Origin of the sequence: Ureibacillus yapensis (assembly GCF_003515775.1) — a bacterium.
Lineage (GTDB): Bacteria > Bacillota > Bacilli > Bacillales_A > Planococcaceae > Ureibacillus > Ureibacillus yapensis.
Window position 1 is genome coordinate 1 of record NZ_QWEI01000015.1, and the last position, 57671, is coordinate 57671.

The window sequence follows — 57671 nt, forward strand, 5'->3', positions numbered from 1 at the left end:
TCAGTTTTCAAGGTTCATTTCGTCGCTTTCTAACAGCAACTCTTATATTATACTTGTTAACTCATTCGTTGTCAACACTTTTTTATAATATATTTTGTCGCTCTGAATTGCAACTTTTTAACTTTACCATTTTCAAATATACTTTGTCAATATATTTTTTGAAAATATGTTTTTGAAATCACATCGCGTTTCAGCGACGTTTATTAATATATCACCTTCAAAAGATATATTCAAGTGTTTTATAAAAAAAACTTCAAAAAAGAAAAACCCTTAACTAAATGAATATCTATTATCAACAATCTCACTTCGAAAATAGAGCTGCCTGGAGAACGCTATTAAACTTTTATACACTTGATACTCTCTATAAAAATAAATACATAATCAAAGAGACTGCAGTCTGCTTATGCACGAAGGTTTACGGTAGATTCTTAAACGGCAGAGGAAATCTTATTATTAACCGTATACTTAAAAACTTGAAATTAACCCGACGTGAGTGAAGCCACGCTCAAATCTTTTGCGCAATTTATTCAAGATGATTCTTCAGAAATAAAGCAGGAGCCGTTCCGTGCTTCTTCGCACGGCGACTCCTGCTTATCTTCTTCTATTTGATCAGTTATCTATCTCTTCCCCATTAATCACGATGACGCATTGTTGGGAACAACAGCACATCACGGATGGATTGTGCGTTCGTTAAAAGCATGATTAAACGGTCGATGCCGATTCCCAGTCCACCTGTTGGCGGCATACCGTATTCTAAAGCTTCGATGAAATCATTATCCATTTCATGCGCTTCATCATTACCTGCTTCTTTTTCCGCCAATTGCGCTTCGAAACGCTCTCTTTGATCGATTGGATCGTTAAGTTCCGTAAAGGCATTTGCATGTTCACGGCGTACAATAAACAATTCGAAGCGGTCCGTGAAGCGCTCGTCTTCCGGATTTTTCTTCGCTAATGGCGAAATTTCCACTGGGTGGCCATAGATAAATGTAGGTTGCACTAATGTTTCTTCTACTTTTTGTTCAAAGAATTCATTAATAATGTGTCCCACTTCATGCGCTTCTTTAATCTCGACGCCATGTTCTTTTGCCAAAGCTTGTGCCTCTGCTTTCGTCATCGGCTTCCAGAAGTCGACGCCTGTTGCTTCTTTAACGGCATCTACCATATGAAGTCGTTTCCAGCCTGGTGCGAGATTAATTTGGTCTTCCCCATATTGAACCGTTGTTGTACCTAAAACTTCTTGTGCTACATGGGAAATTAGGTTTTCAGTCAATTCCATAATATCACGGTAGTCTGCATATGCTTCGTACAATTCAATCATTGTAAACTCAGGGTTGTGACGAGTAGAAATACCCTCATTACGGAAGACGCGTCCAATTTCATATACTTTTTCAAGTCCACCAACGATTAAACGTTTAAGGTGCAATTCAATTGCTATACGCATATACAATTCCATATCCAGCGCATTGTGATGTGTGATGAACGGACGGGCTGCAGCACCACCGGCAATTGTATGCAGCATTGGCGTTTCCACTTCCAAGTAGCCCTGGCCATCCAAGTAGTTTCGAATCGCACGGATAATCTTGGAACGTGTAATGAATGTCTTTTTGCTTTCTTCATTTGTCATTAAGTCCAAATAACGTTGGCGGTAACGTTGTTCTACGTCTTGCAAGCCATGGAATTTCTCCGGCATCGGACGCAGCGATTTTGTTAAGAAAATGAATTCCTCCGCTTTTACGGATAACTCGCCCACTTGCGTACGGAAAACATTCCCGCGAACTCCTACGATATCTCCCAAGTCCGCTTGTTTAAATAATTCGTATTGTTCATCACCAACATGATCTTTACGAACATAAATTTGAATTTGTCCTGCTAAATCCTGAATATGGGCAAAGCCGGCTTTTCCTTTTCCGCGCTTTGTCATGATACGTCCGGCAATTACCACTTCATGCAGGTTCTCTTCTAATTCTTCTTTTGAATATTGATCGAACTCTTTCACTACTTGGTTTGATAAATGTGTGCGTTCAAATCGGCTTCCGAATGGATCCATGCCGCTTTCGCGAATATTGGTCATCTTTTGGCGTCTCACCAAAAGTTGGTCGTTTAATTCTTCAATGTTTGACACGTATTTCACTCCTTGTATTTTGCGCTTTTCAATTGTTCTCAACGAAAGGGTGCCTGCTTTATAGACCCCTCTTTTTCTTCAACAGATCACCGTCTATTGGAGTGTTGTTCTATTAGCGTTCATTTTATCCATAATGTACCTATTGTACACAATTTTCTTGCACTCTTCATCTCTTTCAATTGATTTTATCACATTTTCTAAATGTTGTATTTTTCTGAAAGTCGTTTTTGAACTCTTCTCAATAATATAGGTTATGCAATACAAAATAAAGAGCATCTCCATATCAAGATGATAGAAAGATGCCCTTTTCCACTAAATTGCTTCTGCTGGAGATTGTTGATCTTCTAATTCCTCTGCTACTCCATTTAATAGAGCACGCAATTCAGCCGCCGTTTCCATTTGGTTGATGGCATTGCGGATTTTGCCGTTTCCGCGGATTCCTTTCAAATACCAGGAAGCATGCTTACGCATTTCACGGACTGCAACCCCTTCACCTTTCAGCTGCATTAAGCGTTCAAAGTGAAGCAAACATACATCCATTTTTTCTCGCACGGATGGTTCCGGTTTTAACTCGCCTGTTTCCAGATAATGTACGGTACGATAAATCATCCAAGGATCCCCTAATGCAGCACGGCCAATCATCACAGCATCTACACCCGTTTCATCCAACATGCGTTTTGCGTCCTGTGGCGTTTCAACATCGCCGTTTCCGATGAATGGAATGCTGATATGTTTCTTTACTTCCTTAATGATTTCCCAGTTCGCTTTTCCTTCGTACATTTGGACACGTGTTCGGCCATGCATTGCAATCGCTGATGCCCCTGCGCGCTCGGCTGCCTGGGCATTTTCCACTGCAAAGATGTGCTCGTCGTCCCAGCCAATGCGCATTTTTACACTAACCGGTTTATCGACAGCCTCTACTACCGCTGAGACCATTTCGTAGATTTTATTTGGATCGAGAAGCCACTTGGCGCCGGCTTCGCATTTTATGATTTTATTCACCGGGCAGCCCATATTGATGTCGATAATATCCGCATTCGTATTTTTATCTACATATTTTGCTGCTTCCACCAGGGTTTCTTTATCTCCACCAAAGATTTGCAGCGACAGTGGATTTTCGCGTTCATCGATATAAAGCATATCCAATGTTTTTTGGTTGCGTTGAACCAATCCTTTATCGCTAATCATTTCGGCATAGACCAAACCCGCTCCGAATTCTTTAACGGTTAGGCGAAACGCTGAATTGCACACTCCGGCCATAGGCGCCAAAACAACACGGTTATCCAATACAATATCGCCGATTTGAAATGGCTTTTTTTCTGTAGCCAATCCTTCCTCCTCCTTCTTGAAACAATTGTTTTTTATTTTCTATATAAAAGTCGATTGATCTTACTGTACAAAATCCGACACATCACGGATTAGTTTCCATTTCAAAATCCCTTCCTCCGCAAGATCCATACGTTCCAGACTAAACTTCGCCTGTTGAAGCTGCGGCGTTTGGGCATTATCTGCAATTTCCATTAACGGGACCAGTACGAATGCTCTTTCAAACATTCGAGGGTGAGGAACCGTTAAGTTCTGAACTTTAATATTGTCGTTATTAAACAGCAAAATGTCAAGGTCTATAATACGCGGACCCCACCGTATATCCCGAACACGGCCTAGTTCGTTCTCAACAGATTGGCATATTTTCAGCATCTCCAAAGCAGCGTGAGTTGTTTCGACATAAAGAGCAATATTAAAAAATGAAGGCTGTTCTGTATATCCTACGGGTGCCGTTTCATAGATTGATGAAACTTTTACCACACTCACTCCAGGTGTCTCTTGCAGCATCCCAACGGCCGTTTTTAAATTTTGTTCCCGGTCTCCAATATTAGTCCCCAAAGATAAATACACTTTATTCATAATAGCGGCCTCTTACAATCTCAACTGCCACTTCTTTATAATGCCCAGGGATTGGGGGATCCGGCTTGATGATTTCTACCTTGCAGCCATATACTTGCCCTTCATAAGCAGTTAATATTTTGGCTGCAATTGTTTCAGCTACGGCTTCAATCAATTTATACGGTTTCCCCTCAATCACTTCTTTGCATACATCATACACACCGACGTAGCTGACTGTATCCCCGAGCTCATCTGTCTTTCCTGCTTTTTGGATATCTACCGCCAATGAAACGGTTGCTTTAAACCGTTGTCCAAGAATGGTTTCCTCAGCCAACACACCGTGATAGCCAAAAAATTGCATTTCCCTTAAATAGATATAATCCATCCTGTTTCTCCTTGTAGTCTTAGTGTCTTGAAGGCAATTCCTCGTTAACTTCGAATTTCCCCATTAAAGCATCGATCATTTTAACTGTGCGCGCCACTTCTTTTACATCATGAACGCGTACAATATGGCATCCCTTCATGGCACCGTACGCACAGGTTGCAGAGGTTCCTTCGACGCGTTCATTTAAAGGCAGGTTTAAAATCGTGCCAATCATGCGTTTACGGGAAGTAGCAAGCAGTACCGGGTAGCCGATTTCCACCAGTTCATCCAAGCGCTGCATGGTTTCTATGCTTTGCTGCAGGTTTTTAACAAAGCCGATGCCCGGATCCAAAATAATATGTTCATCCGGTACGCCTGCTTTTTTCGCAATATCGATACTCTCCTTGAGATCATTTAAATAATCTTCAAAATAATTTTGGTAGATTTTATCTTTTCGATTGTGCATTAAAATAATGGGCACATTCAGCTCCGCTGCTACCTTGGCCATTACAGGGTCTGCCTTGGCTCCCCAAATATCATTGATTATATGGGCGCCAGCCTCCACAGCCGCTTTTGCAACTGCAGATTTATATGTATCAATTGAAATGATTGCAGGAACTTCTTTTAATAACGCCTTTATGACAGGAACTACCCGTGCGATTTCTTCATCATCCGAAATTCTTGTATATCCTGGACGCGTCGACTCTCCGCCAACATCGATAATTTTTGCTCCATTGGCCACCATTTCCTTCGCATGCCGCACTGCTGTTTCAATGGAGTCATATTTTCCGCCGTCCGAAAAAGAATCCGGCGTAACATTTAAAATTCCCATCACAAATGTTTCTCTTTGATAATCAAGTGCAATGTTGTTGAGAATAAGTGGTTTTGGATATTTTGAAAGCATAGCTTCCCCTCTTTTCTGACTGTTTAGATGCCGTTAAAGGAAATACTCTCTTGATAAAATATTTCCCAAGGAATTTGTTCTAATAACTCTACTCATTTTATCATTTTTGCATTATATATATATTCCAAATGCTTATCCCTCGATAAAATTATTTTCCGTCTTCCTTAGACTAGCTTTTCTCCAATGCGAAAACTCTAAACAAAGAAAAAAGGCATTACCCGGAAAAGGTAATGCCAAAATAATTTTTGATGATTAGTCTTCGAAATTATAAAGAGCTGTTGAAAGGTAACGCTCACCGTTCGATGGAACGATTGCTAAAACGTTTGATCCTTTGCCAAGACGTTTTGCCGTTTCGATGGCTGCATGGATTGCTGCACCAGAAGAAATACCAACAAGAATTCCTTCCTCGCGTCCTGTTTTGCGAGCTACTTCAAAAGAAGTTTCATTATCAACCGTGAAGATCGATGTATAAATTTCAGTGTTTAAAACTTTTGGCACGAAGCCGGCACCGATTCCTTGGATTTTGTGTGAACCTGGGTTTCCGCCTGAAAGAACAGGAGAGTCTTTTGGTTCCACTGCGATAATTTCGATTTCTGGGTATTTCTCTTTCAATACGCCACCAGCACCCGTGATTGTACCGCCAGTTCCGATTCCGGCAACAAAAGCATCTAACTTAACGCCATCGAATGCTTCCACGATTTCCGGACCAGTTGTTAGGCGGTGCACTTCAGCATTTGCTGGATTTTCGAATTGTTGCGGCAAGAAGTAGCCGTTTTCTTTTGCTAAGCTTTCTGCTTTGGCAATAGCACCTTTCATTCCTTCTGGACCAGGTGTTAAAACTAATTCTGCACCATAAGCGCGAAGTAATTTGCGACGTTCAATACTCATTGTTTCCGGCATTACTAAAATCGCACGGTAGCCTTTCGCAGCAGCAACCATCGCCAACCCAATCCCTGTATTGCCTGAAGTTGGTTCGATAATTGTTCCACCCGGTTTTAATGTACCGTCTTTTTCTGCAGCTTCGACCATTGCAAGCGCAATACGGTCTTTAACAGAACTGCCTGGGTTAAAGAACTCTAATTTAACGTACACATTGCCTTCGTTTTCACCTGTTGCACGGTTCAATTTTACAATCGGTGTATGCCCTATTACTTCTGTAACTGAATTATACAATTTACTCACACTCGTCATCCCTTTCCATAATACCTACTATTTTAATAGGTTTTCCCTACTTAATATATTACCAACTTCCTATACTTTATGTCAATAGTAAGGCACGAAATATTGAGAATATTTAACATAATGGTTTTATGCTTCACCATAGAACCATTTCGCTTCGAATTCTTTCCAGAAAGTTTCCGGCGTGATGCTGGCCGGTAATTGTTCCAACGCTAAAACACGGTTAATTTGTTCTTTTACTTCCTCGTATGTAAACGACTTGCCTTCATTCACTTCTTCAACAGAAACAATTCCATAACGTCCGTCCTTCATGGCAAACGGTTCGCTGATTTCTCCTGCACTTAATTTCTCCACAGCTTTTGGGATACTTGAATCTATATTGGTTTGGGATGTTGTAATGAACCCAATATCCCCACCCAGACTCGCTGAAGTTGCGTCAAGTGAACGTTCACGTGCGAGCACATTGAAATCCGATCCTTCATCCAATTCCTTTTTAACGCTTTTTGCTTCATCTTCTGATTCCACGATGATTATGCTTGTCCGATAAGTAGTGGGAATATTGTAAAGGGATTGATTCTCCTCGTAATAGTCTGCTACTTTTTCCTGATTTATTAACACATCTTTAGTCAGCACTTTTTCTAAAATGAGCTGGGCGCGAATTTTTTGACGCAATTGCTGATCTGTTAACTCTTGTATCGTTGTATCCGTGGTGTCTTGGGCAGATCGTAAGAGGGCAATTTCCAAATCGATTTCTTCATCGGTTACTTTTATTTCATATTCTTTTGCCGCTTTTTCCATCACTGCTTCATTCACTAAAGTTTGGAGCGTTTCTTTTCCGTATCTGCTCTCCATGGCCGCCATCCAATCTTGGCGGGAAATTTCTTCTTTGCCAATGGTAGCGACAATTTCGTCGCCACCGCTAACTTTATTGCCATTTGGCCAAATCCAAAGAATAAACCAGAAAATGTTGCCGATCAGGAGAATTGCGATTAGAGTCAAGGTTGGTTTTGTTTTGAGTCTGCGCCTTGAAATGGGTGCTTGGTTGGCTGGTTGATAGTTATTTTTTGTTGATTTCATCGATAAAACCTTCAAGTGCTTCTTGATCATAGTAGTATTTCTCTAAGCAGAAATGACATTCCGCTTCCGCTCCGCCATCTTCATCAATCATTTCTTGTATTTCCTGCGCACCTAGACTCATAATCGCCGCTCCAAAACGCTCTCTAGAACATCTGCATTTAAATTCAACTGGTGTTTGGCTGAGCACTTGCACCTTATTTTCACCAAGGGCCATCTGCAAAATTTGTTCCGGTGTATAGCCCTTTTCAATCATTGTGGATACTGGTTCAATGGTTTGCAGATGCTGTTCAATATCGGAAATCGTTTTCTCATCACAACCCGGCAATAATTGAATGATAAAACCACCTGCTGCCAACACCGTATTATCGGGGTTGACCAATACACCTAATCCAACAGAGGAAGGCACTTGTTCAGACACGGCAAAGTAGTAGGTGAAATCTTCTGCAATCTCCCCTGAAACAATCGGTATTTGCCCGGAGAACATGTCCCGCAAGCCTAGGTCCTTTACGACAGTTAGCGCCCCTTCTGTTCCTACAGCCCGGCTTACATCCAGTTTTCCCGCATCGTTTAAATCAAAATGCACTTGTCCGTTCGTTACAAAACCACGGACGTGTCCTTTCCCATTGGCATCAATAATCATGGGACCAATTGGACCGTTCCCTTCCAATTTAACAGTTAATTTGTCCTCGCCTTTCAGCATGGCACCCATCATCACTGCAGCCGTCATTGATCGACCGAGGGCAGCTGTAGTTGTCGGCCAAGTATCATGTCTTACTTGCGCCTCCGCAACGGTGTTCGTCGTTCTGGCTGCAAACGCGCGGACATTTCCATCATATGCTATTGCCCGTATTAAATAATCCCTCATGCTGCTTTCTAGCCTCTTTTCTTATTGGTTTCGTCTATAAATCAAGTACAGACCCTTTAATGTTAAAAATTCATCGACAACATCGATCAACGTCGTCTCATTTGCGATTAATTTTGCTAAACGACCTGTGGCAATCACAAGCGGTTCCCCTTTACTATTCGCTTTCATACGGCTAACAATGCCTTCAACTTGCCCGACGAATCCATAAATAACACCAGCCTGCATGGCAGAGACTGTGTTTTTCCCAATAATGGAGGGAGGTCTGGAAATTTCAATGCGCGGTAACTTAGCCGCTTGATTATAAAGGGCTTCCGTGGATATTGCGATGCCTGGTGCAATCGCTCCTCCCATATAATCTCCCTTTTCATTGATATAACAATATGTAATGGCTGTACCAAAATCAATAATGATTAAAGGACCTTTGCCTCCATATTCATCAAGAGCCCCAACCGCATTTACGATTCGGTCGGCGCCTACTTCACGCGGGTTTTCGTATTTAATGTTCAACCCGTTCTTAACACCGGGACCTACAATAAGCGGTTTGATACGAAAGTATTTTCTGCACATCTCTTCTAATACATACATAATCGGAGGTACGACAGAAGAGATAATCATTCCCTTTACATCCTCAAAGTCGATTTCGACATGGGAAAAAAATGCTTTGACCAGCATTCCATACTCATCAACAGTTTTATGGCGATCTGTTTCCATTTCCCAATGGTGTTTCAATTGATCGTTATCGTATACACCCAATGTAATATTCGAATTCCCAACATTCAATACAAGAATCATTTTATCACGCTCAATTTGTCCATTTTTAGCAATAATATCATATTTTACTTCCATTACACACTGATTCATAAACAGTATGCGGCGAAAAAGTTAAATCAATCAATTTGGCTTCCCAGAAAACAAAAAAACTGAATGAGTACTCTTTTTGTAGAATACTCATTCAGCCATAAATTAGCCGGAATGGTCTGGAAAATTACTTTCCTTTACCTTCCCTAAAACCATTTGACTCATCGTTTGAATCCCTGTCTTCTCTCGGTAAATCCTCTGCTGTTGGGCTTTTGGATTCTCCGGAAACCTCTTGGTTGATAGACGATGAACCTGATTTTTCAATGCTTATGTTATTTGGTTCGTTTTTTGCATCCTCTGAATGCTGCGCGTCGTTTACTTTCAATACTTCCGGTTCTTCTTTCACTTCAGGAAGCTTGCCAAAATCACGTAAATGTTCAATCTGCTCTGCATTTAATGTTTCATGCTCAAGCAACGTATTGGCAATTAAATCAAGCAAGTCGCGTTTTTCAGTAAGGATTTTCTTTGTACGCTCATATTGTGCGTTCACAATCGTTTGCATTTCTTTATCAATTTCATAAGCAATCGCTTCTGAATAGTTTTGTTCGGAATTGAAGTCACGCCCCAGGAAGACGTTGCCGCCTGATGATGAACCAAATTGCAATTGGCCGAGCTTACTCATACCGAATTCCGTAACCATTTTTCGTGCAATATTGGTTACCTTTTGGAAGTCATTGTGCGCACCCGTTGAAACCTCGCCCAATACGATTTCTTCCGAAGCACGCCCACCAAGCAAACCGGCAATACGGTCCAATAACTCATTTGTGGTAGAGAAGAAACGCTCTTCTTTTGGAAGCATAATGGCATAACCACCAGCCTGGCCTCGAGGTACAATCGTTACCTTGTGTACTTTTTCGGCCGAGTCAAGTGCCAAACCAATAACAACGTGCCCTGCTTCATGGTAAGCAACCAATTTCTTTTCTTTGGCTGTATAAGCGCGGCTTGTTTTTGCAGGACCTGCAATCACACGGTCTGATGCTTCATCAATATCAAGCATATCGATCGTCTTTTTGCCTTTACGAGTTGCAACTAAAGCAGCTTCGTTCAGCAAGTTTTCCAAATCCGCCCCCGAAAAACCTGGAGTACGTTGTGCAACCGCTTCAAAATCCACGTCTTCCGATAACGGCTTGTTTCGGCCATGGACTTTCAGGATTGCTGTACGACCCTTCACATCCGGATAGCCAACCGTAATTTGACGGTCAAAACGGCCAGGACGCAATAACGCTTTATCTAAAATATCCGGGCGGTTTGTAGCGGCAATAATGATAATTCCTTCATTTGCACCGAAACCGTCCATTTCAACAAGCAATTGGTTCAATGTTTGTTCACGTTCATCATGGCCCCCACCTAAACCGGCGCCACGTTGACGGCCAACTGCATCAATTTCGTCAATAAAGATAATACATGGAGCGTTTTTCTTTGCATTTTCGAATAGATCTCGCACACGGCTGGCACCGACACCGACGAACATCTCTACAAAGTCAGAACCTGAAATCGAGAAGAATGGCACGCCTGCTTCACCAGCAACTGCACGGGCAAGCAATGTTTTACCTGTCCCCGGAGGACCTACCAATAAAATACCTTTAGGAATCCGGGCACCCATGTCTGTAAACTTGCGATGATCTTTCAAGAAGTCGACCACTTCCACCAGCTCAGCCTTTTCTTCATCTGCACCGGCAACATCGTTAAATCGAACTTTTTTCTTTTCAGAATCATATAACTTCGCTTTGCTTTTACCGAAGTTCATCACTTTATTGCCGCCGCCTTGAGATTGACTCAAAAGGAAGAAGAATAAAATGATTATGATGATGAAGGGAATAATGCCGGTAAAGAATTGGACCCACCCGCTTGTTTCCGGGGCTTTAAGCCAATTGATTTCTGGATTATTATCCACCGCCGCATTAATCTGCGTCATCAATGCTTGGTTATCTTGCGGGAGATTGACAGTGAAGGTTTCGCCTTCCGCATACCCTTCCAATGCTCCTTCAACCACAAGTACTCCGGCGTCTGGTTGAATATTGGCATATTCAATTTGACCTGTTTCTAATGCATTTAAGAAATCACCGTACGTCAGCTCTTTTGAAGGTGCTTTTCCTCCATTAAAAGTTCCAAAAATACCGATGATCACGAGAAAAATTAGTAAATAAAATATGGTGTATCGAAATATTCGATTCATCCCCAGCCTCCTCACAACATAACAGAAAAACTATAAGTAAAATCTTAACATACCATTATTTTTTCATAAAACGAAAAGCACCGGTAAATTGATTAAATTACAACTTTTGTCCAAAAGTACACAAAAATTGAAATATTAGAAGGAATATACTTCTTTTTTCAGGATTCCGATATAAGGTAAGTTGCGATATTTTTCTGCGTAATCTAATCCATAGCCAACCACAAAACCATCCGGGACTTCAAAACCAACTACATCTGCTTTAAGGTCAACTTTACGTCCCGACGGTTTATCCAAAAGTGTTACGATTTTAATTGTCTTTGCTTTGCGGTATTTGAATAAATCTACTAAATAACTTAATGTTAGCCCGCTATCAATAATATCCTCGATAATGATTACGTCGCGGCCTTCTACACTTGTATTCAAATCTTTCAGGATTTTTACTTCTCCTGATGAAACAGTTGCATTCCCATAGCTTGATACATCCATAAAGTCGATTTCAATGTATGATTCAAAACGTTTCATTAAGTCTGTCATAAACGGAACAGCTCCTTTTAAAACGCCAATCGCCAACGGAAACTGTTCTTTATATTCTTCTGTTAATTGAGCTCCAAGTTCGGCAATTCTTGCTTGGATTTGTTCTTCTGTTAGTAGGATTTTTTCAATATCATTTTGAATCATGGTGGTTCCTCCTTGAATTTAAACACCTTAATGCATATACCTTTTAAAATGTGTTCAACTGTTTAAGACTTTAATCTTGTTTGTTCAACTTTTTATAAAAAATTACAACCTTTTTACTTTGTAAAGATTTCGTAAATTTCCTTATCTCTATCATAACTTAATTTAGTGAAGAATCGTAACTATTTTTACTCGAAAAAAGAAGAATGGAATCGTCTCCATCTTGTTGATGGGTGGAAAGCTTGTTGCTTACCCGCAAACCCAACACTGCAACCACTTCGTCCTTTCCGTCAACAAGCAATGGCCAGTTCGCCCGTAGTTCAAGCGGAATTTTTTCATCGATAAATAACCGAGATACTCTTTTTGGCTGGTCCATTCCTTTTAAAGAGATGCGATCTCCCTTTCTTCTTGCTCTTATAAAGAATGGAGCTGGGATGCATTGTGAATTGAAATAAAACTTCTTTGTGTGGTGTTCTTGCGCATGGACTACATTAGAGGCTTCTCCTATGTATAATCGAAGGCCATTCTGCAGTTGCGTCCACCCGTCCAGACAGACCTGTTGTAAGCCAATGGATGGATGAATAGTTTTGCGGTCTTCCGTAAACTCAATTTCCTCATAAAATCGTTTCGCAATAATCTGTTCTGGCAAATGAAGGGTTGCACTTCCATGAACCGTACTGCATAAATTTAAAATCGACGAAATCATCCTATAACTTTCGTTGTTATTCGATTGGTAAAGATAGTTTAATAGTATTAAAATGATTCTTCTTTGTAAAGCAACTGGTTCTTTTTGAAGCAAGGGAATTTTGACAGTGAATGACCGGCTTCCATTTTGTCTGGCAATATGGGGAAAACGCTCCCATGCCAATGTTTTTAAAAAGTCATCGTCCTGCTGCAGGGTTTGCGCAAACTGCACTGCATGAGAAGAAACAAAGTTATTTTCCTTTTTCAGGAGGGGAACAACATGATGGCGGAAACGATTGCGCGTATAGTCATCTTTATCATTACTCGCATCTTCCCGATACCCTCCTCCATTTTCTTCTAAATATTCCCTGATTTCTTCTTTGGTAACCGATAAAAAGGGGCGAATAATTGATCCGATAGAAAAGTCCCTTTTTGTATACATGCCCTTCATGCCACTGAGTGTCCCTGCTTTGGTTAATGCCATTAAAATGGATTCCAGCTGATCATCTGCATGGTGGGCAGTCACGAGTTTTTGGATTTGGTATTCTTCCATCAATTCTTTAAAATACCCATAACGTTCTCTTCGACAAAGGGCCTGTGAATTCCCTCCTTCTTCTTGAAGTAATTTGGGAATGGGGATGGACGTGCTGAATACAGGGATATCGTGTTGATGGCAAAAATCTTCTACAAACTGCCGATCTTCCCTGGAAGTCTCTCCTCTCAGCATATGGTCCACATGCGCAACAAACAATTCTATTTCCAAATTTTGTTTGAAATTCTTGAAAAAATGGACTAACCCCATCGAGTCAACACCACCTGAACAAGCAATGAGAAGACGGTCTCCTTTATCAATCAGCTGCTGCTCTTTTATATATTTTTGGACTTTCAGTTCAAATGACACATCTTCTCACCTCCTAATCAAATTCGCCTTGGCGTATTTGTACCTGTCGCTTCGCTTTCGGTACAGCCAAAACATGTGTACCTGTCGCTTCGCTTTCGGTACAGCCAAAACATGTGTACCTGTCGCTTCGCTTTCGGTACAGTAAACATGCCCGCCCAGATTTTATCGAGCTCGGGCCTGCACGATGCAGGTCAGTTAGCCGTTGTCGCAGGACGCGACGACCTTAGGCTAACTTCAACGTAAACTTCCTTTAAAAATCTGTAGCATCCGCCGGAGGCTCGAACTTTATTCAGTGGAGTCTTCCACTGAATAAAGTTCATGAAATTTCTTTACTTAAAGGGCTAAAAACCGCCCATTTCGGGACTACGTGGTTCACTGTAAACATAATGACTGTGCAATCATCATCAACAGGGTACACATTTCCGAATTGTTCCATTACATCATATAATATTACTTCAATTGGCAAATCACTTTGGATGCGTGTTTTTAATAAATTTACCAAATATCGCTCTTGTTCTTCCCAATCGTACTCACTAGAGAATACACCATCCGATACCATGACAACAAAATCATCGGCAAGTAAATTTACTTTTTCCGTTTCAATGGAGAAAACAGGCATAAATCCTACCGGTGCTGCGGCTCCGTCCACTTTCAGCAGTTTTTCTCCCCGCAGTATATACGTCGACATACTGCCGGCTTTCCATGACCACAAGGATCCTTTTTGCAAATCGACCAATGCAAAATCGATCGTCGCATACATGTCTACTTCTCTATTGAGCGACATAACATAGTGTAAAGTGTGCATGGCCGTTTCCGGATTCATATTATAACTCAAACACTCTCTCATTAAACGTACTAAACGCCTGCTTTCACGCTGCGCTTCACGGCTTTGGCCCATGCCGTCGGAAAGCATGACCGCGACCAATCCCGGATGAATATGGAAAATCGCATGCGTGTCACCCGATACCCATGCGGAATTCTTTGCTCTACTGTATATATCATACTCTATTTCATAACGGACTGCCGAACGAAAACGGATTTGTACATGGGCAAACGGATTTTTTTGATCCGTGATCTTTTCCACTTGGAACGGTTCAGAAAAAACATCATATAAAATAGGCAGGACAATCCGTTCACAAAGCAAATATTGCTCTTCATGACTGTGGTTCTTTTGCGCAAAAGAGCAAATGACCACCCGCTCCCCTATCGTATTATTCAGTACATCTATTTGGAAGCATTGGACATGCGCACGCTTAAACTGCTGCTCCAATTCTTCTTCAATGGTTCTAAAGGAGAGTGTCTCATCTTTCATATCCTCCATTAACTTATTCAGATGATTGCTTAAGTCCCTTAATTGCAGGGCAATCATTTTTTTGCCGTGATAAAATTGTCCATTCATTTTATCTGTATAAAGTTGATGATCCAGCTCCTCCAATAATCTTGTAGGCTTTACGCATTTTGCCTTGATTCGCTTTTCCGCCCGGATTTGGTCGGATTCTTTAATGCCGGCCCTTGCAACAAACCAGTCAGCAATCACGGGTTCCATGGCATTTTGCGTTCCCCAGCAGCTATCATAGCGAAAACAACTCATACAAGTGACACATGGTTCAATTTTCCGCACTTCATCCACTGTTTCGGTTGAAGTAAAACGGTCAAACACCAACTCTTTCATAAACAGAACGAAGGTTTGAAAGGATTCGATCTTTTCGGTTGTATGCTCCGTCAACCACTGCTGACGCTGAAGCAACACTTCGTCACGCCTGGGATGGATGGCATCATATAGAAATGTAAACATGCTCTTTGGAAGTGCAAAAAATACAATCCCTGCAATAGCGATGGAAACAAAATACACCGTATCGAGAGGAAGTGTCGCATCATAAAAGAAGAAGAATACGCTTGGAACAATACTTCCCATTACAATTCCGATCCGCCCTGCCCTGCCAAATAGGCCTGCTACCACGCCGGTCATGGCATAAACCGAAATCATCCCAGTAAACGAAAGTTTCGCAACGCCAACCAAAGCTCCTACAATGGTCGCCACCATCGCCGCTATTGGAACGCCGCCCGTAATAGCGGCGATGCAAATCGCTAAATGGAGCAAAAATGGATACATGCCAAAATAAGAGACCACAATGGATTGCATCCCCGTCAACACCATGGCAAGGATGACCAACCCTGCACCTACTCGTTCATAACTCCAACCCGCCGCCCAAAAACGATGCGGTTGAACAAAAAACAGTTTGACAAAGATTGTCATGATGAAGGCCAGTACGACTTCATAGTATATATAAAGTTGGACAATTAAAGGCGGAACTCCTACATGAACGATGCCTTGCCATATAAATTGGCCAGAAAATATGGCTAGCCCCACGGCAATCCCGGTTGGCAGTTTCCAATACTTAAAGCGGACAATCAATTCATACATAACAAGTTGAACCAATAAAATAAATGCTTGTCCCATGCTTAATGTAAATGCTCCAACTAAACCGCCTATAACAACCGTCCACTTCGCGTTTTCATATCTTTGTTTGACAATTGCCCATAAAGGCAATAAAAATGGAACGGCTGCTTCAAACATTACTGCCCGTGATAGGAAAAACGCCAACAAGAGAAAAAAAACATGGATCATGAAACTAGCTTTCTTCATCGCGAACCGTTCCGAGAAACTTAGCCCTGACGCCTTTTCATTCATCATCTCAATATTTGCCAATTTAGACATCCCCTTTTATATAAATAGTGTTAGCGCCAATTATATAAAGAAATGTCTGTAAAATTTGTCTAGTAGTGAAATAATAGAAAAAAAGTGTTCGACGCAATGCCCAATAAGACAACAAATCTTAAATCTTGTCGGAAAAATGAATGAACGCAATTGGGGGCTACTGTTTTCATAGATTCGGATGGTCAATGGAATACAGCGCTTTCAAAAAAGGGGGGATTTGGAGACGTTGAAGTTGTTAAATAACAAAAGGGTCTTGCGATTTTATGGTTCACAGGCTCGATTTTAGTCGTTTTACCTTACTCAAAAATCCTTGCGATTTTCAGCAGGGAGAATGGTGCGATTTTGCATAACGCTAAAGTGAAACTTAAAAAAGACGGATTATGCGGGAACTTCACATAATCCGTCTTACATCTATGTCACACTTTTTCTACGATTAAAACAGACAGCAAACTACCCTCTTCTAGCTCCGCGGCCACCGCGTTTTGACTCAGTTGCACGTTTTAAAGTTGCAAGACGTTCGTCACTATCTTTTAGGAATCGTGCCATTTTTTGCTCAAAATTCTCTTTTGCTGGACCATTGCGATCATTAGAACGATTGTTATCACGACGTGGACGGTGAGGACGTTCAGGACGTTCTGGTCTTTCCGCTTGAGGTTTTGCTTTACGGATTGATAAACCAATTTTACCATCCGCTTCAACATTCATCACTTTCACTTCAACTGCATCTCCGACTTTAAGATGTTCGTTGATGTCTTTAACATAGTTGTCTGCAACTTCACTAATGTGAACCAGGCCTGTTTTGCCATCTGGCAGCTCAACGAATGCTCCAAAATTTGTGATTCCTGTTACTTTACCTTGTACTTTGCTGCCTACTTCAATTGACATAAAAAAAATGCTCCTCCTTAAAATTTAAGCGGCTTAAAAAAGCCAGTTGTCAAATTTAGTATAACGTGCGAAATTAAATCACGTTTATCTTTTATTATAACTAACAAAAAAAGAGTGTCAACAAGACAACTCTTTTTATAACGCACGAAATACACATTTATAATCGTTTAAAAGCGATTTTTTTGCCGCTTTTCATTTTCACTATTTGTACTGTCAGTTCGACTTCTTGTCTTTTTCATCATCGGGAATCGTGAAAATTATTTCTCCATCGTCTGATAAAAAGTATTCTTTACGGGCTAATTTAGCGATATATTCATCATCTTCCAGTTTTGCGATTTGGAGTTCCAACATTTCCTGCTGTTCTTTGATTTCTTCCAATTTAGCGGCAACTTCTTCTTTTTGCTGCTGTTTTTCAGCCAGTCGTCGTTCCTGGGTAATGTACGTGCTTACCAAGAAAACAATCACCGCTGCAGCAATGACGCCAAAAGCAAGCATTCTTCTGCGATAACGGATTTTTTTCTGCTTCTTATATTGCGCTTTGCTGTCTGATGATCGAACATAGTCATTTTCAAGCGTTCGAACATTACTATTTTGATGTTTTTGACGCTTAACCATATTCGTCACCTCCAAAAGTCTCTACATTCTATTATACGTTTAATTCAATTTTTTTTAAAGATTGTCCTTCTAATTTTTACATTAAAATTTACTATATGCCTTTTAAAGAATTTAATATAAATCTTGTAAAAAGGACGCAATAAAAACAAAATTATACGAATAGCTAGTCCAATTATACCCTTTACCACGAAAAAGGTAAATCTTGAGATACCAATTATAGGTCTAATAATGAGGAAAATAAAGACTCGTCCTACAAAACGGAAAAACGGCTGAAAAATTGATTCATACAAAAAGATTCCTAAAATTTGTGCCAATGGGTCAACTAACCGCCACGCTCCACCCTTTACTGTAAATAAAATATAAAATGTAAGGGCTCCTAAAAGCGCCCATACAATAAGCTCTACCCCATAACCCATTTTTCTAAAAATCGATTTGGGGTTTAAAGCGCCTAGTGTAAAGCGAACACAATCGATAATTGCACCCACCAATACTCCACTAAGCGCCATGATTAGTATGCTTACAACTTGATCATTTATGGTCATCCAAATAATTTATGGAGGAAGCCTTTTGATAACCCATTTTCTTCATCATCATACTGCACTAGTTTCACATTTCCTTCTAAAGTCAATAATCCTTTATCCACGTCTAAATGGACAATACGCAGCTCCTCGCCACGAATCAGCAAATGTCCTTGAGCTGTCCGAATATAAAATTCTTCTTGATCAAAACGCTCAATTTCCTTTACGGAAGTCATGTCCATTCTTTTTCGATTGCGCACTGTCACAAGATGGTCACCAGATGTCATAGTGTAACGATTACTTTCTTGATGTAGTGTCATATTGTTCCTCCTTCGCTTCTTTGTGATTGTTCTGTTCACTTTATGCAAAAAAGAAAAGAAGCATGACAACAATTTAGTGTCATGCTCTAGAAATTTATTTAATGTAATATATTCCCATGGTAGTTATTGGAGATTTATTAATAGTTTTTATACTGAGCGGGCGTTCTCCGCTTTTCTAGTCTTCATCATCAATGAATTGGGGTTCGATTTTTTCAAGCCTTTCTTCTTTGAGGATTGTGAACATCTTGGCCGCTTCTTCTTTGCGGACGTTTTCCCGCAAGTCTTCTACACGTGCCGTTACAATTTTTTGGCCGAAACGGATTGCCAGCTCGTCGCCTACTTTCACTGCAGAACCTGCTTTTGCTACCTTTCCGTTAATTGTAATTCTTCCTTGGTCCGCTACTTCCTTAGCCAATGTACGTCTTTTGATTAATCGCGAGACTTTTAAAAATTTATCTATACGCATTTATTGGTTCTCCTTTTTTTCTAACACTTTTGCTTCCTGCCAAAAAGCATCTAATTGCTCTAATGTGAAGTCCTGGAATTCTGCTCCGCTGTTAACCACTTTTTCTTCGACATAGAGGAATCTTCGTGCGAATTTTGCGTTTGCATGAATCATTGCTTCTTCTGGAGAGATTTTATAGAAACGGGCAATATTCACAATCGTAAATAATACGTCGCCCAGTTCATCCAAACGGCTGGCAGGGTTTCCGTTTGTTACTTCTTCTTTGAATTCATTCCATTCCTCGATAAACTTCTCCCAAGCGCCATCCTCATTCGGCCAGTCAAATCCGACCGACGCCGCTTTCTTCTGGTAATTATAAGCAGTTTGAAGAGAGGAAGCTGCACGATACTCTCCTTTTAGGAGTGAACCTGTTTGTTCCCCTTTTTCTTGTTTTTTGATCGCATTCCAGTTGGCGACCACTTCGTCTGCATCCTGAACCGATACATCCCCGAAAACATGAGGATGTCTGCGAATCATTTTCTCGCTGATTGAAGCAAGTACTTCTTCCAGGTTGAAGTAGCCGCTATCTTCACCAATTTGGGCATGTAAAAAGACTTGCAGCAATACATCACCCAGTTCTTCTACCATCCCGAAATCGTCTTCTTCATCAATGGCTTGCAAAAACTCATGCGCTTCTTCAAGCAAATACTTTTTTAAGCTTTCATGCGTTTGTTTTTGATCCCACGGACAGCCATTTGGTCCACGCAATGTTGCCACAATTTTTCGGAAGGTCCTCCAATCGCGAAGTGCCTCCAAATCATCTTCAACGGGTGGAACGTAAAGAGTTGTCAGGTTGTTTACTTCTACTGATTGATCCAGTTCATATAAAGGAACGGTCTTTAAGCTTTCTGCTGATGAACCTGCTGCTGTCACAATTGTCACCGGATAATCATCACGATATTTTTCCATCAAGGAAAGTTTTACCTCCGATGCGCTGAATACGTCATAGACTTGCGCAATTAAGACATGAGATTGCATGTTTACATCGTGGATTGAAAAACTTGTCCCATCCAACAATTGAAATCCATCGATTGGATCGATTTTCAAAGCCCCGAAAATCGGGTCCAAGAAACTTTGGCCCCCCTCTATTTTAAGGGATATCTTGCCCTGTTTCTCTGCCTCGATTAATAATTGCACCGTTTGCTCGGCAACCAAAGGATGTCCCGGAACCGCATACATCACCGGTTCCGCTTCTGCAGCTTCAATTAGCGTTTCTGCAATTTCCTCATAAACAGGAAAAAAGGTATCGTGTTTTTCATATACGCTATCAAAGCTCTCAAATTGAATTCCTTCTTCTTGCAGTTCAGCAATTACCGGATGATCCATTGTTCGAACATAGATTTTTTGCGCGGACTTCAACTTTTTATAAACGCCTATCTGCAGCTGATCAAGCTCTGCTGCCCCTAGGCCAATAACCGTTAACTGATGCATATGTTCACCTTATTTCTTCTTTTTATTTAATAATAGCTGATATGCAGCCATTCTTCGCCCAAAAGGCAATAAGAACCATTCTTTTTCTGCCAGCATTCGTGATTTTGCAACAATCGTTAAAAAGACAAATGCACCTGCCGCTATTAAACATCCTCCAATGATGACTGCACCGGTTCGCCCAGAAAGAAGATTTGCGGAAAATTTCATGAGATTTTCCAGAACAACAACCGCTATAATCATGCTTCCGCTGGCAATAATTAATTTTATGTAGAATTCCCGACTTGCGAGCTTTACCGTTAATAACTTTTTTAAATAGACAATCAACAATCCGGCACAGATGAATAGTCCCAAATTGCTTGCAATCGATGCGCCCAATACATTTATTTTTGAAATCAATAAGTGATTGCCTAGTGCTTTTAATATAATTGCTCCTAATAGGATGAATGCCGGTATTTTTAATCTATTCATCCCTTGCAGCATGGCGGTAAACGTTAAGATAATTGATAGCGGGATAATCTGCAATACATAAACCATTAATACCTCTGATAATGCATTTGTTTCAAACAACATGGTATTCACATATGGCATAACAATGACCAACCCTACGGAAGCAGCTACACCCAATATTAGAGAAACGCGGTAAGTCAATTGAATAAATGGTGTTGCTCCACGGCCATTTTGTTTTTTTGACTGGTAGGCAACCAAAGGGACTATTGCGAGGGAAAGCGAAGAAGCAATCACGACCCCAAGCTGGACAAGAGGCTGCCCTCGATCATAAATGCCCTTCATTTCCATTGCTTCAATCTTGCCAAGCCCGTTATCCAGCAGAATGGAATATACCGTAAAAGAATCAATCAACTGAAAACAGAGCAACAACAAACTACTCATGCTAACACTGAGACTTAAAATCGTAACTTCCTTTAGAATCGGCCACTTTCGTTCTTTTTTGGCTGCCTTCTTTGGAAGAATATTTGATTTTCTCATGTAATAAAGCAATAAAATAACTCCTGCGATTTCACCGACCACTGTACCAAAAATGGCTGCATTTCCCGCTGCATAGAGTGATTTGTTGGTCTCCATGATGACAACGGAGCCGATTAAAATGACTGCTACTCGAATCGACTGTTCAAATATTTGCGCATAAGCAACTGGTTTCATTTCCGCTTTCGCCTGAAAGCTCCCTTTCAGCAATGCCAAAATGGGCATAAAGAGCGTCACAAAGGAACCTGTCCTAAGTAAAGAAGCCAGCTGTTCATCGCCCATCATTTTTGAAAGGAATTCCGCACCGAAAAATAATCCAATAAAAAAGAGTAGAGAAAGAATCGTTAAATAGTGAAAGACCGTTCGAGAGATTAAACTTTTCCTTTGTTCTATATCTTGGTAAATTTCGGCATCCGCCAGCATTTTGGAGAGAGCGACAGCAAATCCCCCCGAAGTCCACACAACAAAGAATGCAATAAAAGGATATACTTGCTGATAAATATAAAAGCCTTGATCTCCTACTAGATTTTGAAAGGGTACCCGGTAAACCGCGCTTAACACTTTAACGATCAAAGCAGCTATTGTTAAAAGCAGGGCCCCCTTCATATACCCTTTCATCCCAAAATTGTTTCCCATTTTATTCTAATCCCCCATTATATAGCCACTATTATATCATGCATGATAAGAAAAGCGGAGGCGGCTTGTTCAGCTCCGACACAACTGGAAGAACCGACAAAAGGACGCTCTTTGTCCTTGCGGGCGGTTCTGAAGTTGTCGAGGAGCTAGCCGCCGCAGCTAGACATAAAGAAAAGCGGAGAACGCCCTCTAGCTCCGAAAAGTGCTGGCCGACAACAACGCCACATCCTATGGCATTGTCGGCACTTGCACATCCATGTGCGGCGGAAGAACCGACAAAAGGACGCTCTTTGTCCTTGCGGGCGGTTCTTCCGCCGCAGCTAGACATAATGAAAAGCGGAGAACGCCCGTTTAGCCTCGATAACCGTTGGAGGGACCTGACGAGTGTGCTCAACACACGTGGGAAGGTACCGAAACGGTCGAGAGGCTGGCGTTCGCAGCTAGACATAAGAAAAGCGGAGGAGCCGGCATTTTCAGCGAGACACCAAAAAACGCCTCCTTCCTGAAGAGACGTTTTTCACTTGCTTTTAGTTTTCCATTTGTTTTGCTAGAAAATTTGCCGCTGTTTCAGCTGCTTTTTGTTCTACGTCGCTGATAAAGTGAACTTTCGAAAGCAGATATACTGCACCTATCGCATCACCGTTCGTAATAATCGGAGCAACACAATATGACTTTACTTGTTCGAATTGACCAGGAACAAGTTCAATAGTTGTTTCATTTTTTTCCATAATAACCGAACGCTGCTTCATAAATTCTTCGGCAAACGTTGATAAACGACGATTGGAATAGTCTTTTTTGGACAAACCAGACACAGCAACCATTTCATCACGATCGCTAATTAACGCTGGCGTTCCAATTGTCTCATATAAGGAGTCGACATATTCTTTTGCAAATTCGCCTAAATCATTTATCGGTGAATATTTTTTTAAGATAACTTCGCCTTCACGGTCTGTATAAATCTCTAAAGGATCTCCTTCACGAATGCGCATCGTTCTTCGAATTTCCTTGGGAATTACAACACGACCTAGATCATCAATTCTACGGACAATTCCTGTTGCTTTCATCTAGCTGCCTCTCTTTCAGAATCAATTTTTCATGTACAGTGATAGTATGGTTTACAATTCGGCAATGTATGCAAAAAATGTATAAACAACATAAAAAGCGCAGAACGTCCGTAAAATCAACTTATTCTTTTTTGGCATTCTTAATAATTTCGACCGTTTTCTCCAGCACTTCAAAAGGAGGGATCTTGCCGCATTTTTTCTGATCCACGGTAACGATTAATTTTCCTTCATCCATTCCAAACCCAACGGCCCGTTCGAACTTCATGGACTCCGAAACAATGACGCTGCCATCGACTTTCGCCGTACCTTCCTCGGATAAATAAATGGAGATGACGCTTTGTTTTTCTTTAATCGCTGTTATTCCGGCTTCAAGCGCCCATACTTTCATGCGGGCAATGCGCAGCAGCTTCTCCGTTTCCACCGGCACATCACCGAATCGGTCAACTAATTCATCCCAGATTTCATCAAAGTCTTCAATACGCTCCATGGCTTTAATGCGTTTGTACATCTGGATTTTTTGATAGCTATCAGGAATATAAGAATCGGGAATATACGCATCAATCTGCAAGATGATTTCCACGTCGCGCTCTTCTTCCCTTACTTCCCCTGTACGGCGTTCTTCAATGGCTTCTTCAAGCATTTGCGAATATAAATCGAAGCCGACAGAGTCGATAAATCCATGCTGCTGGGCTCCTAAAAGGTTGCCGGCACCACGAATGGACAAATCACGCATGGCAATTTTGAATCCTGAACCCAACTCCGTAAATTCTTTGATCGTTTGCAGCCTTTGTTCCGCCACATCCGTCAGCACTTTATCGCGCTGATACATGAAATAGGCATAAGCAACACGATTGGAACGCCCTACCCGTCCACGAAGTTGATAAAGCTGCGATAATCCCATTCGATCGGCATCATGAACAATTAACGTATTAACGTTTGGAATGTCCACACCTGTTTCGATAATGGTTGTTGTCACAAGAACATCGTATTCGCCGTCCAGGAAATTCAGGATAATTGATTCCAATTGGGATTCGGTCATTTTCCCATGGGCAAAGCCGACGCGTGCGTCCGGTACAAGCATTTGGATTTCTTCTACTTTTCTTTCCATATCTTCTACACGGTTATATAAGTAAAACGTCTGTCCTCCGCGCGCCATTTCTCTTTCGATGGCCTCGCGTACAAGCGCTCCGTTGTATTCCATGACATATGTTTGCACAGGGAAACGATTTTGTGGTGGTGTTTCAATAACCGATAAATCCCTTACTCCCACCATGGACATGTGCAATGTACGAGGAATCGGCGTTGCCGTTAATGTCAGCACATCCACATTTGTCTTTAATTGTTTGATTTTTTCCTTATGGGTAACGCCAAACCGTTGTTCTTCATCCACAATCAACAAGCCCAAATCGCGGAAAACAAGATCTTTTGATAAGATTCGATGCGTTCCAATAACAAGATCAACCGTTCCATCTTTTAGACCTTTAATGGTTTCAGACTGCTGTTTCTTTGTACGGAAACGGCTTAACAATCCAACATTAATCGCATAATCTTCAAAACGTTCCTGGAATGTTTCAAAATGCTGTTGAGCCAAAATGGTAGTCGGCACTAAAAAGGCAACCTGTTTACCATCCATGATCGCCTTAAAGGCAGCACGAATGGCCACTTCCGTTTTTCCGTAACCCACATCCCCACAGACAAGGCGATCCATCGGGCGCTCCCTTTCCATATCTCGTTTCACTTCAAGAATGGAGCGTAATTGGTCTTCTGTTTCTTCATAAGGGAAGGCATTTTCAAAAGAACGCTGTTCATCCGTATCCGGAGAGAAGGCATATCCTTTCTCTGCCTCACGTTTCGCATAAAGCTTGATGAGATCATCAGCAATGTCTTGTACAGCAGAAGATACCTTCGCTTTTGCCTTTTTCCATTCCGCGCCGCCAAGTTTATGAAGTTTTGGCTCTTTTCCTTCAGAAGCCACATATTTTTGGATTAAATCGATTTGATCCACCGGAACATATAATTTATCATCTGCCCGATACCTGATGTGAAGATAATCTTTATGCGTACCGTTCACTTCCAGCGTTTCGATGCCTATATATTTCCCAATACCATGATGCGTATGTACGACATAGTCACCTGGCTTGATTTCCGTATAGCTTTTAATACGCTCCGCATTGGACATTTTTTGCGATCGGCGGTTTTTCCGCTTTGCCTGCTGTTTAAATAATTCATCATCCGTTACAACGGCAATTTTCTGAAGAGGCAATTCAAATCCTGCATTCAGGACACCATCCACAATATAAATACCTGCTTCAGCAGGCGTTCCTAGCAAACTATGAATACCATATTCCTCTAGCATACTTTGTACTTTATGCACCCGGTCATTTCCATCTGCAACAAAAAGAACCGTAAACTTATCTTGGATCCATCGCTCTACCTCGTTTTGCAGAAGAGCAATTTGCCCGTGGAACTGCTGCATCGGCTTGCAGGAAATATTGGTCGTCTTTTTAAAGCGTATGCCTGAAAACGTTCGTGCAAAAAGAGCAAAATAAAGTTTCTGCTGCTTAAGCATGGCGTTTATTTCCTTAAAGGAGAATGATGGCTTCACGTCATGGACCATTTTCCCTTCTTCGATTAACGAAATAAACCAGTCTTCTTCTTCGCGTTCCCACGCATCCATCACTTCCTGAATGCGTCCCAATTCATCGAATAAAACGATGCCATTGTCATCAAAATAGTCGCCTAAATAAGATGAATCTTCATATAGCAGTGACCCATATTTGGTTACATGGTCCGGAATATTCCCTTGCTTCAGCATTTCAATGTCGGACTGGATATTTTGATAAAGAAGCTCTTGAACTTCTTGCTTCTTGATTTTTTTCAGGCTTTTCCCTAGAGCACTTTCAAGCCGTTCTGCCAATGCCGCTCTTTGCTCGGTAGTCAACAGCACTTCGGCAGCCGGCAGGATTTCAACCGAATCCAGTTTTTCGATCGAACGCTGGTCATCGGCTGAAAATGTACGGATTGAATCAATTTCCGTATCAAAAAGCTCAATACGAATAGGTGACTCTGCATAAGGCGGGTAAATATCCAATATCCCCCCACGTAATGCAAACTCACCTGGCGTTGTCACCATTTGGCCCCTTGTATAGCCCATCGCGACTAATTGAAGCAGCCAATTTTCAATATCAATATCTTTCCCTATTGCAGCTTCCAAAAAGTTATTTTCCCACTGCTTGGGAGGAGTCATGATTTTGCGCATACCTGCAATCGGGATGACATAAATTGCTTTTTCTTTTTTCACAAGATGTGCCAAAGCGGCAATACGCGCTGCTTTTAACTCAGGTGAAGCAGTTGTTATCTCTGCCGCTATAAACTCATCAGCAGGATAATAATGAACCATCTCCTCGCCTACAAGCGATGCCAAATCATCGACCAATTTTTGTGCCTGCAATAAATTCGGAGATAAAATATAAAGCGGTTTCTTTAGTTCCTCAAAGATGGATTGAATAAATACAGGCCTTGCACTTCCGGTTAAACCCGTAATCAGTTGTGAATCATAATTTTTTTCACCAATTTGTTCAATGAATGTATTTATATGTTTATCTTGAGAGAATAGTTGATGAAAAACGTTCATTCTTAGATCCCCCTTTCAGAGTCTTTATATGTAATGATTTTAAGAAAGTCCCAAGCTGCTTAGCCAGATAGATTATTGGAAATGACAAAAGCGGAAAAAGCGGGTGGCATTTTTGTAGCCGCCCACTTTTTCGCCTATTTCGCAACTGGCTTTGCTTTCTATGCATTTCATGAACATGGCATGATGACTTCCATTCTTTATTGAAGCCATTTTTTCAGTGCATAATAGTCGGGGAACTGTCTTAATGAGTCTTCACAATGTTCACAAATCGAATGCACTGTTGTATCACCTTGCTCATTTTTTTCAATATAATCGTCAATTTCCCCTACTTCGAATAAATGCAACTTACGAATCGTATCATCCCCATCAAAGGGCAATGTTCCCATTTCTGTTTCACAATGACGACAACGATAACGAACAGGCATTAGATCGTCCTCCTTTAAGTATGTAAACAAGCTTCTTGTTACTACTCAAAGTATTGACCTATTTTTGCCTAATTATGCATCAATGATATAGTACGAGGCTGATTTATGATTGTCGCTAACATCTTAAAATCAATCTATGTTTTCTACTGAGTGGCATTAAATTCAGACATTACGTCCAAAAATTTCTTGGATAATGACGCTTCCACAGCAGCAACGGTTTTTCCAATGGCCTGTTCAATCACTGGATCATCTTCTTTTGAAAACTTCGACAAGACATAGTCGGCTACCTTCATACCTGCAGGCGGACGGCTGATTCCCACTCGGATTCGATTGAATTCTTGTGTTCCCAAATGCTGAATAAGCGATTTAATGCCATTATGCCCACCAGCACTTCCCTTTTGGCGCAAACGTAATTTGCCTGTTTCCAAGTCCAGATCATCATATATGACAATAATGTCTTCAATGGCAACATCAAAGTAGTCCATCAAGGGGCGCACACTTTCTCCCGATAAATTCATATATGTTAAAGGCTTTAGTAAAATGACTTTTCCTTCTGGGCGATGGACACTTGCAAACATCCCGTTAAATTTCATCTGAGTTAAAGGAGCATCCCATTTTTCCGCTAATGCATCAATGCATTCAAATCCAATATTATGGCGTGTATGTTCGTATGTTTTTCCCGGATTTCCCAATCCAATAATTAACTTCATGATTTTTCATCCTTTTTTCACTAATCATAAATATTTTACCATACAGCGTGTTGAAAAAGGAAAAGCTAGTAACGTCTATGTAGCCTTTTTATTTTTAAGGGATAACAAACCAAAGAAAAGAGCCCGGAATTAACTTCCGCGCTCCGGATGATTTCTTTCGTGTCCGTAAAGGATTTGATTATTATTAACTTTGGGATTCAGGCGCTTCCGTTGCCTTCACATCGGCATTATCCGTATCCTCTTGGCCGGCTGTATCATCACTTACAACAACTGGCGGCGTGACTGAAGCAAGTATATCATCATCATCACTTGCAATTTGATACGGGATACGGTCCCTTACTTCTGCAACTGACAAGGAGTCGCCAATACCCAAGCTAGAAACATCCACTTCGATTGTTTCCGGAATTTCTGTAGGTTTTACTTTAATCTTTAAGTCGCGAACCGGCTGCATTAATACGCCGCCCTCTTTCACGCCTGCAGATACTCCAACGATTGTAACTGGCACTTCCATTTCCAGTTCTTCTGACATGTCAATCGATAAAAAGTCGACATGTTTTACTGTGCCTTTAAGGGCATCGCGTTGAACTTCGTTTAATACAGCATTGACCTGCTTGCCATCCAATTGGATTTTAAATACGGCTGTTTGCCCGTGCTGTTGTACCACTTTTGCTGTTTCTCTATAATCAAGGATGACAGGTGTATTTTCAATATTAAAACCATAAATGACAGCAGGGAGCTTGCCCTCGTTTCGAAGTGTCGTTAAATTTGAGCGAGCGCCCGCCTGTCTTTTTTCAGCTTCCAAAATAATATCCATAAAATCTCCTCCTAATTGACTGTTCTTTTCTGTAAGTATTCCTTTTTTTACAGAATGCTAAACTTTTCAGTTGAAAAAGGTTGTTCGAATGGAGGTTTATTTGAAACGAAATGGTGATGGAGATAATGAAAAAAAGCATATATGTTTCGCGTCATATATGCTCTAATTTACTCGCAATATTCGATATAACCCAGAAGATCCAGGTCCAGTCAGGAGCCGAAAAATTGAATCCTGCGATAATGGGAAGGTTTGTACGGAAATATGGAAATAAAATGAAAAGACAAGGCGGAATCCGCCTTGTCTTTAGTAAACTTCCATTAATCAAATAACGTACTAACTGATCTGTTTTCGTAAACACGAGAAATCGCTTCAGCCATTAAGTTGGCTACGGAAAGTTGTTTCACTTTCGGAGATAATTTCTCTTCAGAAAGTTGAATTGTATTTGTTACGACTAATTCCTTAATCGCGGAGTTTTCAATTCGTTCAATCGCAGGACCAGATAATACAGGGTGAGAACAGCAAGCGTATACTTCTTTCGCTCCCGCTTCAATCAAGGCATTGGCACCGATTGTAATCGTACCTGCCGTATCAATAATATCATCAATTAAAATACAAATTTTCCCTTCAACATTCCCGACGATATTCATTACTTCCGCTACGTTTGGTTTTGGACGACGTTTATCGATAATAGCGATTGGCGCTTTTAAACGTTCTGCCATTTTACGTGCACGTGTCACACCACCGTGGTCTGGAGATACAACAACAACATCTTCAGAGTGAAGCTCTTTTGATTTGAAGTATTCAGATAGGATTGGAACCGCTTGTAAATGGTCGATTAGAATATCGAAGAAACCTTGGATTTGTGGAGCATGCAGGTCCAGTACGATTACTCGGTCAGCACCGGCAGTTTCCAGTAAATTCGCCACTAATTTTGCAGTGATTGGCTCACGGGCTTTTGCTTTACGGTCTTGACGAGCATATCCATAATACGGCATAACCACGTTAATTGTACGGGCGGAGGCACGTTTTACAGCGTCAATCATGATTAGTAGTTCCATCAGGTGTTCATTAACAGGGGCGGATGTGGATTGAACAATAAATACGTCACAGCCACGGATGCTTTCTTCAATGCTGATTTGAACTTCTCCATCACTGAAATGTTTTACAGATGATTTACCAAGCTCTACTCCCATTAAATCAGCAATCTCGTGTGCTAATGGATAATTGGAATTCAAAGAAAAAATTTTTAATTTTGAGTCTGCGTATTGATACGGCATGATGGCCTCCTAATAATTATACAAATTTATTTTAATTTCTTTACATAATCAAGTTTGTTTTCTTGTCGTGAACGTGCGATGCCTAATGCCTCCGCCGGAACATCATTTGTAATCGTTGAACCAGCTGCAATAAACGAACCTTCACCCAACGTGACTGGTGCTACTAAATTTGAATTGCATCCTACAAATACATCATCTTCGATAACGGTTTGATATTTATTTTTACCATCATAATTGACCGTAATAGACCCACAGCCGATATTTACATTGTTTCCAACTTCCGCATCGCCAATGTAGCTTAAATGAGAAACCTTTGTTTCATTGCCTAAAGTGCTTTTCTTCACTTCAACGAAGTTTCCGATTTTCACTTTGTTTCCTAATTGTGAATCCGGGCGCAAATGAGCAAATGGACCGACAGCAGTATCTTCTCCTACTATACTATTTGTGACAACCGAATTCTGTATAGTTGTTCGGTCACCAATTTTACTATTTGCAATAGTAGAATTTGGCCCTATAATACAATCCTCGCCAATGACTGTAGCGCCTTCGATTACTGTACCTGGTTTAATCACCGTATCGCGGCCAATTTGTGCATCTGCACTAATGTTGGTAGATGACGGATTAATGATTGTGACGCCGTTTCTCATGTGCATCTCGTTAATGCGGGAACGCATGATTTCTTCGGCTTGCGATAATGCAACACGATCATTTACACCTAATGTTTCATCAAAGTTTTCACAAATATAGGCAGAAACGACTTCTCCCTGTTGTTGTAAAATCTCAATGACATCCGGCAGATAATATTCACCTTGCGCATTTTCATTGTTAACCAATTTTAACGCTTCGAACAATGCTTTATTATCAAAGCAGTAAGTTCCTGTGTTAATCTCGTTCACTAATTTCTGTTCTTCCGTCGCATCTTTTTGCTCCACAATTTGAGCAACTTGGTTATCTTGATCACGAATTACTCGACCATATCCTGTCGGATTGTCTGCAATTGCGGTTAAAATTGTTGCTTTTGCTTTTTGATCTGCATGATGCTCAAAAAGCGCTTTCATTGTTTCAGGTCGAATTAATGGCGTATCGCCACAAACAACAAGTGTCGTACCTTCCAATGAACCTAGAATACTTTCCGCCTGAATCACGGCATGAGCCGTTCCAAGCTGTTGTTCTTGAAGGACATATTCACTCTTTTCGCCAAGCTGTTCTTTTACTTTTTCTGCGCCATGGCCAACAATCGTTACAATTCGATTTACATCCAATGTGTGAATGTTATCGGCTACATGTTCTACCATCGGCTTTCCGCATACTGGGTGTAGTACCTTATATAATTTGGACTTCATACGAGTTCCCTGACCAGCAGCCAAAATTACTGCATAAATGTTCGTCATCTTAAGTCCTCCAATTTTGTACATATTCTCTTATGACTATATAGTAAATTCACGGAATTTTCAAGGTTTCCAGACTTGATAAATCTATGACAATACTTGCTAAAAGCATCATCCTGCTACAGTTTTTAGCCACGAAGTATACTTCGACAGCGATTTTATAGTTTCTTTTTGTACTCAAATAAAAAAGAGCCCACTCGCAGCGAGTAGCTCTATTCTTTCTTACAAACTATGCATTTGCTTCTTCAAGTTGCAATACTTCTTCTTCACTAGAAGCGTGATAAGCAGCAAGTACAACCTCTTGAAGTTTATTTCGCGTATCAGAGTTAATAGGGTGCGCAATATCACGGAATTCTCCGTCTGGCGTCCGCTTGCTTGGCATTGCAACAAATAAGCCATTGTTTCCATCAATTACTCGAATATCATGAACGACAAACTCATCGTCTAGAGTAATCGAAGCAATTGCTCGCATGCGACCATCCGTTTGAACACGTCTTAATCTAACGTCAGTAACTTCCATTCTTTCATTCACTCCTCTCTTCTCAGATGCCTTTAAACATATGATTCTACAAAGTTTCCAATAATCCTTCTTTTTTTATACAAAAATTTGAAAAATTATAAAAGTTTTTATTGAAGAGCGGAGGCGGCTCGTTTAGCTCCGAAAAAAACTGGAGACTTCTGACAAGCATGCGCTTAGCACGCGTGGGAAGAAGTTGAAGTTTTCGAGGAGCTAGCCGCCGCAGCTAGACATTGAAGAGCGGAGAACGCCCGTTTAGCTCACAAATAAAAAAGACGGAGGCAAATTAGCATCCGTCTTTTTCCATTATTCTACTACTGCGATGACTTCAATTTCTACTTTTACATCTTTAGGCAGTCTAGCAACTTCCACTGCCGAGCGTGCTGGTTTATGGTCGCCAAAATGGCTGGCATACACTTCATTCATAGCCCCGAAATCATTCATGTCCCCAAGGAATACAGTAGTTTTTACTACTTTTTCCAATGAACTTCCTGCTTCGGCTAAAACAGCTTTTAAATTTTCGAAAACCTGGTTTGTTTGTGCCACGATGTCGCCCTCTACCAATTCGCCGGAAGCTGTTAGTGGAATTTGGCCGGAACTGTAAAAAATTCCGTTAACAACGATTCCTTGTGCATATGGTCCGATTGCTGCTGGTGCGTTTGTTGTTGATACTGTTTTCATATTATGTTCTCTCCTTTAGAAAATAGTTTCCTTCACTTAAAGCAATAGTACGATCTTTTTCATTGACAGCATGAAGTTTAACTAAAGAATAATAATCATCTACAAGCGTTTCGCCCGCATGCTCGGCTTCCACTAATACAGCAATGCCGGCAAGTTCACAGTCAAACTCCTCAAGCAGATTTTTCATGCCATTCATCGTACCGCCAACTTTCATAAAATCATCCGTTATTAGGACACGTTGGCCGCTCTTCATGCTTCGTTTGGAAAGCACCATTGTCTGAATGCGACGGGAAGATCCAGAAACATAATTAATACTTACAGTGGAACCTTCTGTTACTTTACTGTCTCGACGGACTACGACGACCGGAATATTTAAATGCCGGGCAATTGAATGGGCGATCGAAATCCCTTTCGTTGCGACCGTCATAATGACGTCGATTTGCTGATTGGCATAGATGCTTGCAAAGACTTTTCCGACTCTATTCATTAATTCTGGATTTCCAAGTAGATCTGTCATGAACAAATAACCGCCTGGCAGCAGTCGATCTGATTGACTAAGTTCAGTAATCAAAGTCTGAATAATCTCTTTTACTTCTTGATCAGACGTTTTGGGAATATACTTTACTCCCCCGGCTGCACCGGGAACTGTCATCAGCATCCCAATTCCTTTTTCTTCAAACGTTTCTTTTACAATCGCTAAATCTTCACTAATGGAGGATTTTGCAGATTGATAAGTCTCGGAAAAATAAGTTAGGGGGATTAGCTGATGTGGATGCTCAAGTAAATAATAAGTCATATCAACAAGGCGTTCGCTACGCTTCCATTTCATCAATTACCCTCCAAGCTATAAATGAACTGCAAGTTTGATTGCAGACGTTCAAGGTTTTTAGTTATCAAGTGCATCTTCGTGTATTGAATAAACTTAAATACGAATATTTTATAGAAAAAGTAACATAAATATACGCATTTAGGCAAGTGAATTACTTTCACCTAACAACCGAACCGCGAAGACTTCATCACAAAAACCTCTTAAGCCGTTATATACTCTTCCCATTCTTGATTCATTATCTACAAGGCCAAAAACGGTCGGCCCGCTGCCGCTCATCAAGACGGCATCGGCTCCAAATCGCTTCATTTGCTCCTTGATCATCACTACCTCAGGGTGCAGCTTGAAAGTCACTGATTCCAGCACATTTCCGATGGAGTTGCACATTAGGCGGTAATCATTGCGCTCAATTGCCTGAAGCATTTGGTGTGTATTAGGATGTTCAATTTCATCAATCTTAAGTCCCCCATAAACTTGGGCTGTTGAAACACCGATTTTAGGTTTTGCCAGTACTACCCAACACGTTGGAGGAGCCGGCAGTTTTTGAATCTTTTCTCCACGGCCGGTTGCCAATGCAGTTCCTCCGTAAACGCAAAATGATACATCCGAGCCAATTTTGGCACCTAATTCCGCAATCGTATCAATCGAGAGGTTTAATCTCCATAATCTATTTAACCCTTTTAATGTAGCTGCCGCATCGCTGCTCCCTCCAGCAAGACCGGCAGCTACCGGTATTTCTTTTTCAATCGAAATGGTAACGCCTTCGGAAATATCATATGTATCCTTTATAAGTTGAGCTGCTTGGTATGCAAGATTGCGGTAATCAGTAGGTATAAACCCATTCGTGGAAATAATTTTTATTAACCCATCCGTCCGGGATTCAAGGCCGATTCGATCCGCTAAATCGACTGTTGTCATCACCATTTCCACTTCATGATAATGATCGGGCCTTTTATATAATACGTCCAAAGTTAAATTAATCTTCGCTGGTGCTTTTACGTAAAGCATACAGTGTCCTCCTCAGGTGCCATTCACTCTTCATCGCAAAATGGTCTTAATTCTTCCATCTATATTACCATATCATCGAACCCTACCGCGAGCTCATATACTCTACAAAGATGAAGCAAACTTAATGGGATCGGAATATGCTGGACACTGTTATTCCCCGTAAAAGAATAAAAGCCAATAGATCCCGAAGGAACTATTGGCATAATGTCAACAACTACTTATTAAGATTGTTTTGGTTTTGCTGTGCTAGGCCTTCTTCGGCCATTTGAATTGCGCGCTTTACCATATTACCTGCATCACGTGATTTAATTCCGCCCCAGCCTTCACGTTCGACTACATCATAAAATCCGAGTTCCTTGGCAATCTCTTCTTTTAGACGACTCGACATGATACCTCTTCTTCTGGCCATGCAGTTTTGCCTCCTTGTAAATAAGTAGGTTGACATTCTTAGTATGTGCCGGGAAAAATAAAAAACACTCAGAAATTGAGTGTTTTAATAAACCTTATAGTGACTATTTCGCGATGGCAACTTGCACATCATCCAAAAATGTAATTTCCACTGCTTCTGTTAAAATATCTGTGTAGCTATAAGAAACGCGTTTACAAGCGTTATCTTCCTGATCGAGCTCTACGACAAATACTGCGTGATAAGTATCACTTAGTACGCCATCACACTCAACCGTTTTCTTGCGACCTCCGTTTGCTTTTAATCGCAAACGTTTACCCAAATTACAATCTAGAGACTTCTTAATGTCAGCTAACGTTTTTGGCACTTCGCATACACCTCACTAATTACAATTATAGCCCATCTTTTTATAATTGTCAATAGGGTACAATATTTTATCAGCAGACAAATATCTTTGTCAACTTATTTTCTATAAAAAAACAATTCATTTTATAGATTATAGATTTGTGTTCAAATTATTTTCCTTTGCCAAAGTGAGGATATAGTGCATCCGCCAACACTCCGAATTCTTGAATGGATAGAGTTTCTCCTCTTCTGCTCGGCTCCACACCTGCTTTTTCAAGGGCCTCCAGAATGAGCTCTTTCTTCTCTTTGCCGGATGTCAGCCCGGATTGCAGGTTATTTAGGATGGTTTTTCTGCGTTGCGCGAATGAGGCTCTTGTTACCTCAAATAAGAAATCTTCATTCAGCACTTTCACAGGCGGCTCACTATGCTTGATTAAACGAATAACAGCTGAATCCACATTTGGCTGCGGCATGAAGACTGTTTTCGGTACTACCATTGCCACTTCAGCCGTGACATAGTATTGAATCGCGATGGACAAGGATCCATACTCTTTTGTCCCTGGTTTTGCCGTAATGCGGTCCGCCACTTCTTTTTGCATCATTACCACAAATCCTCGGATAGGAAGGCGGTCATTCAACAATTTCAGCAAAATAGGAGTTGTCACGTAATATGGCAAGTTTGCCACAACCATAATATCTTCTATACCTGGCATTTCTTCTTCGATAACTTTTTTAACATCCGCCTTTAATATATCTGAATGCACAATTTTCACATTATCATACGGACTTAGCGTATCTTCCAGAACCGGCAATAATCGTTGGTCGATTTCAAACGATACCACTTTCTTTGCCGCACGAGCCAGATGTTCGGTTAATGCGCCGATTCCCGGACCCACTTCAATGGCACCGCTTTCGTCTGTTAAGTCCGCATGGCTTACTATATTACGTAAAATATTTGGGTCGATTAAAAAGTTTTGACCCAAACTTTTTTTAAACGAAAAGCCGTATTTATTTAAAATCTCCTTCGTCCGAATAGGCGTTGCGATATCTTTATTCATTTTGATCCTCCTGATCTAGTTGAGCTACTGCTTCACCAAACTGTACGGCAGTTATTTGGAACATGGCAAGGCGTTTATGTAGTTGTTTACCATTTGTCATGCCGATATTCAGGATTTCGCCTAAACGGTTGCGTCGATCCTTGGATTTTGGATGTCCGATCAAGCGAGCCAATAGTAAATCTTCCATTGTAATCTCTGTTTCCGTCTTTAAATTCGGATTTGGGGTATACACTGCCCCCAAAGCTTCCCGAATATCTTCATCGTGTGCATGCTCAATTCCAAGACCTTTGCCGTTTTTGGCGATTGTTTTCTCTTTGGCCAAAAATGCATGCTTTACGCCGGGAACGCGTTCTTCAATAATTGCGCGTATGCGACGGCCGGGGTAGTCGGGATCAGTAAAAACAATAACTCCGCGCTTGGCATGTGCATGTGCAATGCGACGAATTGTTTCCTCGGAAATAGCCGAACCGTTTGTCTCTATTGTATCTGCATTCACCGCTCTTTTAATCGCGGTTGTATCATCTTTTCCTTCTACTACGATGATTTCTTGTATATCCAAACATATACCTCTTTTCCAACACAATCTCTAAATATCATACCATGATTGCCTCTCCAACAAAATAAAGACGGATTTCCGAAGACGGTTGAATCTTCGTTCCCAGGAACGAAAACCTTAGTGATTGCTTTGGCATTTTCCCTTTCAAGCGCAGGAAAGGAGGTGCCCCCAATTTTTGAGGCACCTCCCTTAAAACTTTATATATAACTTTTGTTAACTTACTAGATTTATTTTAAAATTTTGACGCGGACTTTCTTGCGCCCCCAGTTTTTCGCTTGTTTTTTTGAACCTATAAACACATCTATTTTGTTGCCTTTAATTGCACCGCCTTTATCGCCGGCGATGGCATTTCCGTATCCTTCAACCCATACTTTAGATCCCAGGGGAATCACTTTTGGATCAACAGCGATCACTTTCATGCCGTTTTTTAGCGCAATGCCCGTTGCCGTTACGCCCGAACATCCCGCGCAATTTGCCGTATAGGCAGTTGCCGTTACATAAAATTCTTTGCCGCCAGCGTTGCTGCTGGCTGACGAAGAGGCTGATGGTTTACTGCCACGCGATACTGCTGCCGTAATTACCTTATTTCCTACGGCTACGACTTTTGTTTTCGGTTGTTGAATGACTTCTTCAGATTTTAGCCTTTTATCTACTACTCTGCCATTTTCCTTTGTTACTTCAAAAGTACGGGCCACTTTCCCTTTTTGGCCTTGTGTTACTACTTTTTTAGTTCCTTTTGGCAATGAAGAGTCAGATTTCGTTTCAACTGCGAAATCAACAGGTTCTTCCACTACATCGGTAACCTTTTCTACGCGAACAACCTTGATTTTATCTCCTGGAGCAATTTTTTTCTCCATTTTATTTTCTACACGATCAAATTCATTTAACTGAATTCCCTGTTGTTTCAAAAAGTTAGCGACCGTAGTCGAAGTGGACCAAACTTGTCTTTCTTCTTTGCCGTCGACAAGCGTTAACTGAAACGCTTTTTGAATATCAATTTGGCCAGTCTTGCCTACTTCAGAATCCAAAGCGTGCGAAACCTTATCATGCTTTGTTACATCGATATCAGCTTCAGCCAAAATGTTCTTCACTTTCTTTTCAGTTGTCCAAACCTTTGATTGACTTCCGTCAACCGAAATTGTTACTTCTTTTGCTTGTTCCCAGTCAATCGTTAATCCATCAACGATTTCTGTATTCAGTGAGGGTGTTACTTTATCATATTTCTTAATTGCGATTCCTTGTTCTTTTAGGAGATCGCCTACTGTATTTGCATGCGTTGAATATTCTTCTTCTTTACCGTTTGCATTTACAACCACCGAATTTTCGGTTACTTGATATGCAACGAACGATATTACTGAAACAAACAGGATAAAGGAAATGATCCCTACTACTGTTTGCTTAGTCCTCAATGATCCTCGGAACAAGTTCTTCATGGAAATTTTTGACATGAAAAAACGCCTCCTTGACACTCGTTGGATTATACGGGCTACTTTTTTAGCTGTCAACCAATTAAGTTTTTGACGAGCTGTGTTTAGTCCCCAAAAGGCGCTTACCGAAACTGCCTCATCGAGCAGTATAATCGGTTTGCACCTTTGTGCTGCGGGGCCTGGCCGGCAAAGCTTTTGCTTTAAGCCGACGAAAGGCCGCTGCATGAGTTATTGGGCTCTTGCAGCTTCCGCTGGACAATTAAAAAATAGACCATTTAAACGAAGTTTCCTAAACGCAGTATTGGAGGCATTTTAGGAATCTATTCATCGAGATTGAAAAATTTAATAGCATTTAAGGTTGTCGCTTGTGCAACTTTTTCGATGGGCAGCTCTTTTTGGCGTGCAATTTCCTCAGCAACCAGCGGCACATATGAGGGTTCATTGCGCTTTCCGCGATAAGGATGCGGGGCCAGGTAAGGTGCATCTGTTTCAATCATTAAATGCTCCAAGGGAATTTCCCTTGCTACCTCTTTAGGCATACGGGCATTTTTGAAAGTAACTGGTCCCCCAAGACTAATCATGAAGTTCATTTCGATACATTCACGAGCCGTTTCCACGCTTCCGCTAAAGCAGTGCATCACACCGCCCACAGAGGCTGCATTTTCTTCGCGTAAAATTTTGACAACATCGCCAGTGGCTTCACGATTATGAATGATGATTGGCAGTTTTAGTTTCTGTGCAAGATGAATTTGTTTACGAAAAAGCTCCTGCTGTATATCTCTTGGTGACTTATCCCAATAGTAATCCAAACCCGTTTCGCCAATACCGACTACTTTAGGATGAGCGGCAAGTTGTTCAATCCACTCTAAATCATCCTGTGTACAATCAATTGCATCTACAGGATGCCATCCAATTACTGCATAGATAAATTCGTACTCATCTGCTAGTTCCATGGCTCTCTCGATTGTTTTTCGATCAAAGCCAACTACAACCATTTTCTCAACCTTTGCTTCAATTGCTCTCTCGATTACTTGCTGCAAATCTTCATCGTACTGATCTGCGTTTAAATGGACATGTGTATCTATAAACATTATCGAATCTCCTCACCTATTGTATTGGAATAAAACATTACTTAGTTGACAATCAAGTTACAGAAATATTACAAGGAAATAATTTTATGTCATAATTCTTATAAAACATCTCCTTATTTAGTATCAATTCCCTATTTCGACATTTTCTTTCTTCCAATTTATTATTAAAATATAGCTTTTTAGCTATAAGTTTTTAACAGCGTAGTGCCGAGGAGAGATGAACGGGCTAAGTCTTTCTTCTGCCCCGTTGCGTCTTCGTCGACGCGGAGCTAAACGGGCGTTCTCCGCTTCTCTTGTGAAAAACCTGTTGGACAAAGTTTGTCCAACAGGCCTAAAATGTAACATTTATTTAACTTTTGCACCGTTTTCAAGTTTCGGATCCACTGTTGCAAGTGTCAGCACTCCATCATGGGAGCCGGCCAGAATCATCCCTTGCGATAATTCCCCGCGAAGTTTTACCGGTTTCAAATTGGCTACAACGATTACTTTCTGTCCAACCAACTCTTCCGGTTTATAATATTGGGCAATACCCGATACAACCTGGCGTTGTTCATAGCCCAGGTCCACTTGAAGCTTTAATAATTTATCTGCTTTCGGAATCGGTTCACAAGCAGTTACCGTGGCAACTCGAAGATCGACCTTCATAAAATCATCAATCGAGATTTCAGGAACTTCCGGCACCTCTGATTCCGCTGGTTTTGCTTCTTCTTGCGGAGTTTTAACGGATGCTCTCATTTGTTCTCTTATATACGCCACTTCTACCTCAGTATCCAAACGCGGGAAAATTGGAACTCCTTTTTCTGCCACTTTTATGTTTGCTGGAATAATATTTCCGAATGTTTCAATTGTTTCCCAAGCAAGATAAGTCGCATCCAAGCCTAATTGTTCGACAATTCGCTTCGGTGCTGATGTCATAAATGGCTGTAATATAACTGCAATATGACGGAGACTTTCTGCTAAATTAGCCATTACAGAGGATAATTTCCCCTTATTTTCTTCATCTTTTGCCAATACCCATGGCTGTGTTTCATCAATATATTTATTCGTTCTTGATACCAATGACCAGACATCTGATAAAACTACGCTAAATTGCATTTTTTCCATGTTTTTCTCATAGACTAAACGCGTTTCTTTTGCATGGTTTTTTAATGTTTCATCAAATTCTGTTTCAATCAAGCCTTCTGTTGGAATTATTCCATCAAAGTATTTATTCATCATCGAAACGGTACGATTTAATAAATTTCCTAAATCATTTGCCAAGTCAAAATTCGTTCGCTCCACAAAAGATTCAGGCGAGAACACGCCATCCGCGCCAAATGGCAATTCACGAAGCAGGAAGTAACGTGTCGAATCCAGTCCATAGCGTTCAATCAACATTTCAGGATATACCACATTGCCTTTCGATTTCGACATTTTGCCATCTTTCATCATGATAAATCCATGGGCAAATACTTTTTTAGGTAATGGCAAGTCTAATGCCATCAAGAAAATCGGCCAGTAAATCGTATGGAATCGAACAATATCCTTTCCGACCACGTGTACATCTGCGGGCCAGTATTTGTTGAACAATTCTTCATTGTCCGAACCATAGCCCAACGATGTAATATAGTTGGATAGCGCATCTACCCAAACGTAAATAACATGTCTAGGGTCACCAGGAACTTTAATGCCCCAATCGAAGGAAGTACGGGAAACGGACAAATCTTCCAAACCTGGCTTAATGAAATTATTGATCATTTCGTTTTTGCGGGATTCAGGCTCGATAAATTCTACATTATCTTCATAATATTGCAGCAAGCGGTCTGCGTATTTTTTCATATTGAAGAAATACGATTCTTCTTTTACTTTGTGCACAGGTCTGCCGCAATCCGGACAGTTTCCATCCTCCAACTGTTTTTCCGTGTAAAAGGATTCACAAGGTGTACAATACCAACCTTCATATTCACCTTTATAAATATCGCCATTGTCCAAAAACTGCTGGAAGATTTTCTCTACACCTTTTACATGTCGTTCCTGTGTAGTTTGGATAAAATCATCATATGAAATATCCATTAAAGACCAAAGTTTTTTGGCGCTAGCGGCGATTTCATTGACATATTCCTGCGGATGCTTGCCCGCTTCCTGAGCTTTTTCCTGTATTTTTTGCCCATGCTCGTCCATACCGGTTAAAAAGCGGACATCAAACCCTCTCAACCGTTTATAACGCGCCATTGTATCCGATGCCACCGTAGTGTAAGCAGTCCCTATATGAAATTTACCGCTTGGATAATAAATTGGGGTTGTTATATAAAATGTATTTTTTTCACTCACGTAAAATGGCCTCCATTGTAAACTGTATAATATTCATTTTATCGAAGTAGGAAAGTTGTTTCAATGAAAGAATACGATTCAGTGTTTTGTCGAAAAATGTTTTTTAGTAAAACGTGTAAATTTATTGGAACTTTTCAGCTAAAGAAAACGTTTCATATTAAGAATTTGTAGTTTCTGTTAATTTTAAACCTTTTACCTCCCTACTTTAGCCAAAAAGTTCACAAGCTGTTCACACCAATTTTAAGCCATTAATGTTAATTAATTGACGTTTATGCCATTAGTTGGTATGATTCTAGTCAGACAGGAAATAATGTCGAAATTTGACGAATAATATACTAACAAAATATAGGAGGTACTCTTTACCATGAAATCAACAGGAATCGTTCGTAAAGTCGATGAATTAGGTCGTGTAGTAATTCCAATCGAACTTCGCCGTACATTGGGAATCGCAGAAAAAGATGCATTAGAAATTTATGTAGATGATGATAAAATCGTTCTAAAAAAATACATGCCAAACATGACATGTGCAGTAACAGGTGAAGTGTCAGACGAGAACCTGCGTCTTGCTGGAGGAAAATTAATCTTAAGCCCTGAGGGAGCAGAGATTTTAATAAAAGAAATCCAACAATATTTTCAAAAATAAATGACTTGAAAGGAATCATGCAGGTTCCTTCTCGCCATGAAAAATAATCCTGTTGATTGCATTGAAGGCGGCAAGTACGACTGTCAGCTACAGAGCAAAGCTTTTATGGGAACAGCGTTATTCATACAACTCCTCAGCCGGGCTGGACGAGTATTTTGAAGTTCAATACCTTGCCTGGGTTATTTCCCCTCCTTTAACGGAAAACAACAGATTCTAAAAGAAAAAGAAGGTGTTTCATAACACCTTCTTTTTTACGTTCAAGTAAAATGCCACCGATACCAAGTTTCTTCTTGTCTTCTTCCAGCTTACTAAAAGACCCCATTCTAATCCAATTTGATTGTCGAACTAGACATGATATTCTTGATATACTTCCCGTTTGCCGAGACCTCGAATTTTTGCAACTTCTTTAATGGCTTCCTTCGAAGTGATTCCGTTTTCTTCTATTAGATAGTCAACATGTTCAACAATGGAAAGATTTGCCCAATAAGCTTCTTCTTCCTCCTCAAGCTCCAAATGTTGATTGCCTTCCAGAATAACGCAAAATTCGCCTCGTATTTCATTTTCATTTGCCCACTCTACTGCATCCGAAATGGTTCCGCGCAGAAACTCTTCAAATTTTTTCGTAAGCTCCCGTGCTAAAACAATTTTTCGGTTTCCCAGCACCAATTCAAGATCTTTCAACGTATCTTTTAATCGATGAGGAGCTTCATAAAAAATCATTGTTTCTTCACGCTTGGCCAATTTTTCAAGCTGTTGTCTTCTCTCTTTTTTCTGGCGATTTAAAAATCCAAAGAAATAGAAAGGCTGAGGGTTGATGCCTGAAGCGATCAATGCCGTTAATGCTGCATTGGCACCAGGAATCGGCACAACAGCAAACCCTTCTTCAATCGCTTTCACGACAATATCCGCTCCTGGGTCGGATATACATGGCAGCCCTGCATCACTCACCAATGCAACCGATTTTCCTTCTCTTAAATAACCCAAGAGTTTTTCCCCTCCTTGTTCCAAGTTATGTTCGTGATAACTTACAAGAGGTGTTTGAATTTCAAAGTAATTGCACAATTTTTTTGTATTGCGTGTGTCTTCCGCCGCAATGACGTCCACTTCTTTTAAAATCCGAAGGGCTCTAACGGTCATATCTTCAAGATTTCCAATAGGTGTGGCTACTAGATAAAGGCAGCTTCCCTGCTCGTGCTGGCTACTTTTTTGCGAAATCATTTAACGCCCTCCAATATACTTCAGTTTTTCATTTCTCTGCAATTGTTTAAATGCGTATTCGGCACGCATGGCTTCTTGCTTCGTTTCAAACGTTTCATAGTAAACGCATTTTACGGGTCGATGGGCTTTTGTATATTTAGCGCCTTTTCCTGCGTTATGCGTGGCCACTCGTTTCTCCAAATTATTGGTATAGCCCGCATACAAAGAGGTATCCGCACATTCCAGCACATAAAAATAATGATTATTTTTTGTCTCCATAAAGTATCTCTCTCACTTCATCCGTATACTGATTATCCTCATCATAGACATATAGGGGCGGCAACACCTTTAAATCAGGTTTTCCATCTTTAATGCCTTCTATTAACAGCGTATTGGCTTCCTTCCCGTATTTTGGGTAGACGAAGCGCATGCGTTTCGGTTCAAGTCGATGGGCCCTCATGGAGGTAACAATGTCCAGAAGCCTTCCTGGGCGATGAACAAACGCCGCTTTCCCTCCTTGTTTAAGCAGCCTGCTCGTTGACTCGATGGCTTCATCCAAAGTTAGATGCAATTCATGCCTGGCAATGGCATAATGCTCGCTGAGATTTTTATCACTGAGCTCATGCGCTAAAAAATAGGGCGGATTGCAAGTGACAACATCATATTTCTCAATTCCAATCTGCGAGGGAATTTCCTTTACATCTCCCAACACCATACTAATTTGTTTTTCCAATCCATTGTACGCTATGCTGCGCACTGCCATATCAAATAAACGCTCCTGTATTTCGACGCCGATGAGATCCGCTTTTGTCCTTGCACTTAAAAATAACGGAATTACCCCGTTTCCTGAACAAAGGTCCACAATTTTCCCTTTATTGATTGGGACACTTACAAATCTCGCCAATAACACGGCATCTAATGAAAAAGAAAAAACAGAAGGGCTTTGAATAATTCGTAAGTCTTCGGCTAGCAAGTAATCCAGCCGTTCATCATCTTTTAACCATTGTTTCATAAAAATCCTCCAGTTTAGAAAAAAGCGCAGGTAGCTCGAAATTCATTTATACTTTCCTTTTCTGTAAAAAAAGACTGAAAACCACTTGGGTGGTATCAGTCTTTTACCATTTATTTAAAATCAATCAACCTTAAAACCGATTGGGACATTCCATTCACCCAAGCACCTTTTGAAATCGGAAATAGAAGATTTAAGCATTTTGCTTATTCAAAAATGATAAGCAAAATAAGCAATCTTCCCCTTTTCGCGAGCTGCCAAAATGAACATGGCAAACGTGGAACCCTTCATGGTAAAGGCGTGCCAAGTTATCATATCCCTCTCCAATATCCAGCATGCTTGCTTTGTCCTCATTTGCACTTTCATCTGTTGCATTATTAGATAAAAGCTCTTCCAGACGTCTACGCAGGTGAAGGTTTTCCGTTTGAATTGCTTGATGTTCTTCCACCATATGTGCAACAAACTTTTTCAAATCATTATATTGTTGCTGTAGCGATTCGAGCTGTTGTTCGAATTCCATAACAGTATCTAAGAAATTACGGTCCTTCACTAGAATGCCACCCCATTATATCTATATCAAATTCTTTTCACATTCAATAATTTCATCTAATGTGTATTCTACCGTACGAACCTGCTCCTCCAAGAAAACCTGAATGATGCGTTCCAATACATTAATGCCCACTACTTTGCCGGGTCCATCAGGCGTCATTGCCGAATCACCGATGTCAGGCAATCCTATCTTGGCATTTTCATAATCATCATTCTCGTATTTTAAGCAGCACATTAAACGGCCGCAAAGCCCGGAAATCTTCGTTGGGTTGAGTGATAAATTTTGGTCTTTCGCCATTTTAATCGAAACTGGATCAAAATCCCCCAAAAATGTCGAACAGCATAACATTCTGCCGCATGGACCGATTCCGCCAAGCAGCTTTGCTTCGTCGCGTACACCAATTTGGCGCAGCTCGATGCGTGTACGGAAGATTGAAGCCAAGTCCTTAACCAGTTCCCGGAAATCCACTCTTCCTTCCGCCGTGAAATAAAAAATAATTTTATTTCGATCAAATGTATATTCCACGTCCACAAGCTTCATCTCAAGCTTGTGTTCCAATATTTTCATGTTAGCCAGTTCAAAAGCTCGCCGAGACTCCTGGATATTTTCATCAACTTGGATGCGATCGCGTTCATCAGCGGGACGCAAAACTTGTTTTAAAGGCAAAACAACATCATTTTCGCCCACTTGTTTCATCGGAACGACAATCTTTCCGTATTCAACCCCTCTTGCAGTTTCTACAATGACATATTGTCCTTTTTCAAGTAGAAATTCACCGGGGTCGAAATAATATATCTTACCCGCCTTTTTAAAGCGGACTCCTACTACATTATACAAATGTATACCCCTCCTGCAGATCAAGCATTAACTGCTCCATCAAAAGCGTGCGATTCATATTGCGTCCTAAATTCTGCCTAGCCTGCAAAATAGCTTGCATTTGATTCGACAGACGATCGTAAGTCGTATTTAGCGCGATTTCCTTCCAACTCTGCATCATATCTGGATATGTACAAGAGCTTTGCGGATTTGCTTTTATAGCAACAATGTCACGATACGCAAAAAGCAGTAAATCCAACGCTCGTTCGACTTCTTCTTTTTCCTTGAAATTTGGAAGCCAATCCTCGTACACAACCAACAATGCTTCATGTACATTTTTTCGGACTGTCTCCACTAATTTTAACACTGTTTTTCGAGCAAGTCCAAACTGCTCGTCATGTGCAAGTGAAACGGCTGTTTCCAAATTATTTGTTAACATACTTGCCGTTGAAGCCATAGAATGCGTGATTCCCTGTTCCTCAAGCTGCTTTAATAAAATTTCTCTCGGAATGTTGGCGAATTTAATATGCTGGCAGCGAGATTGGATGGTCGGCAAGATGGATTGATAACTTTCCGTAAGCAAAATTGCAGTCACTTCGCCATCCGGCTCTTCCAAAAATTTCAGTAATGTATTTGCTGAAGATGTATTGAGCTTATCTGCATGATGAAGGACGTAGATTTTTCGCCCTTCTTCAATACTCGTTTTCGTCATTCCTGAAATAAGGTCTCGAATTTGGTCGATTTTTATATTTTGTCCATCTGGTTCGATCTGTTTTACATTCGGGTGATTACCTGTTTCTACACGTTTGCAATTTCGACATGTTTCACATGGAACATTTTTCGACGGGTTGAGACATAAGAGGAGTTTTATGAAGAACAATGCGATATCTTTTTTTCCTGTTCCTTTTTCTCCGTCAAATATGTACGCATGACCCGTTCTATTTTTTTCGAAAATCGTTTGTAGCTGCTTCATCACCACCGGCTGCAAGGCCTTTAGTTCTTCCGCGCTTCCTACCATCTTGTTCACCTTTTTCTTAAAAACATTTGGGTTGTTAAACCACAGCATATCCGGCTTTTTTAGAAAAAACCCCGTGTCCCATACAGGAAAATAGACACGGGTTTTACATATATAAATTAATTAGCAAACCTTTGATTTCGCCAATTTTATCGAGCAAATCGATTGTATTCTTTTCTTCGTTCAAAATGTCTTGTGCAAGCTCTACCAATCGTTCATCGATGGTTTCCACGATTTTCAAACGACGCCCTTCACCGAAACGATTCCAAGTATGGGATTGTTTCATATCAAGGCCATATTCTACAGCTTCTTGGAGAAAACGTTTGACGAGCATTTTAAAACGAGTCAACTCCCGCAAGTTGCGAGATTTTGCAACACGCTCACCGGCCGCGGAGATATCGCCCATCAGTCTGGTCAATTGCTCTGTTTGAAGTTTTGAACCTTGTTTCACAAGCACTTCGTTAAAGCGATTTCCCGATTGGTTTACGTGTTTTAAATCATTGGGATTTGTATTTAAGCCAACACGTAAATCTTGATTTATCTTCAATTGCTTCCGCCTCCACCTAATCCTTAGATGGATCTGGATTACTGTTTCCAGCCTCGCTAGATTAGATTTGTTCTATAAAATGAGCTGCGTATTTATAAGATTAGAAATGGTGGAACTGTTCAATCGGCAATACAAATACTGTAGCTCCCCCAACTTCAACTTCAATGGGATAAGGGATATAAGAATCAGCGTTGCCACCCAGTGGCGAAACAGGGGACACCATCTGTTCGCGGGAACGACAATTATCTCGAATAAGGTCAAGTAATTGAGGAATTAAAGAATCGTCTGTTCCTATTAGAAAGGTTGTGTTTCCTGAACGTAAAAAACCGCCTGTACTCGCTAATTTCGTCGCTCGAAAATTATGTTTTGTCAACGCGCTGGATAAGCGGTTACTATCCTGGTCTTGAACGACCGCAACAACTAACTTCATCGACTCACTCCCATTCATTGAATTGGTATATTTATTATATCATACATGATAGCCTACTTCATTTACTTTTCTTCTCGCGAAGCACTTAAAAGCCATACTTTTTATACTGTTTTCTCTGTTGGCTTTTGACCGTTCACTATCAAATTTCTATCTGGCAAACGCTTTGCCGCGCCTTGAAAATCTGCCAGAATCCTTTTGCGCAATGCCGCCCATACATCAAGTCTATTCAAGGTGTGAATGGTGCGATGGGCTTTGGCTCGTCCTTCGTGAATTTTTCCCAATCGACCAATTGAAAAGTGGACAGGTGAGTAATTTCGTTATACCCTCGATTACTGTTTTGTTAAACGGCCAGCATAAGAAAAGGAGATGTCTTGTCTTTAGACACCTCCTTCTGCTGCTATGATTCCAAAAAGCTCAAAACTTCACTTAATGCATCTTTAACGACCGTTTCAATATCATTTTCAGCATTCACGATTTTCATTCTTTGAGGGAATTGCTTGAGAAGTTTTTGGTATCCTTCCTGAACTTTATAATGGAATTCCAAGGATTCCAAATCCAATCGGTTCACTTCCCGCTCCCCGTCTTTTTGTATTCTGGAAAGCCCAATTTCCGGAGACACATCAAAATACAATGTTAAATCCGGCATGTAGCCATCAATCGCAAACTCATTAATCGAAAAAACTTCATCCATCCCAAGACCTCTTGCATAACCCTGATAGGTTAGACTGCTATCAATAAACCGGTCACATAAAACAATGCTCCCTTTTTCCAATTCCGGTATCACCTTCTCAACCAGGTGCTGTCTTCTAGCTGCTGCATAGAGAAGTGCCTCTGTCTTGGCATCCATTTTTATGTTCTTTTTATCCAATATCACGTTTCTGATTTGTTCAGCAATCTCAATTCCGCCTGGTTCCCTTGTAGTAACCACCTTATAGCCTTTATTCATTAAAGAATCTGCCAACAAACCAAGGACGGTGCTTTTGCCTGAGCCTTCCCCGCCTTCAAAACTTATAAAATAACCCACTGGTTCTCCTCCAACTATTTAACGTTTTTCTCTTTATTTTAAGACATAAACAAGCTTTTCATCTAAACGATGTTTCCCCTGGAAAGCCGCGCCTACTGAAAGCAGCTCTTCAAGTTGGCTTAATTTTGCCACTGTTATTTTTTCGCCCGGCAGAAATAACGGAATTCCCGGCGGATATGGAATTAACATGCCTGCAGCAGTGCGTCCAATTGCTCTCATGTAAGGAACCCATTCCTTCTCCAGCTGTTCCATTTCATCATAAGAATAGTCGGGTATGGAAACAGTTGAACGCTCATTTAGGGAAGGACTGATTTGGGGCTTCCTCTCCTCTTTTAATCTAAGAGAAAGAATAGCTTCTTTTATACGAATCCGCGTTTCTGCAAAAGGGTAGGGCTGGCCTTGTTTTAATAACGGCAAGATGAATAAAACCTGATAAGGATCCGCCAACTCAACATACACTCCATGCTGTTCCAGTGCTTCTTTCAATTGAAAACCAGTATATCCGGGCAAGCGCATAAGCAGCTTCAGTGCATCGTCCACTTCAATAATTTGCAAAGGCTGAAGGGATTGCAAGGCTTCTATCCACTGATTTCGTTTCTCCATTAAATAAAAAGCATCACTCTTCAAATAATGCTGGAGATAGTCTCTTGCATCATCCAAAGAAGCGAGCAGCAAATAGGAGGGACTGCTGGATTGCAGCATTCTTAAATAATGATTCACCTTTTCTTCATCGACCAAGCTGGAATTCACATGCATAAAAGAGGCCATGGTCATGGCGGGCAATGTTTTATGTGCGGATTGAACGACAACATCTGCTCCCAATTGAAGGGCGGAAGGCGGAAATTTGCTGCTGGCAATAAAATGAGCACCATGCGCCTCATCAACAAGCACGGGTACCCTCATTTTATGGCACATCTCAATCTGGATTTTCAGTTCATCTCCAGCAACACCATAATAGGTTGGATAAGTTAAGACAACTGCTTTGGCATCGGGATGGAGCTGCAATGCCTCCTGCAAAGTAGCGGTTGGGACAACGCCGGGAGTCGCAGTTTTTTCATCCCATTCCGGTGATATAAAAATGGCCTTGGCCCCAACTAATTCAAGCGCATGGAATATGGATTTATGGGCATTTCTTTGTACGATGATTTTTTCATTTTTCTTACATGTTGCGTAAATCATTGCAAGGTTGCCTACCGTGGAACCATTTACCAGGAAATAACTTCGATTTGCTTCATACGTTTTTGCCAATAGTGCTTCGGCATGCATAATTGCTTCCTCGGGATGATGATAATCGTCCAATCCCGTTAATTCGGTTAAGTCATATGTAAGCGCGGATTTTATTGGCGCTGGGAGATTCGATACTAAGCCATTTTTATGTCCCGGCACATGCCAGCTTAATGGCTCCTTTTCTGCAAATCTTACTAGTGCCGAAACAAGCGGTCTTTCCCTTTTCATTGTTTCACTCCGTTCGTCATCCAAGCCAAAACTTTTATGATTCATTAATGATTTATTCAGCCTACTATAAATAAGCTTGCCTACTCTTAAGTTTGGTTGAATTCCCATTTATCCAACACCTAGGAGGAGCGGCAAGTATCTTTTCCAAATTATAAGCCCACCTGCTGCTTTTTATCAAATAGAAGAAAAAAGATAGTGTTCCATAATAAAAAAACTCATGAAGGGAGTTTCCCTTTCATGAGTAAAACCTTTAGATTGCAAGGCAGTTTATTTTGATTCATAAAACGAACTTGGAATAGGTCCGAATTGGCGGCGATGATAAAGCATCGGCTCTTTCGTTTCGTCCACTTTAATGTTTGTAACTTCCCCGATTAAAATGGTATGGTCACCCGCTACGACCGCTTGATGCGTTTTGCATTCCAATACAGCAAATGCGCCTTCGATAACCGGCAGCTCCCGCGGGGATAGCTCCCAATTGCATGTGCCAAAACGATCTACATTTTTACTTGCAAAGTTTAAACATAATTGCTGTTGATCGCCTGCCAAAATATGAATAGCAAATTTCCCTCTATTCGAGAATGTATCCAATGTTGAAACCTTATGATCGATTGACCATAACACCATTAACGGATCCAAGGATACAGAAGCAAATGAGTTAACAGTCAACCCTACTGGTGTGCCATCTTCCTCTGTTGACGTGACAATGGTTACACCTGTCGGATAGTTTCCTAATGCTTGTTTGAATAACTGCTGATTTTCAGTAAGTGTCGATGTCATTTTATAGAACCTCCTCGATTATGACTCTTCTACAAGTTCCCTTTTGATATAAGATTGCTCTTGGGTTGTGGAAGAATACTTTTGTTGTACTAAAATTACCATTAAGAACCCGATAACACCCGGAATCGCAAATACCATAAAGTTTTGGTAGTATGGCAAACTAATTGTCATGAGCAAACCACCGATCATCGGTCCGGCAATCGCGCCTAATCGGCCAATTCCCAATGCCCAACCTAGTCCGCTTGAACGCATCTCCACAGGATAATATTGCGAAATATAGGAGTTCATAATAATTTGGGTACCAATTGTAGTTGCACCTGCAATCGCTACCAAAATATACATCACCATCAAATTGTGGACTAAACCTAATAAAGTTAATGACGTGCTGGCCCCTAGGAAAAATGCGATCAAAATGACTTTTGAACCGAACCGGTCCGCCAGTTGTCCGCCAAAAATAGCACCGAAAATGGCCCCAAAGTTTAGAACCAACAAGAATACCAATCCATTTACCTCTACGCCAGCCCCTTTGATAAGCTGAGGCAACCATGTATTTAATCCGTAGATCATTAATAAACACATGAAAAATGCAATCCAGAAGACGATTGTACTGAGTGCACGATTATTTCTGAACAGGTTCATAATTGGTGCGCCTTTTTCTTCTTTCGCCTCCATTACAAACGTATGGGACTCATCGAATTTATAAGTTGAATCAATTTTTTGTATAATTTTACCTAGTTCTTCTTTTTTGTTATTAGCGATTAAGAATCTAGGTGATTCCTGCAAGGTTTTGTACATAAATGGCAGTGCTAATAGTGGAAGACCGCCTACCAAGAACAGTGCACGCCATCCAAATGGTTCAATAACCATAATAGCGATTCCAGCTGCAAGTACTCCCCCTACCGAATACCCACTGAACATGATGGATACCAATGTGCTTTTTAATTTTTTTGGCGCATATTCAGTCGTTAAGGCAACTGTATTTGGCATAACGCCGCCAAGTCCAACTCCTGCAATAAAGCGGAAAATACCAAAAGTAGTTGGATTATTTACAAAAACAATCCCTACGGTAAATATGCTAAATAGGGCTACACATAATAGAATAACTTTTTTTCGGCCTATTTTATCGGCTAAAGGTCCAAATATGAGAGCGCCAAGCATCATCCCGACAAGCGCCAAGCTTTGGAGAGAGCCGGCTTCCTTCGGTGTAATGCCCCATTCTGCCAAAATGCTGGATAAGGCAGATCCATAGATTACCAAGTCATAGCCGTCAAACACAATAATAAATGCACACCAAAACAATACCATGCCATGCAATGAGTTAAAACGAGACTCATTGATTTTTTGTTCTACATTAATTGCTTTCAATAATACTCCCCCTTTTTCAAACATGCAAAATTGCAATGCATACTCTTCTGTTTCCATGAACCAGCCTTTAACTCCACATCCTCATGATTTTCACTTTAAATCATCTCTTTAAACCTGCTTATCTCCCCCCAAAGGATACACAACTCGTTAACACTGTTTACCCTATGTTTATTTTTAATTAATAATATATAACCCTATGTGTATTGTAAACTGATTTTTTTGGAATTAATTATTTTTTCGGAAAAGTCAATTTACAAACGCTTTCATTTTTGTTACTCTTAATTTGTAAAATTACTGTGAACTCAGTTAAACTATCGTTAACAAAAAATACTTAATAAACGTTAAAGGAGCTGATTTATTTTGCGTTCAATTAGAAATTCCCGATATGATTTAATAACCGGCATTGTCGTTCAAGGAAAACAATTAGGCAGAACGATTGGTTTTCCAACTGCCAATATTAAGCCCAATAGACTATTCAACCTGCCTAAGGGGGTTTATGGAGTTTTTGTGAATCATAGGGAAAACCGGTATACCGGCGTGATGAACGTAGGAGAAAGGCCTTCCTTTGATGATGGTAATCACTTAACTTATGAAGTACATGTGCTAGATTTCAACGACAACCTATATGGAGAAGAATTGACAGTAGAAATCGCCTTCTTTGTACGCAATGAGCAAAAGTTTTCTTCATTGCCTAATTTAATAAAGCAACTAAATAAAGATGTTCTTTATACTGCTAATCGTCTAAATACGACTTATATAGGAGGGGGACAACTGCATGCATAATAAGAAAAAAATCGATCAGCTCATTCATTTGCCTGATTTACGCTTTGTGAGATACTGTGAAGAGAACTTTGGTGTGAACCGGGGCATTTATAACATAATCGATGCATGGTTCTACGATCAAGACATGGTGAACGTTTCCAATCGTCGTAAAGTCATCATTGAATTTTTCAGTTATTTGAATAAAGAGAAAGAGAATTTTAAGTTTGGTCCGGGTGGAGTAAAAGCCCAATTGGAGAATTTTTGGATTTCAAAAAAGGACTCTCAAGTCGTTTCGGCTTGAGAGTCTTTTTTTTCTTATGAAATAACCAATTATATGGTATCTTAATAAAAAAGAGTTCAACAATAGTGAACAGTGCACCCCAGGAGGAGACGGAATGGAAGATAAGAAACAAGGGATTCAGTCAATAGAAATCGGCGTTTTAATCTTGCAGTTGGTGGCCGCTGCAGAAGGGCCGATCTCAATCACGGAGCTAGCCAAGTTATGCGAAACATCAAAGAGTAAGTTATACCGCTACCTAAATAGTTTTGTACATACCGGCATGCTTTCCAAAAACTCGGATTCCAAATACGTACTTGGCAGGGAAATATTAAGACTCGGTTTAAAAGCATCAAACGATATCAAGATAGCGGATATTGCACAACCCTATTTATTAAATTTGAAAGAAAAATTTAATGAAACATGCGCCCTTTCCCTTTTTGACGAAAATGGCCCCTTCTTTTTAAGCTGGGAGGAAAGTGCCCGCCCCATTAATATTGGCATTAAGGTTGGCTCCAAGGTATCCTTTACGGATAGTGCTGTTGGGAAGGTTTTTGCTAGTTACTTGCCGGAAAATTTAACTGAACAATTGATTGCCAAAGAATTAGTCGATGATCAGGCAATAAATGACTTCAAAGCAATCCTTCCAACTATTCGTGAAAATGGCTATGGCTATACAGTCAGTACAATTGTTGAAGGGATAAGTGCAGTAGCCACTCCCATTTTTGACAGGACTAACGCTATTGTTGCTGTCCTTAGTGTCGTTGGTCTGTCAAATTCAATAGACATCACACCAAATTCTGAAATTGTTATCAATCTAAAACAATTTAGTGAGCAAATTTCACAAGAATTAGGTTGGAATGCATAAATGAATATTTTCCGCTAAAACCACTGGCAATTCTAACTGCCACGTGGTTTTTTTGCTTTTTGGAATTGATGAAAAACTACTAAAATATAAAAATCAGAAAATTTTTACAAGAAAACGTTTGCATGTTGCTGATATTTCTGATAATTTAGAATTACAAACAACAACTGGTGAACGCAGTTAACTTGTTGTTAACAAAAAGAAAAGGAAGTGCATGCAAATGAAATTCGGTTATTTTACCCTAACTGATAACCCGATTGAATACGGTGATACTCGTAAAGATCCAAACCAAATGATTTTAGACTTGGAAGAACAATGTATTTATGCTGAAGAATTAGGTTTCAACTCTGTATGGGTACCTGAACACCACTTTGCCGCATTAGGTATTTTACCGGCACCTGCTACATTCTTGGCGAGTGTTGCTGCGAAAACGAAACGCATTAAGCTGGCACCAGCGACAGTGTTGCTTCCAGCTCAACACCCTGTACGCGTTGCGGAGGAATGGGCACTACTTGATGTATTGAGCGGTGGACGTACAATCTTCTCTGCAGGCCGTGGCTACGATAAGCGCGAATATGATGTATTCGATATCGACTTTAACAAGAGCCGTGAAATTTTCTTCGAGTCATTGGATGTTGTACAAAAAGCTTGGAACAGTAAAGATGGCCACTTCTCTCATAAAGGGGAATTCTTCAACTTTGATGAAATTTTATTAACACCAAGACCGGTTCAAGAAAGTCTGCCAATCTATGTTGCAGCATTCAGTGAACCGTCTATTCGCAAGGCTGCCGAAATGGGTGAAAACGTAATCTTCGCGCCATTCGCTGCAAACATGGTATTCGGCACAATGGAAAATGCAATCAAAGCATTCCAGGAGGCTTCGGCGGCACACGGGTTCAGCGGCAAAAAGGCGAGCTGCTCTTACTTTATCAATGTAACGGAAACACCGGAAGAAGAAGAAGCAACAAAACAACGTATGCTGAAATACTTCACTGGTTTAGTACCGGCATTCCCTGAAGATCCATCAAAGGCTCCGCCAAACATTCGCTACTTTGCAGAAATCGTTGAAAACCTAAAATCAATGACAACTGACAAGCTAAGCGATAAGAGCATTATCGTTGGAAACGCAGAATACGTTACAGAAAAACTAAAAGAAATCGAGAAAACAGGCTTGGATGAAATTATCCTATACTTCGACTTCGGCGGTCTTTCCCACCAGGAAACAATGAAGGCAATGGAACGTTTCGCAACACAAGTTCTTCCACACTTCAATCAAGAGGAAGCGCTAGTTAAATAACAGCGAACCTTGCTCATAATAAAAATCCCTTGCATAGTAGAGGTTATTAAACCATCTAGATGGAAGGGATTTTTTTCAATTTTCATCAACCGTATGTATTTAAATTTTAGAACGTATTGTAATATGAAGCTATGTTGCATTATTTTGGCCTTTAATATTGATTCTAAGATTCAAAAAGGTGGGCATCGAATGCTTATTCATGAAACAACCAAAATCAAAATGAACTATCCGTTAATGTCATTTATTTTAACCTGGTCCGGATTAGTCATTCTAATGAGCATGTTTGTGACCGTCCCTCTTACTTCCGTCTTCATGCACGATTTACATATCAGTGAAACGGACGCTGCCTGGATTGGCAGCATTTATTCATTCTGTTTTGCAATTGGTTGTTTGATTTATGGACCGCTATCCGACAAATACGGCCGCAAGATTTTTTTAATGGCCAGTACCCTTGTGTTGGCAGCGGTCACCTTTATCACCGGTTTTGTCCATGACTTTGAATTGCTTTTGGCCATGAGAGCGTTGCAAGGTTTTGCTTCGGCTGCATTTGCACCGGTCTCTCTCGTCTATGCCAGCGATATGTTCCCTCCCCATAAACGGTTAACTGTGACGGGATATATTATTTCCGGTTTTTTAATGGCGGGAATTATTGCACAAGTTTTTGGTATCATGATCAGCACAAGGTTTGGATGGTCAGCGATTTTTATCATCATGGGAATCGTTTATTTTATTACCGCATTGCTAGTAATTTTTTATTTGCCGAAGGATTCTGCCACGGACAAAGAAAATAGTATCCTAAGCAAATATATTCAGATGAAAGATATATTTAAGAATCTAAAACTCTGCATATCCTTTTATATTATGTTTACGGTTTATTTTTCACTGATAGGTATGTATACCTTCCTGGGCGACTACTTGCACCCATATGGATTTACGGAGAAAGATGTTCTCCCCATCCGTGCACTTGCAATAATCAGTATGCTGACATCCGTATTTGCTGGGAAAATTTCGAGTAAGTTTGGTGTCCAGCGATCATTGCGAAGCGCATTGGCATTGGCTTCTTTTTCATTACTTTTCATGGGCCTTGCTACATCCGCTAACTTAATTATTTTAGGCAGCTTATTATTTGTTGCTGGGATTGCTTATGTTGTCCCCATTAATGTTTCGTTAGTAGTAAAAAATTCCGGCTTAGCAAGAGGAAGTGCCGTGCTTTTCAATGCATTTATGTTGTTCCTGGGTGCAAGTATAGGCCCTATCCTCGCCACATCTTTGGCACAAGGGGGAAACTATCTTTTAGCTTTTGGTGTATTAAGTGGTTTTCTATTGATTGGCTTAATTGCCTCGTTCTTTTTAAAGGATTAATAAATGAAACGAACGATTTGACATAGGAGGGAAGTTCATGGATTTGCAGTTGGTTGGCAAAAAGGCACTGATTACAGGCGGCAGTAGAGGAATTGGCAAAGCAATCGCTCGTCAATTAGCTCTTGAAGGCGTGGAATGCGTAATATGTTCTAGAAATGAAGCATCATTGAAAGATACCGCCATGAAATTAAGCAAGGAGACGGGCAGAAATATCTACCCAATAGTTGCCGATCTAGGGGACCCTGATTCTATTTTTGCTATGGTAAAAAAGGCCGCGGATACGATGGGCGGAATTGATATCTTGGTGAATAATGGTGCACGGGTGAGTGGGAGGGAACCGGAAGATTTCCACCAGATAAAAGACGAACTTATTTTAAAGGACTTTGAAGAAAAGTTTATGGGCTATTTTCGATGTATACGAGCAGTTGCACCATACATGATGAA

Annotated in this window: 59 protein-coding genes (1 of these 59 running past the window's edge); 9 read left to right on the plus strand and 50 right to left on the minus strand. The window is 40.6% G+C overall.

Annotated elements, in window-relative coordinates; translation table 11 throughout:
- Window positions 1-631: 631 nt before the first annotated feature.
- The 20 genes from lysS to D1B33_RS17420 all read right to left on the minus strand — a co-directional run bounded on the left by lysS (window position 632) and on the right by D1B33_RS17420 (window position 22299).
- Complete coding sequence (gene lysS, locus D1B33_RS17325) at window positions 632-2131, minus strand: lysine--tRNA ligase (protein WP_199677448.1); 1500 nt, start codon at window positions 2129-2131, stop codon at window positions 632-634.
- Window positions 2132-2434: 303 nt separating this feature from the next.
- Window positions 2435-3451, minus strand: coding sequence for a tRNA dihydrouridine synthase DusB (gene dusB / locus D1B33_RS17330; RefSeq protein ID WP_118877673.1), 1017 nt, complete (start codon window positions 3449-3451; stop codon window positions 2435-2437).
- Between the two features lie 60 nt (window positions 3452-3511).
- A complete protein-coding gene (folK, locus tag D1B33_RS17335; protein ID WP_118877674.1) occupies window positions 3512-4027 on the minus strand; it encodes a 2-amino-4-hydroxy-6-hydroxymethyldihydropteridine diphosphokinase in 516 nt (171 codons plus the stop codon).
- Window positions 4020-4391, minus strand: a complete 372-nt coding sequence (gene folB / locus D1B33_RS17340; RefSeq protein WP_118877675.1) for a dihydroneopterin aldolase — start codon at window positions 4389-4391, stop codon at window positions 4020-4022. The genes folK and folB overlap by 8 nt, the downstream gene beginning before the upstream one ends.
- A 19-nt stretch (window positions 4392-4410) precedes the next feature.
- Window positions 4411-5274, minus strand: coding sequence for a dihydropteroate synthase (folP, locus tag D1B33_RS17345; RefSeq protein ID WP_118877676.1), 864 nt, complete (start codon window positions 5272-5274; stop codon window positions 4411-4413).
- A gap of 252 nt (window positions 5275-5526) precedes the next feature.
- Window positions 5527-6456 carry a cysteine synthase A gene (cysK, locus tag D1B33_RS17350; protein WP_118877677.1) on the minus strand — a complete coding sequence of 310 codons (930 nt, stop codon included), beginning with the start codon at window positions 6454-6456 and terminating at the stop codon, window positions 5527-5529.
- A 126-nt stretch (window positions 6457-6582) separates the two neighbouring features.
- A complete protein-coding gene (locus D1B33_RS17355; RefSeq protein WP_118877678.1) occupies window positions 6583-7530 on the minus strand; it encodes a peptidyl-prolyl cis-trans isomerase in 948 nt (315 codons plus the stop codon).
- Complete coding sequence (gene hslO / locus D1B33_RS17360) at window positions 7511-8395, minus strand: Hsp33 family molecular chaperone HslO (RefSeq protein WP_118877679.1); 885 nt, start codon at window positions 8393-8395, stop codon at window positions 7511-7513. The genes D1B33_RS17355 and hslO overlap by 20 nt, the downstream gene beginning before the upstream one ends.
- A gap of 21 nt (window positions 8396-8416) precedes the next feature.
- Entirely contained in the window at window positions 8417-9187 is a 771-nt protein-coding gene (locus D1B33_RS17365) for a type III pantothenate kinase (RefSeq protein ID WP_118877726.1), read from the minus strand.
- 193 nt (window positions 9188-9380) lie between these two features.
- Entirely contained in the window at window positions 9381-11429 is a 2049-nt protein-coding gene (ftsH, locus tag D1B33_RS17370; RefSeq protein WP_118877680.1) for an ATP-dependent zinc metalloprotease FtsH, read from the minus strand.
- Window positions 11430-11564: 135 nt separating this feature from the next.
- On the minus strand, window positions 11565-12107 hold the full coding sequence (gene hpt / locus D1B33_RS17375; RefSeq protein ID WP_118877681.1) for a hypoxanthine phosphoribosyltransferase: 543 nt from the start codon (window positions 12105-12107) through the stop codon (window positions 11565-11567).
- 157 nt (window positions 12108-12264) lie between these two features.
- On the minus strand, window positions 12265-13689 hold the full coding sequence (gene tilS, locus D1B33_RS17380; protein ID WP_118877682.1) for a tRNA lysidine(34) synthetase TilS: 1425 nt from the start codon (window positions 13687-13689) through the stop codon (window positions 12265-12267).
- A 316-nt stretch (window positions 13690-14005) separates the two neighbouring features.
- Window positions 14006-16399, minus strand: a complete 2394-nt coding sequence (locus D1B33_RS17385) for a SpoIIE family protein phosphatase (protein WP_118877683.1) — start codon at window positions 16397-16399, stop codon at window positions 14006-14008.
- Window positions 16400-16858: 459 nt separating this feature from the next.
- Entirely contained in the window at window positions 16859-17293 is a 435-nt protein-coding gene (locus D1B33_RS17390; protein ID WP_118877684.1) for a S1 domain-containing RNA-binding protein, read from the minus strand.
- A gap of 213 nt (window positions 17294-17506) precedes the next feature.
- Window positions 17507-17908 (minus strand): FtsB family cell division protein, encoded by a 402-nt coding sequence (locus D1B33_RS17395; RefSeq protein ID WP_118877685.1) that lies wholly within the window; start codon window positions 17906-17908, stop codon window positions 17507-17509.
- A 44-nt stretch (window positions 17909-17952) separates the two neighbouring features.
- On the minus strand, window positions 17953-18450 hold the full coding sequence (gene yabQ, locus D1B33_RS17400; protein WP_118877686.1) for a spore cortex biosynthesis protein YabQ: 498 nt from the start codon (window positions 18448-18450) through the stop codon (window positions 17953-17955).
- Window positions 18447-18746, minus strand: coding sequence for a sporulation protein YabP (gene yabP, locus D1B33_RS17405; RefSeq protein WP_118877687.1), 300 nt, complete (start codon window positions 18744-18746; stop codon window positions 18447-18449). Before yabP ends, yabQ begins: the two co-directional genes overlap by 4 nt.
- 175 nt (window positions 18747-18921) lie before the next feature.
- A complete protein-coding gene (locus D1B33_RS17410) occupies window positions 18922-19212 on the minus strand; it encodes an RNA-binding S4 domain-containing protein (protein WP_118877688.1) in 291 nt (96 codons plus the stop codon).
- Window positions 19213-20682 carry a bifunctional methyltransferase/pyrophosphohydrolase YabN gene (gene yabN, locus D1B33_RS17415; protein WP_118877689.1) on the minus strand — a complete coding sequence of 490 codons (1470 nt, stop codon included), beginning with the start codon at window positions 20680-20682 and terminating at the stop codon, window positions 19213-19215.
- Between the two features lie 9 nt (window positions 20683-20691).
- Entirely contained in the window at window positions 20692-22299 is a 1608-nt protein-coding gene (locus D1B33_RS17420) for a putative polysaccharide biosynthesis protein (RefSeq protein WP_118877690.1), read from the minus strand.
- Between the two features lie 65 nt (window positions 22300-22364).
- On the opposite strand from D1B33_RS17420, the gene D1B33_RS17425 reads away from it, so the two are divergent.
- On the plus strand, window positions 22365-22805 hold the full coding sequence (locus D1B33_RS17425; protein ID WP_118877691.1) for a hypothetical protein: 441 nt from the start codon (window positions 22365-22367) through the stop codon (window positions 22803-22805).
- Window positions 22806-22826: 21 nt separating this feature from the next.
- Here D1B33_RS17425 and spoVT read toward each other — a convergent pair whose 3' ends face one another.
- Window positions 22827-23363 (minus strand): stage V sporulation protein T, encoded by a 537-nt coding sequence (spoVT, locus tag D1B33_RS17430; protein WP_118877692.1) that lies wholly within the window; start codon window positions 23361-23363, stop codon window positions 22827-22829.
- Between the two features lie 121 nt (window positions 23364-23484).
- Window positions 23485-26997: a transcription-repair coupling factor gene (gene mfd, locus D1B33_RS17435; protein ID WP_118877693.1), complete on the minus strand. Its 3513-nt coding sequence runs from the start codon at window positions 26995-26997 to the stop codon at window positions 23485-23487.
- A gap of 81 nt (window positions 26998-27078) precedes the next feature.
- On the opposite strand from mfd, the gene D1B33_RS18795 reads away from it, so the two are divergent.
- The gene (locus tag D1B33_RS18795; protein ID WP_267897058.1) at window positions 27079-27201 is read left to right on the plus strand and encodes a hypothetical protein; all 123 of its coding nucleotides are present in this window, start codon (window positions 27079-27081) and stop codon (window positions 27199-27201) included.
- Here the strand turns inward: D1B33_RS18795 and D1B33_RS17440 are convergent.
- The 16 genes from D1B33_RS17440 to metG form a co-directional block, all read right to left on the minus strand.
- Window positions 27195-27422 (minus strand): anti-sigma-F factor Fin family protein, encoded by a 228-nt coding sequence (locus tag D1B33_RS17440; RefSeq protein WP_118877694.1) that lies wholly within the window; start codon window positions 27420-27422, stop codon window positions 27195-27197. The two genes, D1B33_RS18795 and D1B33_RS17440, sit on opposite strands and share 7 nt — an antisense overlap.
- 143 nt (window positions 27423-27565) lie before the next feature.
- The gene (gene pth / locus D1B33_RS17445; protein WP_118877695.1) at window positions 27566-28132 is read right to left on the minus strand and encodes an aminoacyl-tRNA hydrolase; all 567 of its coding nucleotides are present in this window, start codon (window positions 28130-28132) and stop codon (window positions 27566-27568) included.
- A 184-nt stretch (window positions 28133-28316) separates the two neighbouring features.
- A complete protein-coding gene (locus D1B33_RS17450) occupies window positions 28317-28946 on the minus strand; it encodes a 50S ribosomal protein L25/general stress protein Ctc (protein ID WP_118877696.1) in 630 nt (209 codons plus the stop codon).
- 317 nt (window positions 28947-29263) lie between these two features.
- Window positions 29264-30223, minus strand: a complete 960-nt coding sequence (locus D1B33_RS17460) for a ribose-phosphate diphosphokinase (RefSeq protein WP_118877698.1) — start codon at window positions 30221-30223, stop codon at window positions 29264-29266.
- Between the two features lie 26 nt (window positions 30224-30249).
- Window positions 30250-31614: a bifunctional UDP-N-acetylglucosamine diphosphorylase/glucosamine-1-phosphate N-acetyltransferase GlmU gene (gene glmU / locus D1B33_RS17465; protein ID WP_118877699.1), complete on the minus strand. Its 1365-nt coding sequence runs from the start codon at window positions 31612-31614 to the stop codon at window positions 30250-30252.
- Window positions 31615-31840: 226 nt separating this feature from the next.
- Window positions 31841-32131 carry a septation regulator SpoVG gene (gene spoVG / locus D1B33_RS17470; protein WP_036197863.1) on the minus strand — a complete coding sequence of 97 codons (291 nt, stop codon included), beginning with the start codon at window positions 32129-32131 and terminating at the stop codon, window positions 31841-31843.
- 303 nt (window positions 32132-32434) lie between these two features.
- Entirely contained in the window at window positions 32435-32809 is a 375-nt protein-coding gene (locus D1B33_RS17475; protein ID WP_118877700.1) for a RidA family protein, read from the minus strand.
- 1 nt (window position 32810) lies between these two features.
- Window positions 32811-33638, minus strand: a complete 828-nt coding sequence (purR, locus tag D1B33_RS17480; protein WP_118877701.1) for a pur operon repressor — start codon at window positions 33636-33638, stop codon at window positions 32811-32813.
- A 138-nt stretch (window positions 33639-33776) separates the two neighbouring features.
- A complete protein-coding gene (ispE, locus tag D1B33_RS17485; protein ID WP_118877702.1) occupies window positions 33777-34643 on the minus strand; it encodes a 4-(cytidine 5'-diphospho)-2-C-methyl-D-erythritol kinase in 867 nt (288 codons plus the stop codon).
- Window positions 34644-34857: 214 nt separating this feature from the next.
- The gene (locus D1B33_RS17490) at window positions 34858-35052 is read right to left on the minus strand and encodes a small, acid-soluble spore protein, alpha/beta type (RefSeq protein WP_118877703.1); all 195 of its coding nucleotides are present in this window, start codon (window positions 35050-35052) and stop codon (window positions 34858-34860) included.
- A 103-nt stretch (window positions 35053-35155) separates the two neighbouring features.
- On the minus strand, window positions 35156-35416 hold the full coding sequence (veg, locus tag D1B33_RS17495; RefSeq protein WP_036197871.1) for a biofilm formation stimulator Veg: 261 nt from the start codon (window positions 35414-35416) through the stop codon (window positions 35156-35158).
- 148 nt (window positions 35417-35564) lie between these two features.
- A complete protein-coding gene (gene rsmA / locus D1B33_RS17500) occupies window positions 35565-36452 on the minus strand; it encodes a 16S rRNA (adenine(1518)-N(6)/adenine(1519)-N(6))-dimethyltransferase RsmA (protein WP_118877704.1) in 888 nt (295 codons plus the stop codon).
- The gene (rnmV, locus tag D1B33_RS17505; RefSeq protein WP_118877705.1) at window positions 36445-37011 is read right to left on the minus strand and encodes a ribonuclease M5; all 567 of its coding nucleotides are present in this window, start codon (window positions 37009-37011) and stop codon (window positions 36445-36447) included. The genes rsmA and rnmV overlap by 8 nt, the downstream gene beginning before the upstream one ends.
- Before the next feature lie 224 nt (window positions 37012-37235).
- A complete protein-coding gene (locus tag D1B33_RS17510; protein ID WP_118877706.1) occupies window positions 37236-38456 on the minus strand; it encodes a G5 and 3D domain-containing protein in 1221 nt (406 codons plus the stop codon).
- Between the two features lie 299 nt (window positions 38457-38755).
- A complete protein-coding gene (locus D1B33_RS17515; protein ID WP_118877707.1) occupies window positions 38756-39526 on the minus strand; it encodes a TatD family hydrolase in 771 nt (256 codons plus the stop codon).
- A gap of 345 nt (window positions 39527-39871) precedes the next feature.
- Entirely contained in the window at window positions 39872-41836 is a 1965-nt protein-coding gene (metG, locus tag D1B33_RS17520; RefSeq protein ID WP_118877708.1) for a methionine--tRNA ligase, read from the minus strand.
- A gap of 364 nt (window positions 41837-42200) precedes the next feature.
- Here metG and D1B33_RS17525 point away from each other — a divergent pair, with 364 nt between their 5' ends.
- Window positions 42201-42479, plus strand: coding sequence for an AbrB/MazE/SpoVT family DNA-binding domain-containing protein (locus D1B33_RS17525; protein WP_118877709.1), 279 nt, complete (start codon window positions 42201-42203; stop codon window positions 42477-42479).
- A gap of 345 nt (window positions 42480-42824) precedes the next feature.
- Here D1B33_RS17525 and rsmI read toward each other — a convergent pair whose 3' ends face one another.
- The 12 genes from rsmI to D1B33_RS17585 form a co-directional block, all read right to left on the minus strand.
- On the minus strand, window positions 42825-43697 hold the full coding sequence (rsmI, locus tag D1B33_RS17530; protein ID WP_118877710.1) for a 16S rRNA (cytidine(1402)-2'-O)-methyltransferase: 873 nt from the start codon (window positions 43695-43697) through the stop codon (window positions 42825-42827).
- On the minus strand, window positions 43698-43955 hold the full coding sequence (locus D1B33_RS17535; protein ID WP_118877711.1) for a GIY-YIG nuclease family protein: 258 nt from the start codon (window positions 43953-43955) through the stop codon (window positions 43698-43700).
- The gene (locus tag D1B33_RS17540) at window positions 43939-44688 is read right to left on the minus strand and encodes a tRNA1(Val) (adenine(37)-N6)-methyltransferase (protein WP_118877712.1); all 750 of its coding nucleotides are present in this window, start codon (window positions 44686-44688) and stop codon (window positions 43939-43941) included. Before D1B33_RS17540 ends, D1B33_RS17535 begins: the two co-directional genes overlap by 17 nt.
- A gap of 190 nt (window positions 44689-44878) precedes the next feature.
- On the minus strand, window positions 44879-45235 hold the full coding sequence (gene yabA / locus D1B33_RS17545; RefSeq protein ID WP_118877713.1) for a DNA replication initiation control protein YabA: 357 nt from the start codon (window positions 45233-45235) through the stop codon (window positions 44879-44881).
- A gap of 21 nt (window positions 45236-45256) precedes the next feature.
- Window positions 45257-46072 (minus strand): PSP1 domain-containing protein, encoded by an 816-nt coding sequence (locus D1B33_RS17550; RefSeq protein ID WP_118877714.1) that lies wholly within the window; start codon window positions 46070-46072, stop codon window positions 45257-45259.
- Window positions 46065-47069: a DNA polymerase III subunit delta' gene (holB, locus tag D1B33_RS17555; protein ID WP_118877715.1), complete on the minus strand. Its 1005-nt coding sequence runs from the start codon at window positions 47067-47069 to the stop codon at window positions 46065-46067. Before holB ends, D1B33_RS17550 begins: the two co-directional genes overlap by 8 nt.
- A 103-nt stretch (window positions 47070-47172) precedes the next feature.
- Window positions 47173-47613, minus strand: a complete 441-nt coding sequence (locus tag D1B33_RS17560) for a YaaR family protein (RefSeq protein WP_118877716.1) — start codon at window positions 47611-47613, stop codon at window positions 47173-47175.
- A 100-nt stretch (window positions 47614-47713) separates the two neighbouring features.
- Window positions 47714-48043 (minus strand): cyclic-di-AMP receptor, encoded by a 330-nt coding sequence (locus D1B33_RS17565; RefSeq protein WP_118877717.1) that lies wholly within the window; start codon window positions 48041-48043, stop codon window positions 47714-47716.
- Window positions 48044-48440: 397 nt separating this feature from the next.
- A complete protein-coding gene (gene tmk / locus D1B33_RS17570; protein ID WP_118877718.1) occupies window positions 48441-49067 on the minus strand; it encodes a dTMP kinase in 627 nt (208 codons plus the stop codon).
- Window positions 49068-49100: 33 nt separating this feature from the next.
- Complete coding sequence (locus tag D1B33_RS17575; protein ID WP_472926579.1) at window positions 49101-50630, minus strand: aminotransferase class I/II-fold pyridoxal phosphate-dependent enzyme; 1530 nt, start codon at window positions 50628-50630, stop codon at window positions 49101-49103.
- A gap of 159 nt (window positions 50631-50789) precedes the next feature.
- Complete coding sequence (locus D1B33_RS17580) at window positions 50790-51299, minus strand: flavin reductase family protein (protein WP_118877719.1); 510 nt, start codon at window positions 51297-51299, stop codon at window positions 50790-50792.
- A gap of 18 nt (window positions 51300-51317) precedes the next feature.
- Window positions 51318-52664: an MFS transporter gene (locus D1B33_RS17585; RefSeq protein ID WP_118877728.1), complete on the minus strand. Its 1347-nt coding sequence runs from the start codon at window positions 52662-52664 to the stop codon at window positions 51318-51320.
- Between the two features lie 360 nt (window positions 52665-53024).
- Here D1B33_RS17585 and D1B33_RS17590 point away from each other — a divergent pair, with 360 nt between their 5' ends.
- The 6 genes from D1B33_RS17590 to D1B33_RS17615 all read left to right on the plus strand — a co-directional run.
- Complete coding sequence (locus D1B33_RS17590; protein ID WP_158583015.1) at window positions 53025-53447, plus strand: riboflavin kinase; 423 nt, start codon at window positions 53025-53027, stop codon at window positions 53445-53447.
- A complete protein-coding gene (locus D1B33_RS17595) occupies window positions 53440-53727 on the plus strand; it encodes a hypothetical protein (RefSeq protein WP_118877721.1) in 288 nt (95 codons plus the stop codon). Before D1B33_RS17590 ends, D1B33_RS17595 begins: the two co-directional genes overlap by 8 nt.
- A 94-nt stretch (window positions 53728-53821) precedes the next feature.
- Window positions 53822-54571: an IclR family transcriptional regulator gene (locus D1B33_RS17600; RefSeq protein WP_118877722.1), complete on the plus strand. Its 750-nt coding sequence runs from the start codon at window positions 53822-53824 to the stop codon at window positions 54569-54571.
- A gap of 217 nt (window positions 54572-54788) precedes the next feature.
- Window positions 54789-55865 (plus strand): LLM class flavin-dependent oxidoreductase, encoded by a 1077-nt coding sequence (locus tag D1B33_RS17605; RefSeq protein ID WP_118877723.1) that lies wholly within the window; start codon window positions 54789-54791, stop codon window positions 55863-55865.
- Window positions 55866-56054: 189 nt separating this feature from the next.
- Window positions 56055-57227, plus strand: coding sequence for an MFS transporter (locus tag D1B33_RS17610; RefSeq protein WP_158583016.1), 1173 nt, complete (start codon window positions 56055-56057; stop codon window positions 57225-57227).
- 37 nt (window positions 57228-57264) lie between these two features.
- Window positions 57265-57671: the 5' portion of an SDR family NAD(P)-dependent oxidoreductase gene (locus D1B33_RS17615; protein ID WP_118877725.1), read on the plus strand. 364 nt of this gene lie beyond the right edge of the window; the window shows 407 of its 771 coding nt (coding positions 1-407); its start codon is at window positions 57265-57267; its stop codon lies beyond the right edge, outside the window.

What these genes read in the sequence shown, in the direction of transcription:
- folK (WP_118877674.1), bottom strand. Translation starts at nt 4,027, where the DNA reads ATGAATAAAGTGTATTTATCTTTGGGGACTAATATTGGAGACCGGGAA.
- folB (WP_118877675.1), bottom strand. Translation starts at nt 4,391, where the DNA reads ATGGATTATATCTATTTAAGGGAAATGCAATTTTTTGGCTATCACGGT.
- folP (WP_118877676.1), bottom strand. Translation starts at nt 5,274, where the DNA reads ATGCTTTCAAAATATCCAAAACCACTTATTCTCAACAACATTGCACTT.
- D1B33_RS17355 (WP_118877678.1), bottom strand. Translation starts at nt 7,530, where the DNA reads ATGAAATCAACAAAAAATAACTATCAACCAGCCAACCAAGCACCCATT.
- hslO (WP_118877679.1), bottom strand. Translation starts at nt 8,395, where the DNA reads ATGAGGGATTATTTAATACGGGCAATAGCATATGATGGAAATGTCCGC.
- D1B33_RS17365 (WP_118877726.1), bottom strand. Translation starts at nt 9,187, where the DNA reads ATGATTCTTGTATTGAATGTTGGGAATTCGAATATTACATTGGGTGTA.
- ftsH (WP_118877680.1), bottom strand. Translation starts at nt 11,429, where the DNA reads ATGAATCGAATATTTCGATACACCATATTTTATTTACTAATTTTTCTC.
- hpt (WP_118877681.1), bottom strand. Translation starts at nt 12,107, where the DNA reads ATGATTCAAAATGATATTGAAAAAATCCTACTAACAGAAGAACAAATC.
- D1B33_RS17390 (WP_118877684.1), bottom strand. Translation starts at nt 17,293, where the DNA reads ATGTCAATTGAAGTAGGCAGCAAAGTACAAGGTAAAGTAACAGGAATC.
- D1B33_RS17395 (WP_118877685.1), bottom strand. Translation starts at nt 17,908, where the DNA reads ATGGTTAAGCGTCAAAAACATCAAAATAGTAATGTTCGAACGCTTGAA.
- yabQ (WP_118877686.1), bottom strand. Translation starts at nt 18,450, where the DNA reads ATGACCATAAATGATCAAGTTGTAAGCATACTAATCATGGCGCTTAGT.
- yabP (WP_118877687.1), bottom strand. Translation starts at nt 18,746, where the DNA reads ATGACACTACATCAAGAAAGTAATCGTTACACTATGACATCTGGTGAC.
- D1B33_RS17410 (WP_118877688.1), bottom strand. Translation starts at nt 19,212, where the DNA reads ATGCGTATAGATAAATTTTTAAAAGTCTCGCGATTAATCAAAAGACGT.
- yabN (WP_118877689.1), bottom strand. Translation starts at nt 20,682, where the DNA reads ATGCATCAGTTAACGGTTATTGGCCTAGGGGCAGCAGAGCTTGATCAG.
- D1B33_RS17420 (WP_118877690.1), bottom strand. Translation starts at nt 22,299, where the DNA reads ATGGGAAACAATTTTGGGATGAAAGGGTATATGAAGGGGGCCCTGCTT.
- spoVT (WP_118877692.1), bottom strand. Translation starts at nt 23,363, where the DNA reads ATGAAAGCAACAGGAATTGTCCGTAGAATTGATGATCTAGGTCGTGTT.
- mfd (WP_118877693.1), bottom strand. Translation starts at nt 26,997, where the DNA reads ATGAACGTTTTTCATCAACTATTCTCTCAAGATAAACATATAAATACA.
- D1B33_RS18795 (WP_267897058.1), top strand. Translation starts at nt 27,079, where the DNA reads ATGACAAAAGCGGAAAAAGCGGGTGGCATTTTTGTAGCCGCCCACTTT.
- D1B33_RS17440 (WP_118877694.1), bottom strand. Translation starts at nt 27,422, where the DNA reads ATGCCTGTTCGTTATCGTTGTCGTCATTGTGAAACAGAAATGGGAACA.
- pth (WP_118877695.1), bottom strand. Translation starts at nt 28,132, where the DNA reads ATGAAGTTAATTATTGGATTGGGAAATCCGGGAAAAACATACGAACAT.
- D1B33_RS17450 (WP_118877696.1), bottom strand. Translation starts at nt 28,946, where the DNA reads ATGGATATTATTTTGGAAGCTGAAAAAAGACAGGCGGGCGCTCGCTCA.
- D1B33_RS17460 (WP_118877698.1), bottom strand. Translation starts at nt 30,223, where the DNA reads ATGCCGTATCAATACGCAGACTCAAAATTAAAAATTTTTTCTTTGAAT.
- glmU (WP_118877699.1), bottom strand. Translation starts at nt 31,614, where the DNA reads ATGACGAACATTTATGCAGTAATTTTGGCTGCTGGTCAGGGAACTCGT.
- spoVG (WP_036197863.1), bottom strand. Translation starts at nt 32,131, where the DNA reads ATGGAAGTTACTGACGTTAGATTAAGACGTGTTCAAACGGATGGTCGC.
- D1B33_RS17475 (WP_118877700.1), bottom strand. Translation starts at nt 32,809, where the DNA reads ATGAAAACAGTATCAACAACAAACGCACCAGCAGCAATCGGACCATAT.
- purR (WP_118877701.1), bottom strand. Translation starts at nt 33,638, where the DNA reads ATGAAATGGAAGCGTAGCGAACGCCTTGTTGATATGACTTATTATTTA.
- ispE (WP_118877702.1), bottom strand. Translation starts at nt 34,643, where the DNA reads ATGCTTTACGTAAAAGCACCAGCGAAGATTAATTTAACTTTGGACGTA.
- D1B33_RS17490 (WP_118877703.1), bottom strand. Translation starts at nt 35,052, where the DNA reads ATGGCCAGAAGAAGAGGTATCATGTCGAGTCGTCTAAAAGAAGAGATT.
- rsmA (WP_118877704.1), bottom strand. Translation starts at nt 36,452, where the DNA reads ATGAATAAAGATATCGCAACGCCTATTCGGACGAAGGAGATTTTAAAT.
- D1B33_RS17510 (WP_118877706.1), bottom strand. Translation starts at nt 38,456, where the DNA reads ATGTCAAAAATTTCCATGAAGAACTTGTTCCGAGGATCATTGAGGACT.
- D1B33_RS17515 (WP_118877707.1), bottom strand. Translation starts at nt 39,526, where the DNA reads ATGTTTATAGATACACATGTCCATTTAAACGCAGATCAGTACGATGAA.
- D1B33_RS17525 (WP_118877709.1), top strand. Translation starts at nt 42,201, where the DNA reads ATGAAATCAACAGGAATCGTTCGTAAAGTCGATGAATTAGGTCGTGTA.
- rsmI (WP_118877710.1), bottom strand. Translation starts at nt 43,697, where the DNA reads ATGATTTCGCAAAAAAGTAGCCAGCACGAGCAGGGAAGCTGCCTTTAT.
- D1B33_RS17535 (WP_118877711.1), bottom strand. Translation starts at nt 43,955, where the DNA reads ATGGAGACAAAAAATAATCATTATTTTTATGTGCTGGAATGTGCGGAT.
- D1B33_RS17540 (WP_118877712.1), bottom strand. Translation starts at nt 44,688, where the DNA reads ATGAAACAATGGTTAAAAGATGATGAACGGCTGGATTACTTGCTAGCC.
- holB (WP_118877715.1), bottom strand. Translation starts at nt 47,069, where the DNA reads ATGGTAGGAAGCGCGGAAGAACTAAAGGCCTTGCAGCCGGTGGTGATG.
- D1B33_RS17565 (WP_118877717.1), bottom strand. Translation starts at nt 48,043, where the DNA reads ATGAAGTTAGTTGTTGCGGTCGTTCAAGACCAGGATAGTAACCGCTTA.
- D1B33_RS17575 (WP_472926579.1), bottom strand. Translation starts at nt 50,630, where the DNA reads ATGGGAATTCAACCAAACTTAAGAGTAGGCAAGCTTATTTATAGTAGG.
- D1B33_RS17580 (WP_118877719.1), bottom strand. Translation starts at nt 51,299, where the DNA reads ATGACATCGACACTTACTGAAAATCAGCAGTTATTCAAACAAGCATTA.
- D1B33_RS17595 (WP_118877721.1), top strand. Translation starts at nt 53,440, where the DNA reads ATGCATAATAAGAAAAAAATCGATCAGCTCATTCATTTGCCTGATTTA.
- D1B33_RS17600 (WP_118877722.1), top strand. Translation starts at nt 53,822, where the DNA reads ATGGAAGATAAGAAACAAGGGATTCAGTCAATAGAAATCGGCGTTTTA.
- D1B33_RS17605 (WP_118877723.1), top strand. Translation starts at nt 54,789, where the DNA reads ATGAAATTCGGTTATTTTACCCTAACTGATAACCCGATTGAATACGGT.
- D1B33_RS17610 (WP_158583016.1), top strand. Translation starts at nt 56,055, where the DNA reads ATGCTTATTCATGAAACAACCAAAATCAAAATGAACTATCCGTTAATG.